The sequence below is a fragment of the Rhizobium sp. PP-F2F-G48 genome (genome assembly GCF_004342335.1).
In the GTDB taxonomy this organism is placed as follows: domain Bacteria; phylum Pseudomonadota; class Alphaproteobacteria; order Rhizobiales; family Rhizobiaceae; genus Ferranicluibacter.
In genome coordinates this window covers 590,325-647,995 of record NZ_SLVH01000002.1, presented here as the reverse complement: position 1 = coordinate 647,995, position 57,671 = coordinate 590,325, and the positions used below count along the sequence as shown (strand labels likewise).

Sequence of the window (57,671 nt, the reverse complement as noted above, 5' to 3'; positions counted from 1 at the left end):
CTATGAGCGCCCTTGTCATCCGGCCCGAATGGTTGTTCGACGGCTCACCTATCGAAGACACGTTCGGAGATGGCGAGCGCGCTATCCAGTGGCTGCGCAAGAACCGGCATCCGAAGAACCCGGCACCCGGCCATCCTTTCCAGCTTGACGAATGGCAGGAACGTATCATCCGCGCCATCTTCGGGCCGCGCAACCCGGACGGCACCCGCAAGATTAAGAAGGTTGTCATTCAGCTTGGTCGTGGATCGCGCAAGACCGCGCTTGCCGCTGCCATCGTCCTGCTTTGCGCCTTCGGCCCTGAGAAGGTGCCGGGCGGTCTTATCCAGTCCGCAGCCTTTGCCCGGAAGCAGGCGCGCGAACTGTTCGAGGAAGTCGCGCTGATTGTGTCGCAGGACGGCCGCTATAAGGGCACGGCCCGTGTTCGGGACTATAAGAGCCAGATCGTCAACGCCAAGACTCGGACGCGCTACGAAGCCGTGTCATCGGAAGGTCTTGGTCATCACGGCTCGACGCCTTCTGTCGTGGTCGCGGATGAGCTTCATGCATGGACGACCGAGAAGCACCGTGAGCTTTGGCGCGTGCTGTCGTCGGCGCTCGACAAGACGAACAATGGCCTCATGGTCGTGCTGACGACTGCCGGCCGTGGACAGGAGACGCTTGCCTACAAGGAAGTGGCAGCGGCGCGGAAGATCCAGCTTGGCGAGATCACCGACCCGCACACCCTGCCGGTGATCTTTGAAGGCTCGGCCGATGTCGATTGGAAGGACGAGGCCAATTGGCACAAGTTGCTGCCGGGCCTCGCACATGGCTACCCGTCGCTTCAGGCGCTTCGGGAGCGGGCTATCAAGGCTCAGTATTCCATCATCGAGCGCGAGATCCTTCAGCAGCTTTACCTCGGCGTCTGGCAGAACCAGAGTTCCAGCCCGTTCGTGGACATGGCCGGCTATGACCGTTGCGGCACGGTCCCGGTGGACTTCTCTAAGTTCGGAAAGTCGCGGCCGTGCTTTCTTGGCGTAGACCTCTCTGAAGTTTCGGACCTGACGGCAGTGGTTGCCGCGTGGCCGACCGATGATGGCGGTTATGTCGTCAAGCCGTGGTTCTTCTGCCCGGCAGACGTGATGGCAAAGAAGGCACGCGTCGAGGGCGTGAACTATCAGGATTGGGCGACCGCCGAACTTATCACGCCCACGCCCGGCGCTGCCGTCGATTACGATTTCGTGGAAGCTAAGATCCGCGAGCTTGATAAGGAATTCGACGTGCGGCAGATCGCGTTCGATCCGTGGCGCGCGCAGAAGCTACAGCAGAACCTCATGAACGACAGCTTGCCGGTAGTCGATTTCCGGCAGGGCTTCATTTCCATGTCACCGGCCTGCGATGAGGTCGAACGCGCCATCCTCGCCGGCAAGTTCTATCATTCGGGCCATCCCATCCTTCGATGGAACTTCGACAACGTTGCTGTGGTGCGTGACGCGGCCGGCAACCGGAAGTTCGACAAGTCGAAGTCCCGCGACAAGATCGACGGTGCTGTCGCCGCCCTCATGGCCGTGCGTTTTGCCGCGATCTATCAGGACAACCTCTCCCGCTACAACGATCCCGATGCCGATGGCATCTTCACCTTTTAAGGAATAACGAATGGACGTCGCACTTCCCGGCCTTGTGGTCGATATCGAGGCCCGCGTCGATAAGCTGGAAAAGGGCATGGCGCGCGCGAATGCGATCCAGCAGCGTGGCAGCAAGGCCCTTGAGGCTCGCGCCCGGCAGTCTGCCCGCAACATGGAACAGACCTACGCCAAGGCCGGCAGCAATATCGCCAGCAGCATGGAGAAGGCATTCGGCACCATGGCGAAGGGCGGCGCTGCCGTCGCTGTCGCGGGCGGTATGGTCATGGCCGTGAAGGAGATCGCGTCCTCGATCGCGGAGGTTGATCGCGAAGCGCGTAAGGCTGGCGTCACCGCGAAGGTCTGGCAGCAGTGGGCGAACGTCGCCACCGCAGCCGGCATGAGCATTGATGGCATGACCGACGCTCTTAAGGAATTGAACATCCGTGGTGATGAGTTCGCAGAGACGGGCAAGGGCAGCGCGGAAGAGTCGTTTAAGCGGCTCGGCTATAGCGTCTCCGATGTTGCGGAGCGCTTGAAAGATCCATCTCGATTCATGGATGAGATCATCGGCAAGCTCCAGAAGCTGGACGCGGCAGCGCAGACCCGTATCCTCGATGAGGTGTTCGGCGGCACCGGTGCCGAAGAGCTTGCCAAGACGCTCGGCCTGTCTGTCGGTGAGATCCAGCGCCTGCGCAACGAAGGCGCGTTGTTCACGGAAGAGCAGATTGCAGCCGCGAAGAAGATCGATAGCGAATGGGCGACCATGTGGCGCAACTTCACGGTTTACGCGAAGCAGGCGGCTGTCGAGGGCGTTGGCGTGGCGAGCAAGATCATGGGCGCGCTTTACCCCGACTTCGGCGGGGAGGTGCGCGACAAGGCGATTGAACGTTACAATTCGCCGGAAGAGCAGCTTAAGCGGCTTCAGGCTCAGCGCGCCGGCATCGTCAAGGAAATTAATCGCGTCAAGGCGCAGAAGGATAACCTGATTCAGGGCGCGGAACTGCGCAACCTCGCCATTGCCTTGAGTGCCGTCGATGAAGAGATCCACAAGGTCACGGGAGGTTCAAAGGAGTTTAAGGAAGTCCTGAAGGGCCTTTCCGACATCACCACGAACTTCGGCCGCGACATGAAGATGAACGCGGAACGGGCGAAAAACTTCGGTGAAGCTCTGACCGACCTGAAGAACCTCGTGCCGGAACTGAAGGCCGAACTGGACACGCTTGCGCAGTCGAGCGCGATGGAGACCGCCTACCAGAAGGCGGTGAAGAACGCCCGGTCTATGGGCGAAGTCTGGCAGGCGACCGACATCGCCAATCGTGCCAAGAGCATTCAGCAGTTCGGCAAGCACGACAATATCCTCGACCTTGTTGCGTCCGTCGAGAGCGGAGGCGACTACAACGCCACGCTCGACCACGGACGCTGGACGAACGGCGCACAGAACCTCACCGGCATGACGCTGAATCAGGTCCGCGACCTTCAGCGCCAGATGCTCGCTAACCCGGCGAACCGCGCACTCTACGGTGACGGCAAGGGTTCGTCGGCTCTTGGTCGTTACCAGATCACGGGCGCGACCCTTGAAGGCCTCATGAAGGAACTTGGCCTGTCCGGTGATCGCCTCTACGATCAGGCCACCCAGGACGAACTTGCGCGCGCGCTATTGCGTCGTCGCGGCAATGATCCGGCCGGCCTGCGCAATGAGTGGGAAGGCTTGCGCCGTGTTGATGACGGCACGATCCGCAACGCCTATGACGGCACGCCTACGGCCGCCCAGAAGCTTGAACCGACGACTGCGCAACAGCAGGCCGTCGAACTTGCGAAGCAGCAGGACGAAGCCCGCAAGAGCCTGAATCGGACGGTGCAGGAAGGCTTGGACCTTGCCCGGTTCGAGCAGTCGATTTCCGGCATGTCGGCAAATCAGCAGCGTGTCGAGCTTCAGCTTTATCAGGCCAAGGTAGAGGCAGGGCGCGCCGGCATCACGCTGTCCGATGCCGAACTGGCGAAGATGCGCGAACAGATCACGCTCACCGGTGAGTTGAACACGAAGAATCAGGAGGTGGCGACCTCGGCCGAAGGGCTCAAGAACGCGCAGGAGTATTTTGCAGAGGGCTTTACCAGCAGCCTCAGCGGTCTGTTGACCGGCACTCAGACGCTTCAGGGCGCGGTGCAGAACCTGCTTAGCAGCCTCGTAGACGCCACGCTTCAGGCTGCACTTCTCGGCAAGGGTCCGCTTGCCGGCATCCTTGGCGGTGCAGGTAGCGGCATCCTTGGCGCGATCTTCGGTTTTGCGGACGGTGGTATCGCTGCGAACGGCAAGCCTGTTCCTCTGAAGCGCTTCGCTAAGGGCGGGATCTCGCGTTCTGCCGCGATCTTCGGTGAGGCTGGACCTGAAGCCGCCGTGCCGCTGCCGGATGGCCGGAACATCCCGGTCGATCTCCGCATGCCGAAGATCCCACAGCTTCCTTCTGCCCGTCAGGCGTCAGTGCGGGAAGCAACTGCGCAGTCCATCACGATCAATGCACCCGTGACCGTCACCGGATCCTCCGGCACGCCGGATCAGAACGCGGACCTCGCTCGTCGGACGGCGCGCGAGATGGAAGCGACCATGCGCGGCGTCGTCGCTGACGAAATTCGCCGTCAGAGCAGGCCCGGTAACACGCTTAATTCGAGGGGGCGCTAATGCCCTTGGCGACCTTCAGCCCGCCCGTCGCACCGTCGCCCGGCACCTCGCACAAGCCGACCGTGAACCTCTGGGAGGCGGAGTTCGGGGACGGCTACAGCCAGCCGACGCCCAAGGGCATCAACCATATTCGCCGTCAGGTCTCCCTGTCGTGGAACGCTTTGGTCTACAACGACATGCGCGTGATCGTGGATTTCTTTGAGGCGAGGGGAGGTAATGAGCCGTTCCTGTTCAAGCCCTACGGCGAGCCTACTGCCCGGAAGTGGACCTGTAAGGAGTGGACTTTCGCTGCGGAATCGCCGTGGACGGTCTCTGCGCAGCTTGTCGAGAGTTTTAGCCTCGCTGTTTGACTCAGAGCGAGTCACTGGCGCGTTTGAGGCTTTGGGATGAGGGTTTGCCTATCCGGTCCCTCAAACGCCTCTCTATGAGTCGCTATGGCGGAAAGATTGAGGATTCACTCGGGGAATAAAATCCTGTATACTCTGAGATGAGATGCATTTTAGCAGGCAAAAGCGCTTACGCGGAAATCTTGCTATAATACGAAGAAGCCCTCGACAGTGTGCTTTTCTGTCGAGGGCGTTGAATGCTGCTTCTGAGTTCAGCGTGTTCACTTATAGGATTAAATTCCTTTAATGTCAACCCTGTTTCAGCGGCTCCCCTTTAGGAGCGTCGTTAGCTCCATGAGGACCATACTGGCCTTGGATGCGAGGGCGATACCGGGAACATGACCGGCGCTATCAGTCAGCCAGAGACGAACGGAAGATCGCGCTGACAGGCTCCCCGATGGAAAACATCGGACGCACCAGCGGGTTATCGCCGCACCGGGAAACCGCTGGAATGGATGCAATAAAAAGATGGACGCAATGTGAAACGCTGACAGGATCAGCAACCACAACGTCCGGTCACGTATCGATTGAAGGAAAGTCGAGCGTGGCGCTCACCGCTTTGCCCGCAAGGGCAGGATTACGGAGTGCTGCTAGGCAAATGGAAGCCGCCTAGTGGGCCTAACCAGCCAGAACTCTTCACCACCTGTTTGACGCAGAAATCCCCCTCGACTTGAACACTCGCCGGCCTTGTGTCGGCTTTTATAGGTTGTTCAAGTCGAGGGGGAATAAGTCCTATTCCCGCAGGTTATTGTGATGGGATGAGATTAGATGATGCTCGAACAGTCAAGCGAGCGAATGCGAGCTGGCAAGCGAAGCGCGCAGGGAGGGAGCAAAGCGACCGAGTGTCATCCAACATTTCCAGAATGCACCATCCCGGCTAGTCGTGAACTTTCTCTGCCTTTCGTATGCAGCCGCTCAGGCATCCCGCTATAAGTGAAATATCAACCGGTCGTCTTTGGTCATTCGACCGGTTGCTGTTTGGAGAAAACCAAGAAAGCCGGACGCAACGGCTTCCATCTTTTGCGTCTAGCACCATAAAGGCCCTCATGTCTCCCTCGGCATGAGGGCCTTTTTATTTCAAAAGTAAGTAAGTGCTTACTTATAACTAAGCTATTGAAATAATTTATCTTTGGCGCTTGCCAAAGCAGCCGAATTGAATCAAAACGGCCTTGCACAATCACGTAAGGCAACACCGAAATGCAGCCAGCCGCATACTTCCACACTGACAACTACTTCAATGCCATCGATGCCGTCGAGGGCATCGCCCGGAAGTTCGATCCGGCAGCGCCGGATGATCTTCGCACCAAAATCATTGAAGCCCTCGGCACGCTCGGCATTTGGCCGATGCTGATATTCGCCGGGACCGATGAGGGAAACGTGCTCATAGTCGCTTGACAACTTTGGTCGGTTACTGTAACCGTAACCAAACAATAAAGGAGTTGTCCTATGGCGATGACAAGCGCAGAAAAAGTCCGAGCCTACCGGGAGCGCCAAAAGGCAAAATCCGAAGATGCCGAACGGGATGCGGCACCGACTACATACTTGAGACCATTCCATGCTTTCATGGAAGGTCGTCATGTCGACTTCGAAGAAAACCTTGACGCTTATGGCATCCACATCAGCGGAACTGATCTCAGCAAAGAAATGCAGACGTTCGAGACGGAAGCGCCTTGGGAGAAGCCGTTCTCAGCGCTCGAAAGAGCGCACGGAATGATGGGTGTCATGCTTGACGGCGCGAAAGAACTTGCGGCCCTCATCAACGAATACAAGCTTCATGAGATCGAACACGCGATCAATGCCGCGCACGAAGCAAGTGCCTCTTTACCACGCGGCGACGTTGAAGCTTTGAAGAAATCCTTTGCAGAGATCGAACGCCTGAAGGCGATCCGTTCGAAGCTTCGGAAGCCAACGCGGCACACGCTGCTAAGCGTTGGCGCAAAGGGCGAATAGTCCCTCAAGAATGGGAACGACAAGGCTCTGCTACCACACTTCGCCTTGTCGCCCCTCAATCCAGATTCACCGCGATAGCTAGAAGGAAATCGCAATGACGACCGAAAATAACATGACCCAGACGCCCGCTGCAACGCTTACTGAATATATCGATAGCACGGCAGGGGAGGGAAATTTGAACTCCGCAGGCAATTGCCTCGAATGGAGCGAAGACTTGCGCGGCGGGATTGCCGAATGGCTGAAGGGGCGTATTGAAGCCAATGCTGGCGCAGACGATCCGGCAGATCTTGCGTTGGAGGATTTACGCGAAGTCCTCGAAAACCTTGAGGGCGCTGTTTATGACGTCCGGCACTTCATCACCGCTTATTTTGAACAGTCAGGTGCTCTTGCGAATGTCCGCGCTGCGATCCTTGCTTTCGACGCGATGCCGACCGACGCCAACCGGCTGAAGTTGATGGAAGTTTCAGAGCCGCTTGTGTGGCATGTTATCCCGATGGACGCGGCTACGAAGGCTATTATCCGTAAGTATGCTAGCAACCGGCTCTGGCGGTCAAATGTCCATTACGGCACTGTCTGGAGTATTGCTCACCAGAATTTCAACCCCGCGCTAATCGTCCCGGAGGCCGCGTAATGGCGCTCTCCCCGGAACTGAAGCGTATGGTTCTCGACGGGCAGGTGCGTCACGCCGATCCCCTTGAAGCCAAGCGGGCCGAAATCCTCGCTCGGCTGGCCGACGACGAGCGCGAATTCGCGATGCTTTCTTATGACGATTGTAGGCCGTCTATTCGGGACCGGCTGGCGAGGCTCGGTCTTGAGCGGGCTACGAAGCAGGAGCTTCGCGAAATCATCATGGATGTAATGATGCGCAACGCGGACGCTTAATCATACATTGCTCGAATGAGTGGGAGGCTCACCGCAGATTGCGGTGAGCTTTTTTTGTGGAGAGATCTGTTAGCCGGTTGTGTTTCTAATTTATTCCACCACATTATTGATTGTCCTCACTTCGAGGACAGTCAGGAGGTTTCCTTTGGAAGCTTTTTTGGTCCCCCTGATCTCAAGGCTTGGCGGTTGATCCCTGCTTTGAGGTGTCTCTAAATGGGGTTGGGTTAAGGCTGAAAGGAATCCGGGGGTGGGATCAATGCCCCCGGTCTGCGTGAGCGGGGATAAGGGCGGATGCCCGAATCTCAGAGGAGCCTCTCATACAGGCCAACCTCGGTAGCGACCGGCAGATAGTAGCCGATGATGGAACGTAGAGACGCCTTGCGTCTAGCGGATGGACCCGGGGCAGTGCTCCGGCAAATCGACCGCTAGAGGCACTAGAGAGAGCGAACCATCGAACTCACTGCGCTTTCGACCATTTGAGGTCAGACAGCTCTTATGCGGTAGCTGGCGAGCTTCGCATTTCAGCATCATAGGTGTTGTGTTTCTACGGAGTGTGCGGGAAGTCTCCGACTAGATCTAGTCTCAGTGGCGATTCAGCTAGACTCGCTGGAATTGGCGTATTAATGTTTGTTCATCAAATGTTCGAGGCAAGAGGGTAGTGATGATGATCAGGAGATCTCCGTTCGGGCCATTGCCAGGTTTCAATCCTTTAGAAGAGTTCGATCTACCGCACGGCGGTATCACCGACCCGCAAAGTAGCTACCTCAAGACGCCCCTCATAAGGCCAACGACTAATATGCAAGAGCGTGTCGAAAAAGAGCTGAAGAAGGATACGGATAAAGAAAGCAAAGACTAGCTTCTTATCGTGGCACCCTCCTAGCTGATCATTGGAGAAGAGCATGTCAGACATCAAACGCGTTATCGTCAACGATGGTTTTTCAAGGTCGCCTGCGATTACAAGTGGCAGTGACCATGTGCAAAAGACCTTTATGAAGAACCCTGTGATTAAGCCGTCCTCGGAACCAAGCACTCCCGTCGCTTCTAGTGCCCCGGCCGCTCGAAGCGGCGCAACCGGTTCGAACGGTGGGCAAACGCAGGGTAAAAGTTAAATTTAGCGAGAATGGAGTTTAACCAGATGGCGGAAAAGCATCCAATCTTGCCACCGGGCGTTATGCTAGTAAGCGTGGACCGACCCGGTAATTTAGAAATAAACAGCTATCTCAGAACTCCGATTATACGTCCGGTAGCGGCGTTGCCAGCCGAACAGCCACAGCCTGTGCAGCCACCCCAGAAGGTTCCAGACAGCAAATGATCGAACAGAGTGTCGAAGCCGGGTTCCAATGGCTTCCGAAGACATTCAGTTTGGTGGAAGTAATCGCTGCTGTAGGCGCATTAGGCTCGCTTTTCGCCCTCTTAGCGGCCGTTTTTGCATTAGTTCAAAATAGTAAAGCCAGGAACCTTTCTACAGTAGTGGAAGTAACTAGGCAGCTCGCAGCTGAACGTGAGAAAGCTCATATTGCCGGCATATATGGAATGTCGCCAGCGCAATTCTATGCTTATCAAATGATGCACCTGATGGAGCATACATGCTTCTTGGTCGGTCATAACTTGGTCACCGGGAAGGCTCGCGAGTTCCTGTTAGACTGGCTGAGGCTGGAGATTCCTTCCATGGATGACCAAGAAGAATTTAAACAGATCATCGCGAAAGCCACGGACGGCGAACTGAGCGAATTTTTTAAGATGCGAGCGTTCTTTGAGAGAGAGAAACGTCAGAAGGCAAGTGCTGCACGACACCGTGGTGACTTTCCACTACAAAATTGACAACAAAGTCTGCTACAAAACCCGTGTTAAGTCATGCTTTAAGTGACTGATATTGAACGATTTATTTTTTTATTAGCGTTTCCCATCTTCTCCGCCATTCCCGCCGATATTACGCTATGGCGCGATATTCCGCTCGATGGTTACTCAATCACCGCCGAATTCTGCATGGGCGTCCGACTTGTCCCTATCTGTAGCGACAAAGGATGAGCGCCTCTCGACCCTGCTCATTCAGCCTTCCGTCATGCTTTGATCGCGAGGGCCAGCTGGCATCACTCCCCGGTAGGGCCGCCCCTCGTGAAAGGTCAGCGTAGGGCGGCGTAGTCCTGTGAAAAAGGTCGTGAAATCCGGCCATACGGCTTCGAAAGGTGCATCGTTGCCGGGGGTCCAGCGCACGTCGTCAAACAAAACCACGCGCGGCTCGGTTCGTCCGTTCCCATAGTCGAGGCAGAGATAGTCGTCCCATCCCTCCTGGCCTATCCGGATCAATCGGCCGGCTTCGGGAAGGTGCTCGCGCCATGAATAGTCCGGGTCGTAGTCGAATGTCTCCTGTAGCGCTTCCATGCTCGTGAGATCGCCGAGCGGCAGCAGCGCCTCGCCAGGCAAGCTCCCGCGCCACCACCTGTCGAAATCGGCTTCGACCGGAGCAAGCGGTGCGCCGGGCTCGATCGCCGAGTAGATGAAGTCTGAACCGCCGCCATTCTGCTCCAGGTAAAGGGTTCGGAGCAAATTTGGCAACACGACGTTCAGCCGCTCCTCGGTCGCGCGGATCAGCGCGGCGTCGGCATGGGGCGGGTTAGACCAGTGAGGCTCTCCACGGAAGAACGTCGCGGTGCTCGGCTCGCCCGGTTCTATGATAAAGGGAGGGTAGGAAGGCATGGGCGATCTCCTCTTCATGCGTTGCGGGGCGAAGCAAGGACGAGGCGGCCTGCTGTTCCAGCGATGCTACAAGCCACCCGCCCATCGAGAATGGCCAAAACCGCTGATGAACTGCGCCAATTGGCACTGAAAGTAGCGCCGTGCAGTGTTAGAGTGCAATAGCGTAGACGTCGTGCTCATCATCGTCGGGCGTGGCCCTCCATTTATCTTCTTCATTCACCCGGTTTTTCGACGGTCCAATCGGTGATTGGATCTGCACGTTCGCGCAAGTCTGACGCTTTGCGGGAACGCCTATCGTTTCACCGCCGGATCCCGAAACGTCTTCAGCCGAGTCTCGGCCAATCTCCCGTTCGCTTCCCTCTCACGTCCGACGCATCTTCGCTGGCGCGCGTCTGACGGAAAGTTTATCTTGGGGGTTGATGGCGTTGCGGGCGGGGATCACCATCTTCAGGGCAATTCGATACCGTCTTCGTCACGCGCGTTGCCGTGTCGTGGTGGCGGGGATAGCTAGCCTTCAAAGGAGACGTTCATGAGCGCCGCGTTCGGGCCCTATGTCCAGATGGTCAAACTCGCCCAGCAGATGGCGGTCATGTATCAGGCCGACGGGAACCTCGATCTGGAGCCGCTGGTGACGCATTATGTCGATGAGGTGAAGGTCAACGTGCGGTCGGATGCGTTCGATCATCAGGGCTTCATCGACCGGATCCGGGAGGCTTTGTCCGCCGAGGCGACACGGGCGGGCGACAGTCGGCGCGGCACTTACCTTCGGTCGGTGGTCGAGGCGCTCGACGTCTGCGCGACGTCTTTCTCCGGCAATCTGGGCACGAAAACGCGCCCTGCCAGCAAGACGCTGTAATCGCGCGCGCGGGTTCCGCCACGCGCTTCTGCGCGTGCAGTCCGCTCGGTCGCAGGGGCGAGGCCGAGGAGATCGCCCGGGCGGCGCTTTTCTTTGGCTCGGACGAATCGAGCTTCGTCGATGATGCCCGAGGTCTCGCCGACGGCGGACAGGGCCAGGGCCGAGAGCCCACCCGCGGCTGCGGGCAGACGTCCGGTTCCGAGCCTGCCTTGAGGCCGGTTCACGTGAGTCCGGTTCACCTGAGGCCGGCTCAGGCGACGTGGGAGCGGCCCTCCGGCATCGGCCGGCCGATGTCGGGTTCCCCAATACCGTGAGCCCCTATGCCGTGAGCCCCGATTTCGTGAGCATTGACCATGGCGCCCGCAAGCTGGCGGAAACTGACCGTGCCCACGGGCTGGCCGCTGGCGTCCACCACTGTGGCCTCATCCTCGGGCACGCCGACCAGCAGGCGAAGCGCCTCCTCGATCGTGACGGTCGAGGCCATGGTGCGGCCACCGGATGCCGTGCCACCGGACGCCGGTCCGCGCAGCGGCGTCATCACCGCCTCGACATGAACGACGCGACCGCGGTTCACCTCGCGCACGAAGCTTGCGACATAGTCGTCGGCGGGGCGCAGCACGATATCCTGGCTCGTGCCCTGCTGGATCACCTCGCCATCGCGCAGGATGGCGATCTGGTCGCCGAGCCGCAGCGCCTCGTCGAGATCGTGCGTGATGAAGACGATGGTCTTGCGGATCTCCGCCTGGATGTCGAGGAGCACCGACTGCATGTCCATGCGAATCAGCGGGTCGAGCGCGGAATAGGCCTCGTCCATCAGCAGCACAGGCGCATCGTTGGACAGTGCACGGGCGAGCCCCACGCGCTGCTGCATGCCGCCCGAAAGCTGGTTCGGATATTTGCTCTCGAAGCCTTTCAGCCCCACCCGCTCCAGCCAGCGCATGGCGATGTCGCGCGACGTCGTGCGCTCGATGCCCTGGATCTCCAGGCCGAACATGGTGTTGTCGAGCACGCTGCGATGCGGCAGCAGGGCGAACTTCTGGAACACCATGGCCGTCTGGTGGCGCCGGAAACTGCGCAGCTCGGCCGGTCCCATCTTCACGACGTCGACGCCATCCACCAGCACCTCGCCGGCGGTCGGGTCGATCAGCCGGTTGATATGGCGGATCAGCGTGGACTTGCCGGAGCCGGACAGGCCCATGATCACCTGGATCGAGCCGGAGGCGATCTCGATATTGATATCGCGAAGCCCCAGCACATGGCCGTGCAAGGCGTTGAGCTCGGTCTTCGTCATGCCGTTGCGCACCGCCTCGACATGGGCTGCCGCATTGGGGCCGAAGATCTTGTAGAGATTGCGCACGGCGATGCCGCCGAAAGCCTTGGACGCAAGGGGGTCAGCCATGGACGATCTCCCGGTGTTTCTGCAGGCGCTTGCCATAGGCCTGGCTGACGCGGTCGAAGATGATGGCGATGCCGACGATGGCCAGTCCGTTGAACATGCCGAGCGTGAAATACTGGTTGGCGATGGCTTTGAGCACCGGCTGGCCGAGACCCTGAACGCCGATCATCGAGGCCACCACGACCATGGCGAGCGCCATCATGATCGTCTGGTTGATACCGGCCATGATGGTGGGAAGGGCGAGGGGGAGCTGCACCTTGAAGAGTTTTTGGCGATCCGACGTGCCGAAGGCATCGGCCGCCTCCAGCACGTCCTTGTCCACGAGCCGGATGCCGAGGTCGGTCAGCCGGATCATCGGGGGGATGGCGTAGATGACGACGGCGATGAGGCCGGGCACGCGACCGATGCCGAGCAGCATGACCACGGGAATGAGATAGACGAAGCTCGGCATGGTCTGCATCACGTCGAGGATCGGATTGACGATCCGCCGGAACGTATCGGAGCGCGCCATGAGAATGCCGATCGGCAGGCCGACCGCGATCGACAGCACCGTGCAGACGAAGATCATCGCGACCGTCCGCATCGTGTCGGTCCACATGTCGAAATAGCCGATGAGCAGCAGCGTCACGAGACAGCCGAGCACGATCTTCACGCTGCGGCTGGCAAACCAGGCGATCGTCAGGATGATCGCGGTGATGATCGGCCAGGGCGTCTGCGTCATGAAGCGATCGGTCGCGAGCAGGAAGGTCTGGAGCGGCGAGAACAGGCTTTCGATCGCGTCGCCATATGTCCGGGTGAAGGCCCGAAATCCCTCGTCGATGGTCTTTTTCAAGTTGCGAAGCGCGTCGTCATCCATGTGTGGAAATGTGTAAAACCATTCCATGCGGGTCCCTTTCTCTGGAAGGAGCCGTGCGACGTCTTTTTCTTCTTCTGACGGCAAGCGGGAGGCGGCGTGCGCCGGCGCCGGGCCCAGATAGGCTCAAGCGCCGGCGCACACCGCCTCAAAGGACGGAGCTCAGAGCGCCGCTTCGATCTTCGCGGCCGCGTCGGCCGAAACCCACTTGGTCCAGATCTCCTTGTTTTCCTTCAGGAAGTGCTTGGCGCCGTCTTCGCCGCTCGCCTGGTTGTCGGTCATCCAGGCCATCAGCTTGCCGATGGTCTCGTTGCTCCAGGAGCGCTTTTCGAGATAGGCCATGACCTCTGGCCCGGCCTTCTCGGAGAAGGGCTTGGCCACCAGCGTCACGATGGTGTCGACCGGCCAGGCGTTGGGCTTGGGGTCCGGGCAATCGGCAACCGTGTTGCAGCGCTTCCATTCGGCCGCATCCGCCGGTGCGCCGGCGTCGAGCTTGACCATCGGATACTTGCCGAGCAGGGCGGTCGGTGCCCAGTAATAGGCGGCAAAGCCCTTCTCGCGCTCATAGGCCTTGGCGATCGCGCCGTCGAGGCCGGCGGCGGAGCCGGTATCGACCAGCGTGAAGTTTGCCTTCTCGCCGTCATAGGCTTTGAAGAGCTGCGTCGTCACCACCGTGCCGCCCCAGCCCTGCGGGCCGTTGAGCACGGCGCCCTTGCTCGGGTCTTCCTCGCTCGGAAACAGGTCGGGATGCTTCAGGAGGTCGGGAATGGTCTTGATGTCGGGATGCTTGTCGGCAAGATATTTCGGGATCCACCAGCCCTGGTTGCCGCCATCCGGCAAAGGCGAGCCGACCTTGACGATGCGGCCTTCTTCCGTGCCCTTGGCGACGACGTCCGGCAGCAGATCAACCCAGGCTTCGGGCGCGATATCCGGCTGGCCCTTTTCGGCCATGGAGGTGATGGTGGGAACGGTGTCGCCGACCGTGATTTCCGCCTGACAGCCATAGCCTTCGTTGAGGATCAGCTTGTCGAGATTGGAGATGACCTCCGCGCTCTGCCAGTTCATGCTGGCAATGGTGACGCTGCCGCATTCGGCCGCGCTGGCGACGGAGAGGCCGGCAAACAGGCCCATGGTGAGGCAGGTGGAGGCGAGTAGTTTCTTCATTATCGTTCCCCTTTTTATGGATGAGCGGCAAGGCAGAAAAAGCGGGACGCCGCAGACATCCGCTTCATAGGCTTGGAGATTCATAGGCCCCGAAGAACAGTCTCCTTATTCCGATCTTCGGCGCAGACCGCATCTGCGGCCCGCAGGTCTCCTTTCGTGAAAGGCCAGGGCCCTCGCGTGATGCAGGGAGTGTGGCGGATGGACCGGGCGACCGACAGTCCTGCCGCGCCATTCCAGGGCGCGATTAGACAGGCCTCGGCGCGATCAAACGGGCGCAACAGGTGGGTCGATGGACGTGTCGGCATAAGGATCGGTCGCTGCGCGGTGGCCATCGGGCCGGTGTTCGATATCGCCGCGACCGCCATTTCCGCTATCCCTGCAGGTAGCCGTGGCGGGCATGGAAACGGTCGAGCTCTCGCCTTTGCGGTTCCTGACCGGTGAAGATGGCGATGTACTGCGGAATGCGCTTCATCCGCAGCGCCACGTCCTCGCGGGCCTGCATGGAGATATAGCCGATCTGCACGAGATAGGTGGTGCGCGCGCGGACATCCGCCGCCACGTCGTCATGGCCGAAGCGTGCGAACATGCGGGCGAGCGCCGCCATGCGCGCCGCATCCGCGCGCTGCACCTCCGCCTCGATCTCGGGCGATTGCAGCGCCCAGCTGCGCACAGCAAATTCGAAGCGGGCATCGAACAGCGCGGTGTCGAGCCAGCAGTCGAACACGTTCAGCATCGCCTCGACGAGCGTCTCCGCATAGGCCTCCGACTGCCGGATGATGTTGCCGGTATTCGTGTCGCGCCAGCGGTCGATCAGCGCATCGAGCAGCGCCTCGCGATCCTTGAAGAACCAGTAGAAGCTGGTGCGCGACAGGCCGAGTTGCTTGGCGAGCGGCAGGATCTTGACCGAATCCACCCCGGATTCCAGCAGCGAGGTGTAGGCGGCATCGAACCACCCCTCGTAAGACCCCCGCCAGCCGCTGTCGCTCACCGCTTGCTCCATACCCTCATGCCTACCAAATCCCGGCCCAGTGAACAAGGTGAATGTACAGGCCTGTTTTGCGGATTGACACATGTGTACATTTCTCGTTAGCCTCCGGCCCCGACGCATCGACCCCCGACGCATCAATCGGAGCTACGGCATGTCCAGCGATCCCCTCCTGCAGCCCTACCGGCTGAAGCATCTGACCCTGCGCAACCGCATCATCGTGACGTCGCACGAACCGGCCTATCCCGAAGACGGCATGCCGAAGGCGCGCTACAGGGCCTATACGGTGGAGCGGGCGAGGGGCGGCGTCGCCCTGACGATGACGGCGGGCTCGGCCGCCGTGTCGAAGGACAGCCCGCCGGTGTTCAACAATCTGCTCGCCTACAAGGACGAGATCGTCCCCTATATCCGCGAGATGACGGATGCCGTGCATGAAGAGGGCGCGGCGATCATGATCCAGCTGACCCATCTCGGCCGGCGGACCCGCTGGGACAAGGGCGACTGGCTGCCCGTGGTTGCCCCGTCGCACCAGCGGGAGGCCGCACACCGGGCCTTTCCGAAGAAGCTCGAAGACTGGGACATCGCCCGGATCATCAAGGATTTTGCCGACGCGGCCGAGCGCATGAAGGCGGGCGGCATGGATGGCGTCGAGCTCGAAGCCTATGGCCACCTGATCGACCAGTTCACCTCGCCGGCCACCAACGAACTCGACGGCCCCTATGGCGGCGCCTCGCTCGACACGCGCCTGCGCTTCTGTCTCGACGTGTTCAGGGCGATGCGCGCCCGCGTGGGCGAGGATTTCATTCTCGGCGTGCGCTACACGGCGGACGAATGTCTGCCCGGCGGCACGGGGCAGGCCGAGGGTCTGGAGATCTCGCGCCGCCTGCGCGACAGCGGTCTGATCGACTATCTCAACGTCATCCGCGGCCATATCGATACCGATCCCGGCCTCACCGACGTCATCCCCATCCAGGGCATGGCCAATTCCCCGCATCTCGACTTTGCCGGCGAGATCCGCGCCGCGACCAATTTCCCGACCTTCCACGCGGCCAAGATCCCCGACGTGGCCACGGCCCGCCATGCGATCGCGAGCGGCAAGGTGGACATGGTCGGCATGACGCGGGCGCATATGACCGACCCGCATATCGTGCGCAAGATCATCGAGAAGCGCGAAGAGGACATCCGCCCCTGTGTCGGGGCCAATTATTGTCTCGACCGCATCTATCAGGGCGGCATGGCCTTCTGCATCCACAATGCGGCGACCGGCCGTGAGGAGACCATGCCGCACACGATCGCCAAAGCCGACGTCCTGCGCCGGATCGTCATCGTCGGCGCGGGACCGGCGGGGCTGGAAGCCGCCCGTGTTTCGGCCGAGCGGGGCCACCACGTCGTCGTCTTCGAGGCGGCCAACCAGCCCGGCGGGCAGATTCGCCTGACCGCGCAGAGCGAGCGCCGGCGCGAGATGATGAGCATCATCGACTGGCGCATGGCCCAGTGCGAAAAACAGGGCGTCACCTTCCACTTCAACAGCTGGGCGGATGCCGAGACGATCGCGGCCGAGCAACCCGACGTCGTGATCATCGCCACCGGCGGCCTGCCGCACACGGATGTTCTCTCCACCGGAAACGATCTCGTCGTGTCTGCCTGGGACATCCTGTCGGGCGACGTGAAACCCGGCACCAACGTGCTGGTGTTCGACGATGCCGGCGACCATGCCGGCCTGCAGGCTGCCGAGATCATCGCGAAATCGGGCGCGAAGGTCGAAATCATGACGCCGGATCGCGCCTTCGCGCCGGAGGTGATGGCGATGAATCTCGTGCCCTACATGCGCACGCTGCAGGCGCTCGACGCCACATTCACGGTCACCTACCGGCTTCACTCCGCCGAGCGTCGCGGCAACGCCATCGTCGCCCGCGTCGGCAGCGATTACGGCGGCAACCTCAGCGCCGGCGCGAAGGAGCGCATCGTCGACCAGATCGTCGTCAATCACGGCACCATCCCGCTCGACGATCTCTATTTCGAGCTCCGCCCCGCTTCCCGCAACCTTGGCGAAGTCTCTTACGACGCCCTTTTGGCGGGAGAACCCCAGACCCTCGTCCACAACCCCGCCGGCACCTATCGCCTTTTCCGCATCGGCGACGCCGTCGCGGCGCGCAATACCCATGCCGCGATCTACGATGCGCTGCGTCTGGCGAAGGATTTGTGAGCGAGGCGCGGCACGAGGCTGGACGGCTTCGGGAAGAGACCGGGATGGCCGCCGTCGTGCCTGCTGTCTGAAGCAAGGTCAGGCGCGCGCGTCCCGCGTCGCGGCCATGGACAGCGGGCAGGCGTTTGTCCGACCTCTTTCGCATGCCGGTCCGCTGCGGCGAACCTGAATTTCCCTCCATTTTATCAGCTTTCCCAGCGACGGGCGGCAGGCGAGGTGCTAACGTCGGCTAATGGTTCTCTTCTCGGTTCACCACAAGACGTCCTATCGTTACAAGCGGCCGGTCGGCTTCGGCGAGCACCGGTTGATGTTTCGACCGCGCGACAGTTTCGACCAGACGCTGCTGGAGGCATCGCTTCATGTGTCGCCGGAGCCGAGCTATGTCCGCTGGATTCATGACGTCTTCGGCAATTGCGTGGCTCTGGTCGGGTTCGAGAAGCCCGCGCGGGACCTGGCCTTCGAGACGCTGATCCGGCTGGAACACACGCCGCATGTGCCGATCGACTTCGAGATCGACGAAGAGGCGCGAACCTATCCTTTCGCCTACGATCCGGAAGAGGCTTTCGACCTTGAGCAGACGATGAAACGCCATTGTCCGGACCCCGAAGATCAGGTGGGGAAATGGGCACGCCAGTTCGTGCGCGTCGGCCGGCCGACGGAGACCGGGCATCTGCTGATGACGCTCTGCTTCGCGATCCGCGAAGGCTTCGTCTATGCGCGCCGGCAGGAACATGGGACGCAGCAACCTTTGGAAACCTTGCGTCTGCGCAAGGGAACGTGCCGCGATTTCGCGCTGCTGATGATGGAGGCCGCCCGCGCCCTGGGCCTCGCGGCCCGCTTCGTCACCGGCTATATCTATGTGCCGAGCCGGGATGGACAGGTGACGCTCGGTGGCGGATCGACCCATGCCTGGTGCCAGGTCTATCTGCCGGGAGCAGGCTGGGTGGAGTTCGATCCGACCAACGGCATCGTCGGCAACCGGGACCTGATCCGCGTCGGCGTGGCCCGCACGCCCCGGCAGGCGGTGCCGCTTTCGGGAAGCTATGACGGCAAGAAGGGCGACTTCGACAGCATGACCGTGCAGGTCAACGTCATCAGCGAAGCGTTGCAGGCAGGCAGCGTCGCGCAGCCCGCAAACGTCAATGCGCATCCCGAAGGCCAAAAATCCGACGTCATCGACGCCTCGGAGCGCGCGCACGCGCAACCATCCGTCTCACACGCCGTTTCCCGTCCAGCATGACCTCCCGCCACGCCGCACCGAAGGATAGAGCATTTGAAGATCAAAGCCGGGTTCCACATCAGCTATGAATGCCAACACGACACCGCGATGCTGCTGGTGCTCAACATTCATCCTTCCAGGCGCGTGGACCTGCTGACGGACCAGGTTTTGCAGTTCGACCGGCCGATCGAGGCCTGGGAATATGTCGATGGCTTCGGCAACAGTTGCAGCCGGATCGTCGCCCCGGCCGGCATCACGACGCTTTCGACCACCTTCGAGATCTACGACAGCGGCCAGCCCGATCTGATCCCCTATGATGCCGTTCAGCACTCGATCAAGGATCTGCCCGACGACGTGCTGGTCTTCCTGCTCGGCAGCCGCTATTGCGACACCGACCGCCTCTCGAACTTCGCATGGCAGACTTTTTCCCATACGCCCCCGGGCTGGCCCCGCGTGGCGGCGATCCTCTCCTTCGCCCACAATCATATACGCTTCGACTATATGAAGGCCGATTCGACGCGATCGGCCTTTGGCGGCTTTACGGACCGGGTGGGCGTCTGTCGCGATTTCGCGCATCTCGCCATCACGCTCTGCCGGGCGATGAATATCCCGGCGCGCTACTGCACCGGCTATCTCGGCGATATCGGCGTGCCGATCGACGTCAATCCGATGGATTTCAGCGCCTGGTTCGAGGTCTATCTCGGCGGTCACTGGCATACGGCCGATGCCCGGCACAACAAGCCCCGGATCGGTCGCATCCTGATGGCGACCGGACGCGATGCGACCGACGTCGCGCTTTCCACCGCTTTCGGTCCCGCGACCCTGGTGCGCTTCGACGTGGTGACGGACGAAATACTGCAGGATGGCGCGCAGTAGCTCGCTCGCGGCGACAAGCCCGGACGGTGCCGATGTCGCGGCCCGTCCGGGTAAGGCTTCTCGGTTCTCGAATGGGGTTCTCCGGTGATCTGCGACCTCAGCAGGCCGGCGCCGAAGGCGCCTGTTGCGGCATGCGCTTGGCTTTCGCCGCTGCGGCGAAGGTCTTGTTGGCGCGCTCCAGCACCGGCACGCAGAGATCGAGATCGTGCGAGGCGAGGTGGGCATAGCGCATCGTCATCTGCAGCGTCTGGTGGCCGAGCCACATCTGCACGCGGCGGATATCGATGCCGCCGCGCACGAGCCGCGACGCGCAGGTATGGCGCAGCACATGCGGCACGAGATCGGGATCGTCGAGAAAGCCTGAATCCTGCTTGGCAAGCTTCCACACCGTGCGGAACTGTTGCTGATCGATGCCGGAAAAAGGTCCGAGACCGCGCGATGTGGCGTGACCGATAGCCTTGCGGGCTCGGGTTGTCAGCGGAACGGAGCGGCTGCGGCCGGATTTGGTGATCCAGAAGGTTGCCATGGAGCCCTGCAGGTCGTTCCAGCGCAGGCCGAGCGCTTCTCCGAGACGCGCACCGCTATCCACCAGGAAGATGCAGAGCCGTCGATAGAGCTCGTTGCGCGCGCCGATCGCGGCGAAGAGGCGCGCCTCCTCATCGTGCTCCAGGAAACGGACGCGCCCGGCGCGTTCTTTCTGCCGGGTGAAATCCGGCAGGACGGAGATGTCGCCCATCTTGTGCGCCTTGCGCAGGAGCTTGCTCAGCGCCGACATTTTGCGGTTGATCGTCGCATTGCTGTTGCCGCGCTTGCGCAGTGCATTGAGCAGACGGTCGAGCATATCCTGGGAGAAGCCGGCAAATTCCTTCTCCGCCATCATTTCGTAGAGATCGTGGATGAAGGCGACGACATTGGCCTTGTGCTTGCCGCCCTCCCACAGCGTGTCGCCGTACCGATCGAGAAGCGTGACGAGCGTATGGGTGGCCGGCGGCTCGAAATCGCGCCCCGCGCGCAATGTATAGGACAGCCCGGAAAACGAACCGGCGCCATAAGTCTCCGCCGTGAAGGGCTTGCCGCTGATATCCATGAATGCCGTCTCCAATGATGCGTCCCGTGACGGACGCCGATGCAAATGCTCTCTGCACGGCGGAAAAGCCGCACAGAATGATGGGCCCAGGTTCGCGATATCGGCATCGAGATACGATGCAGACCATGCGGACGTGGGAAGCGTGATCGCTTCAAATGTTTCGAAAGCCGGACCGATGCGCGATGCACCGGATCCAGCGTATGGAATATGCCTTATACAGGCCATACTTATTTTCAAAATTCCAAAACCACAAGGCCCGCAGTTCGAGAGAACTGCAGGCTTTATGAATTTGATGTCAGACCTTCAGATCGAAGGTCTGACGACGTTGCGGTAGCGTGACTTAGAAGTCGCGCTGCAGGCGAAGGAAGCCGGTCCAGCTGTCGTCGTCGACACCAGCGGGCGTCGTGTCGTAGTCGACCTTGGTGTAGTTAACGGTCGCCAAAGTCTTCAGGCCAGTGGTGATCTGGTATTCCGCGCTCAGACCAACCTTCCAAGCATCATCATCGCTGATGCCACCGGCAATGCCGCCGAATTCACTCTGGTCGACGTTGCCAAAGTACTGAGCGCCCGGAGTGATGGTCAGCTTTTCCGATGCCTTGAGCGCATAGGATGCTGCGACAGACCACTCAGACTTCGACCAGTAAGCGTTCGGATCGGAGGCATAGATGCCAGCGATCTCAAGCGAGCCCGGGCCGACGTCGGCCGTTACGACACCCTTGAAAGCAGATTCATCGACATCGAAGTCGTACGATGCGATGACCAGTGCCTTTACGCCGCCGACAGTGCCGAGCAGGAGAGCAGATGCACCGACATCGTCGTTGCTGAAGTTATTCTGATTCTGCTGTGTGCGAAGGTCTTCGACGGAAACACCAGCGGAGAAAGCGCCGCCATCATAGGTGTAGCGCGCGGAGTTGAAGAGATTGCCGCCGCTTTCGTCGGTTTCACCTGCAATACCGTATTCGTCCCACCAGTTATAGAAATAACCGACATCGAAGCCAGCGAGGTTGATCCACGCGCCGTCGAGAGCAACAGCACCGAGGCTGCGCGAGCCATCCGGATTGCCGTACTGCTTGTCCGTATCGGCCTGAAGGTTGATGTAACCCGTCAGCGCGCCGAATTCGGTGTCGCTCTTGGCTTCGATCGTCAGATAGCCCTGCGAGTAAGCCTGCCAGTCGGTGTCGTCGCCATCGTTGATGCCGACCTGCGTACGAACACGGCCGCCGATCTTGAGGCAGGTTTCCGTGCCGGGGATGTAGAAGTAGCCCGTGCCGAAAGCGTCGCAGACGCGGACGTATTCCATTGCTTCCGGTTCAGCAGCGACGATAGCGTCGGCAGCGTGTGCGCCGGATACTGCTGCGAGAGCGGCAGCGGAGCCGAGAAGAAGGCTCTTAATGTTCATTTCTGACCTCCAGTCAAAAATGAGTCTCGGCTTACGAAACTCCCGGCTGACAGGGCTCGGAGAGCATCTCCGTCGAAATGACGCTCCTGAAGTGCGCACTGCCCACCGCGGAGCGCCACGCGCCCCGCGGCTCATTGCCGCCTTGAAGAGTCGCGACACCGATTCTCGGCAGGAATCATCCGCCGCAAACGATTCTCGCTGCCGCCTCGCAGCCGCCGCGAACACGTCATCGGCTGACAGCTGCGACCAGGACCGCTTCGGAGAATGCCGCAGCACCGGCGCCCAGCCCCCGTTTTGCCATGGTTTTCACCAGTTTCAGGCAAGCTTCGGCCGACCTAAGCCATTCTCAACAAACAATTTTCTTAAGGCCTTGTTAAGAGTTGAGCGCCCGGATGGCCATTTTGTGTCGTTTCAGCAACAGGACATGCGGAAGGGCGGACGAAAGGGTGCGCGATAGCAAGTTGGTGATTGCGCCATCGGCCGGGTCAGGTATTTTCAAATCCAGAAGCAAGGGCGGTTGATCGCCAACTTCTGAAGTGTTGGGGATGGGGCAGGGAACGCTGTCCTTCAGCAAAATACCCAGACCCGTTTTAAACTTTTGACTGGAGGTCAGAAATGAACATTAAGAGCCTTCTTCTCGGCTCCGCTGCCGCTCTCGCAGCAGTATCCGGCGCACACGCTGCCGACGCCATCGTCGCTGCTGAACCGGAAGCAATGGAATACGTTCGCGTTTGCGACGCTTTCGGCACGGGCTACTTCTACATCCCCGGCACGGAAACCTGCCTCAAGATCGGCGGCTACGTTCGTACGCAGCTCGAGTACAACGATGACTCGTACGGCATCCGCGACAACGGCGACGTTAACGCCTACAGCCGTGGTTACCTGACGATCGAAGCGAAGAACGACACCGAATTCGGCGCTCTGTCTTCCTACATCAACATCCAGGCCGACGCTGACGGCGAAACCTTCCTCGACGGCGCATGGATCAACATCGCTGGCTTCGACGTCGGTTACTTCTACAGCTGGTGGGACGATGGCCTGTCTGGCGAAACGGACTCGCTCGACTCTTCGTTCGGCGCTCTGCAGAACTCGGCTCGTTACACCTACGACGGCGGCTCTTTCCTCGCTGGCGTTTCGGTTGACGAAATCGAAGGCGGCTCCTACCCGACCAACAACGACCCGAACGACAGCCTCGGCGTTTCCGGCAAGCTCGGCGCAACGATCGCTGGCTTCAACATCTACGGCCTTGCTGCATACGACTTCGACGCCGAAGAAGCTGCTTTCCGCATCCTCGCAACGGCTGAACTCGGCCCGGGCACGCTCGGCATCGCTGGCTCGTACGCCACCGACCCGAACTACTACTACGATCGTTCGGAATGGACCGTTGCTGCTGAATACGCAATCAAGGCAACTGAGAAGTTCACGATCACCCCGGCCGCACAGTACTTCGGTAATGTTCGTGTAGGCAGCGAATTCTCCAGCGAAGATGCATGGCGCGTCGGTGTAACCGCCGGCTACCAGATCACGACTGGCCTGCGCACGCTCGCAACTGTCAACTACACGGACAGCGACGATGGCCTTCCGGGCGACCAGAAGGACTGGACGGGCTTCCTCCGTCTGCAGCGCGACTTCTAATATCACTTGACCTCACGGTCATTGATGGAAAACCCGGCAGCGATGCCGGGTTTTTTCGTTGTTGAGATGAGACGTATCCGAAAGCGCCGGGGACAGTGCGGGCCGCCTTCGATCGCTCGGCCTCGGCCGCCATTCAGTCGAGCGTCGAGAGGAATGCCTTGATCGGCGCGATGACGCCGGGGAGATGGAGGAGGGGGGCGTGGCCCTGACCGGCAACCGTCAGCGATTGCAGGGCCGGATGTCTCCCGGCCATGGCATCGACCGTCTCTTGAGACAGCAATGTCGACGTCTCGCCACGGATGACCATGAGCGGACGATCCCGCAGGCGCTCGAAGAGCGGCCAGAGATCGGCCAGCGGCGTTGCGGCCGAGAGTTCGAGAAGGGGAGCCACCAGCGCCGGATCGAAGTCCGGCAGGATGACGCCGTCGGCTTGGCGGTAAAGGCTCAGTGCCATCTCGTCCCAGTCCGCGGCCTCCAATGCGGGGAAGGCCGGTCCGTGCAGCATCTTCAGCGCCGTCGCCGCGGCGCGCCATGAAGGATAGCGGCCTTCATTGTTCAAATAGCGGGCGATGGCCAGCAGGCCGTCGATCTCGATGACGGGGCCGATGTCGTTCAGGATATTGCCACGGGAGAGATCCGGCGCCATGCCCGGCAGGAGATGGAGGATCAATCCGCCGCGCGAGGTTCCGACGAAGAGGGCGGCGTCGATATCGAGCGTGCTGCAGATTTCCAGGACATCGCCGGCCTCGACCGACAGCTGGTAACGGCAGGGGTCCGGGTCCCAATCGGATCGACCCCGGCCACGATAATCGATGGCAATGACCCGCCGCGGCTTTGCCTGATCGGTGGAGATCGCCTGCGCGAAGCGGTGAAAGTCGCGTGAATTGCGGCTGAGCCCGGGCAGGCAGATGACGGGCAGGAGAGGATCGCGCCCCGTCTGCGGTCCCGCGGCGGGATACTCCGCCGCAAACACCGTCAGTCCGTCCCGGACGCAGATGAAATGTTCCACGATCCCGTTTCTGTCCATAATCCCTCCTGAGGCGAACGCAAGCGTTGCTCCGCTGTCCGCTCTGCTCTTCTTTATAGAGAGGAGAGTTTATAGCGAGAGGAGGCAGGAAGGCGAGGGGGAGACGCCGGATCAGCAGGACGAGGCGTCAGGAGGACCATGCGTCAGGAAGACTGGCGGCCCATTCTCAGATCCTCGACGATATCGGCGTTCTGGCCGAGCCGCGACTTATAGACCTGGTAGTTTTCCATCACCCGCTGCACATAGTTGCGCGTCTCGGCAAAGGGAATGCGCTCGATCCAGTCCACCACCTCGTCGATCGATTTGCCGCGGGGATCGCCATAGCGCCCGATCCATTCCGGCACGCGGCGCGGGCCGGCATTGTAGGCGATGAAGGTGAGGATATAGGAGCCGCCGAAATCATTGATCTGTTCGCCGAGATAATGCGCGCCAAGGGTCGCATTATACCCCGCATCGGTCGTCAGCCGTTCCTTGGAATAGGGAATGCCATGGCGACCCGCGACGAGCTTTGCCGTCGTCGGCAGGATCTGCAGCAGACCGCGGGCATTGGCCGGAGACACGGCGGCAGGGTTGAACGCACTTTCCTGACGCGCGATGGCATAGGCCAGCGCCTTGCCGGAGCCCGAAATATTGGCCGTGCCCGGAATGACGCCCAGCGGGAAGGCCAGCGCCGCGACATCGACGCCGCGGCCGAAGGCGAGCTTGCCGACCTGCAGCGCGAGGCTATGCGTCCGCGTCTTTTCCGCCCGGGCGGACAGGATGGCGAGTTCGCCGGGACTGTTCAGGTTGTCGGCAAGCGCCAGATAGAGCCCATCCGCCCGCCAGCCATGGCCCGCAGCCTCCAGCCGGGCGATGGCACGCACCGCTTCTCGGCTTTCGAACTGAGTCCGGTCGTCGGCCGTCGGGCTGGGATAGGTGACGTTCAGCGTCTTGCGGCCGAGCTTCGCGCCGGCAAGCTGCCCGTAGAACGTGCCCGAAAGCGCTGCGGCCTTGGCATAATAGGTCTTCGCCTGACCGGGGCCGCCCTTTTCGGCGGCACGGCCAAGCCAGTAATAGGCGCGCGAAACCGAAATCGGCCGGTTGGAGGCTTTCAGAATGCGCTGGAAATGCGTGGCAGCCGTCTGGCCGTCCTGAAGACCGCGCAACGCGTACCAGCCGGCATGGAATTCCGCATCCACGACATCTGCGGCATCCGTGGCCACATGCGCGGCCGCAACCCGGTAGGCGCCGCGAAAATCGCCTTCATCCGCAAGCCCGCGGCTGATGATACGCTGCTCGACCCACCATTCGCCGGTATCGACAAGGCGGTCGGGGTCCTTGGGCAGCTGCTGCAGAAGCTTTGCCGCCGCGTCGTACTTTTCCTGTTTGCGCAACTGCTCGATGCGCACGAACAGATAGGCCGGATCGCCGCGCCAGGAGGGATCGACGGCCGCGATCAGGGCGTCGGCATTCGCAGCCTTCTTCGATGTCGCGATCCAGGCGCGATAGAGCGACTGTGCCTTGCCCAGATCGCTGAAGCGGGTCGCCTGCTCGAAGCGCCCGCGATAGAGCAGCATTTCCATGCGCCGCTTGTGGTCGGCCGTCGTCAGCAGGCTCGGAAATTCCGCAAGGATCTTCGTTTCGGTGGCGGCTTCCAGCGCTTTCGTCGCCCAGAGCGTGCGGATCAGGCCGGCGGCCTGTCGCGTGTCGCCCTTGGCAACCAGCGCCCGCGCAAGAATCAGCGTGCCTTCCGATGTCTCCGGCGTGCTCGTGCCGAACGCGGCAAGCACGTCGCGGGAGGGCGGGTTTTCGCGGTAAAGCGCTCGTTCGGAGCTCGCACGCAGGCCGCTGAGGCCCGGCCAGCCCTTCAGTTCCTGTTGCGCCCGCGCGATCTCATAGGACGGAATACCCTTCTGCGTCGATTGCGCGATGGCCCAGGTGAGGATGTGCCGGTCGAGCGTATCTTCACCCATGGCGTCCCGCACGGAAATGGCACGGACCGGGTCCCGGTTCGTCAATGCGTCGAGGCCGCTTTTCAACGCTTCGACGGACGCCGGAACGGTGCTGCGGGGAATGGCGCCGGTGATGCCGCCGTCGGTCATGCCGGTGAAGGCGGCAGGCGCGCGGGGGACGGGCGCAAACGCTTCCGCCGCCGACGCGACCGTGGCCGGCCGCGAAAGGGGGAGGGGCACGCTCGCTTCTTCCGCCTTCGAGGCGACCGGAGCGCTCAATGTTCCAAGGCCGAACGCGGACACGCTGAGCGCGGCGACCAGTGTTCGATGAATGGCACCCCGCATGAAAACTTTCCCGCCCCTGATCAACCGTACGCCGCTTTTCAATCCTACCTCATTTGGCAATCGAGACGCTAACGAAAGGTTAAGCTTGCCCGCGATCCCGCGCTTGCGACGAAAGGTGATCGCCGAGCATCCCGAAAAATCAGCGCAAAGCCCTTGAACCCCCGGCCGTCTCATCCGTTTCCGTCTCTGCCGCGCCGCCAGTCAATGCTTGCCGCCGGAGATCGGGACGATTAAGGTGCCGGCGATTTTCTAACCGTGAAATGCGGCCGAAGCATGGGTCTCCAATGCCCGTGCGCCGTCAGGAGTCGTGCATGTTCAAGGGATCCATTCCCGCTCTCGTCACCCCGTTCACGCCGGCGGGAGCCGTGGATGAGGACGCATTCGTCAATCACGTCCAGTGGGTTATTTCCGAGGGCAGCCATGGGGTCGTTCCCGTCGGGACGACCGGCGAATCCCCGACGCTGTCGCATGCCGAGCACAAGCGGGTGGTCGAACTCTGCATCGAGGCCGCGGGCCGCCGCGTGCCCGTCATTGCCGGAGCCGGATCGAACAACACGCGCGAGGCCATCGAGCTTGCCCAGCATGCGGAGAAGGCCGGGGCCGACGGCATCCTCGTCGTGACACCTTATTACAACAAGCCGACGCAGAAGGGCCTCTTTGCTCACTTCTCGGCGATCGCCGAGGCGGTCAAGCTGCCGATCGTGATCTACAACATTCCCGGCCGCTCGGTCATCGATATGTCGCCGGAGACCATGGGTGCGCTCCGCAAGGCCTATTCGTCGATCGTCGGCGTCAAGGATGCAACGGGCAAGATCGAGCGCGTGTCCGAGCAGCGCATCACCTGCGGTGCGGATTTCGTCCAGCTTTCGGGCGAGGACGCGACGGCGCTCGGCTTCAACGCCCATGGCGGCGTCGGCTGCATCTCCGTCACCGCCAATGTCGCGCCGCGCCTGAGTGCTGCGTTCCAGGAGGCGACGCTCGCCGGCGATTTTGCGAAAGCGCTCGACTATCAGGACCAGTTGATGCCGCTGCACAAGGCGATCTTCATGGAGCCTGGCGTGTGCGGCTCGAAGTTTGCGCTGAACCGGCTGCGCGGCATGAGCCGTCACGTCCGCTCGCCGCTGATGTCGTCGCTCGAGCCGGCAACCGAAAGCGCGATCGAATCGGCGCTCGTTCATGCAGGGCTGTTGAACTGATGGCACCGAAAGGCAGCGAGCGCACCGTTCGCAAGATCGTCGCCGAAAACCGCAAGGCGCGCTACAATTACGAGATCCTCGACACCTACGAGGCGGGCCTCGTGCTGACCGGCACCGAGGTCAAGTCGCTGCGCGAGGGGAAGGCCAATATCGCCGAATCCTACGCGACCGACGAGGGCGGCGAGATGTGGCTGATCAATTCCTATCTGCCGGAATATCTCCAGGCCAACCGCTTCAACCACGAGCCGCGCCGGCGCCGCAAGCTTCTTCTGTCGAAGCGCGAGGTCAACCGGCTGCAGGGCGCGGTCAACCGCGAAGGCATGTCCCTGATCCCGTTGAAGATCTATTTCAACGACCAGGGCCGGGCCAAGCTGGAACTGGCGCTCGGCAAGGGCAAGAAGCTGCACGACAAGCGGGAAAGCGAAAAAGAGCGCGACTGGAACCGGCAGAAGAGCCGTCTTCTCAAGGACGGCTGACCTGCCGGGCGCATGGGATCATCCGTTTCGCCCGTGTTCGGGCCGTGCCCTGCGTTAAAAGCCATCGATCGGCGCGCGGGCGGCGCCCATCCGCCTGTCAGCATCAGGTGAGATCGTCCTGATGGACGGGTTCGACGTTGCGCGACGACCGCTCGGAGGGATCGCGTCCGATTTCAGCCTTGAGACTGAGAAGATCGATGAAATGATCGGACTGGCGACGCAGATCGTCGGCGATCATCGGCGGCTGGGTCGACATGGTGGAAACCACCGAGACCTTGCGGCCCTTGCGCTGCAGAGCCTCGACCAGCGTCGTAAAATCGCCGTCGCCCGAAAAGATCACGAGATGATCGACCGTTTCCGACTGCTCCATGGCATCGATGGCCAGCTCGATGTCCATGTTGCCCTTGATTTTTCGCCGGCCGAGCGAATCGGTGAATTCCTTGGCCGGCTTGGTCACGACCTTGTAGCCGTTGTAGTCCAGCCAATCGATCAGCGGCCGGATGGAGGAGTACTCCTGATCCTCGATCAGCGCCGTGTAATAATAGGCCCGCAGAAGGTAGCCCCGCTTCTGGAATGCTTTCAAAAGCTTACGATAATCGATGTCGAAGCCGAGACTCTTCGACGCCGCGTAGAGGTTCGCGCCGTCGATAAAGAGAGCAATTTTTTCACGCGGATCGAACATTGGCATTCCTTCAAACCAGCGAGATTTGCATTTCCTCCGTGTCCGTTTTCGAACACGAAACAAGTGCATGCCGGAGCATCATGATCATTGTCCTTATCTCACGACCGATCGAGAGAAAAGTTCGGTAGAGAACAAATGTCGTTCGAGCACAGTTTTTCGAGGCTCTCTAGTCTCCATTCTCAGGCGCACATCAACATGTTAAACGAACTCTTAAACATGTCGGCAATTGTCTTTCTTTCATACAAACCTAAAGTTGTTGGTCTGTATCTGCAATTTCGATGATACGCCGGGGAAACAATACTACCGCGCGAACCGTCGCTTTCTCGCGTCACGCATCATGAAAAACTTGAATTTTCGGGCCAATGGATGTATCCGGCAACCAATCCGTTCCCGAGAGCCGGAAAGCTGCGCCAGCGCTTGGTCGCTCTCATCGTCAATGACTGCGCAGGCAGGGCCGCTTTTGGCCGCGTCCGGCGCTTGAAACCATCGAAGGATACGCAATGGCCCGCGTTACGGTCGAAGATTGCATCGACAAGGTCGATAACCGTTTTGAACTCGTGCTGCTTGCCAGTCACCGTGCACGCCTGATCTCCCAGGGCGCGGCGATCACGATCGATCGCGACAACGACAAGAACCCCGTCGTCGCCTTGCGCGAGATCGCCGACGAGACGCTGTCTCCGGGCGACCTCAAGGAAGACCTGATCCATTCGCTGCAGAAGCATGTCGAGGTCGACGAGCCTGAAGCGGATCCGGCATCCATCACCGGCGGCAGCGCGTCGAACTTTGCCGACGCCTCGGAAGACGACGACCAGCCGGAAGCCGTGACCTTCGACCGCATGACGGAAGAAGAGCTTCTCGCCGGCATCGAGGGCCTGGTTCCCCCGGAAAAGAGCGACGACTACTGATCGTCCCCTTTCGATCGTATCTTTGAAAAGCGCCGGCATCGTCCGGCGCTTTTTCGTTTTCGGGCAGTCGCCGCAAGAAAGCGCGATGATTTGCAGGAGCATCGATTTCCATGGTGGCAAATCTGCCGTAGCACTGTGTCATATCGTCAGAATCGTCCGGGTTTCCACCGGACGCGCTTTTCGTTGTCGCCACGTCATGATTTAAATGGAATTCCATTGAAGGAGTGACGCTGCAGATACACAGCCCCCGCGGAGCCGCACACGCATGATGCGCCAATATGAACTCGTGGAACGGGTTCAGAAATACAAGCCCGACGTCAACGAGGCACTGCTCAACAAGGCGTATGTCTACGCCATGCAGAAACATGGCCAGCAGAAGCGCGCCAGCGGCGATCCCTATATTTCGCATCCGCTGGAAGTTGCGGCCATCCTCACGGAAATGCACCTGGACGAGGCGACGATCGCGGTCGCGTTGCTGCACGACACCATCGAGGACACGACGGCGACGCGGGCGGAGATCGACGATCTCTTCGGCGAGGATATCGGCGCGCTGGTCGAGGGCCTGACCAAGATCAAGAAGCTCGATCTCGTCAGCCGCAAGGCCAAGCAGGCGGAAAACCTTCGCAAGCTCCTGCTCGCCATTTCCGACGATGTTCGCGTTCTCCTCGTCAAGCTGGCGGACCGGCTGCACAATATGCGCACGCTCGACCATATGTCGGCGGAAAAGCGCGCCCGGATCTCCGAGGAGACGATGGAGATCTATGCGCCGCTCGCCGGCCGCATGGGCATGCACGACATGCGCGAAGAGCTGGAGAACCTGTCTTTCCGCCACATCAATCCCAATGCCTTCGAGACCGTCACGCAGCGGCTCGACGAGCTGTCCGCCCGCAATGAAGGCCTGATCAAGAAGATCGAGGATGAGCTGGGCGACCTGCTCGCGGCCAAGGGGCTGACGGGCATCAGCGTCAAGGGTCGTCAGAAGAAGCCCTATTCCGTCTTTCGCAAGATGCAGTCGAAGTCGCTCTCCTTCGAACAGCTGTCCGATGTCTGGGGCTTCCGGGTGATCGTCGAGGACATCCCGGCCTGCTACCGCGCGCTCGGCATCGTCCACACCCGTTGGCGCGTCGTTCCCGGCCGGTTCAAGGATTATATCTCGACGCCGAAGCAGAACGACTACCAGTCGATCCACACCACCATCGTCGGCCCCTCGCGCCAGCGCATCGAACTGCAGATCCGCACGCGGCGCATGCACGAGATCGCGGAATACGGCATTGCCGCGCATACGCTGTACAAGGACGGAGCCGAGGCCCAGGGCGACGTCAAGCTGTCCCCGACCTCCAATGCCTATTCCTGGCTCCGCCGCACGATCGAGGCGCTGGCGGAAGGCGACAATCCGGAGGAGTTCCTGGAGCATACCAAGCTCGAGCTGTTCCAGGATCAGGTCTTCTGTTTCACGCCCAAGGGCCAGCTGATCGCTCTGCCGCGGGGTGCCACCCCCATCGATTTCGCCTATGCGGTCCACACCAATATCGGCGACACCTGTGTGGGGGCGAAGATCAACGGCCGCATCATGCCGCTGGTCACACGACTGGCCAATGGCGACGAGGTCGAGATCGTCCGGTCGGGCATCCAGGTTCCGCCGGCCGCCTGGGAGGAAATCGTCGTCACCGGCAAGGCCCGCGCCGCCATCCGCCGCGCGACCAAGGCGGCCATCCGCAAGCAGTATTCCGGCCTCGGCTACCGCATTCTGGAACGCACCTTCGAGCGCGCCGGCAAGCCCTTCTCGCGCGAGGCGATGAAGCCGATCCTGCATCGCCTCGGCCAGAAGGAGGTCGAGGATGCCATCGCCGCCGTCGGGCGCGGCGAGCTGTCCTCGCTCGACGTGTTGCGCGCCATGCATCCCGACCATCAGGACGAGCGGGTGACGCCGAAGCCCTCTACCGACGACGGTTGGTTCGCCATGCGCTCGGCGGCCGGCATGGCCTTCAAGATACCGGGTCATTCCAAGGACAGTGCGACGGCCATCGACGCCGGCGGGCCGGAAGACCTGCCGATCCGCGGTCTGTCGGGCAACGCCTTCGTTCATTTCAGCGCATCCGGCGCCGTGCCGGGCGACCGCATCGTCGGCATCATGGAGAAGGACAAGGGGATCACCATCTACCCGATCCAGTCGCCGAGCCTGCAGCAGTTCGATGACGAGTCGGAGCGCTGGATCGATGTGCGCTGGGATCTCGACCAGGCCAACAACACCCGCTTCATGGTGCGCGTGCAGGTCAACGCGCTGAACGAGCCGGGAACGCTCGCCGATATCGCGCAGTCCCTGGCGACCGGCGACATCAATATCCGTGCGATCACCATGGGTCCGATCGCGGCCGATTTCAGCGAACTGCTGATCGATATCGAGGTCTGGGATCTGCGCCAGCTGAACCATATGCTGACGCAGCTGAAGGAACTGCCGGTCGTCTCCACGGTGAAGCGGGTTTTCCTCTAGACTGTCCTGCCTGCGCGATAGGCTGCGGGCGGCAGCGATATGCGCGCTCCGCATGGCTGCCCGCCGAACCCAACGCTGGTGAAGCGGTCTTCAGACCCTTATGTTCTGCCTCGGGAGGTAAACGAAGAAAGGTTTACCAAATGTTCAAGCAGATCAAGAAGCTCTCCGGCGCCCTGCGCCCTCTGTCGGCAGCCGAACGCGAACTGAGCTACCTCAATGGCTCGTCCGATCGCATCGACCTCGAATATCGCCAGCGTCAGATCGACCGCGGCCTCTTCCGCAGCGGCTTCTGAGCGAGCCACGTTCGAGCGGATTGAAAATCAAAGCCCTGCGTTTGATGCAGGGCTGGTGTGCGCAACGACTCTGGCCTGCGCAACCGTTAACAGTGACTTTGACCCTCCTGTCGGTACGGGCCATGATGGCCCACGGCCGGGAGTGTTCGGCGCATATCTGCCCATGACGGGCGATATCGGCGGGCAGGCGGGATCGTCGCGCCCTGCGACCCACAGCCGCCGCGCTCTCCGTGCACCATCCGGGCCGTCTTTCGGTCCTCGGCCCCGCGCGAAATGCGCCTTTGACAGACACGGCCCTTGAGAGGGGCATGGCAGAACCGGATCGACCGTCGCATTCCACCTCCCGCGCGACCGTCAAGCGAGTCTGCCGAGACGATGTGTTGGTGGGGACCGGCAATCGAAATCCGAACCCTGTCTGAGGGCAGGGCGGTCCTACCCCCGAAATGATGCCGTGGCGCGGTCTTTGCGCCGGATTGCATCAGATTGCCATTGTACGGCCACATGGCCGTCGTCTATCACGGCACCATGATTTTCAGACGTCGTCAGCCCGCATCTCTTTCGGCCCGGCTCCGCGAGCTCGTATGGCCGCGCAAGGGGTTTACGCGCGGGCTGCGGTATCTTGCATTGCGCATTCTGCGCCTGTCATCCTCGCCGCACTCCATCGCCGTCGGCGTTGCCGCGGGTGCAGCGTCCTCCGCGACGCCGTTCGTCGGTCTCCACATTCTCATCGCGGTTGCCGCCGCCTATCTCTTTTCCGGCAACCTGATTGCGGCCGGCATCGCGACCGCGCTCGCCAATCCGCTGACCATTCCCGTCATTCTCGCGACCAGCTACGAGATCGGCACATCCATTCTCGGCGCCGGCGGCCAGGCGCCGCTGGGCGGCGAGGACATGCTGCACAAGCTGACGCATCTGCAGCTGTCGGAACTCTGGGGTCCCGTGCTGAAGCCGCTTCTGGTCGGCAGCCTGCCGCTGGTCGTCGGCAGCGCCGTGGTGTTCTACACCGGAGCCTACGCCGCCGCCCGGCTGTTCCAGTCGCGGCGCGTGTCGCGTCTCGCGGACAGACTGAAAGAGTCGCAGGCGTAAACCTCAACCTATCGAACTCATCAGGTTTCCATGATCATCGGCCTCGGCAGCGACCTCATCGACATCCGGCGTATCGACAATTCGCTGACCCGTTTCGGCGAGCGTTTCATTCAGCGCTGCTTCACCGATGTGGAGATCGCCAAGTCCGAGGGGCGCAAGAACCGGTCGGCCTCCTATGCCAAGCGCTTCGCAGCCAAGGAAGCCTGTTCCAAGGCCTTGGGAACGGGGATCGGGCAGGGGGTTCTCTGGAAGGACATGGGCGTCGTCAACCTGCCGGGCGGCAAGCCGACCATGGTGCTGACCGGCGGGGCCGCGCTGCGCCTGGCCAGCATGCTGCCGCAGGGCCACCGCGCCGTGATCCATCTGACGATCACCGACGATGACCCGCTGGCGCAGGCCTTCGTCATAATAGAAGCGCTGCCCGTTGCTCCGGAAGACGTTAGCAGCTAGAGGAATGCGCAGTCGAGGTCCGGCTGCGCATGACGCTGCGCGCTTTCGCGCGGGCACTTGAGCCAGATGGCGCAAGCTTGGCGGCACGCGCTTGACGGACCCCTGCAGACCAACGGCATTCGGACGACAACAGGCGCCGGTCAGCGGCAAACAAGGATGGACGGGCGTGGAAGAAAAAATCGCAAAGAAGGACAGCGGCCTCTGGGAGAATGTGAAGGTCATCATCCAGGCCCTGCTTCTGGCCCTGGTGATCCGCACCGTACTCTTCCAGCCCTTCACCATCCCCTCCGGCTCGATGATGCCGACGCTGCTCGTGGGCGACTACATCTTCGTCAACAAGTTCGCCTACGGCTATTCGAAATACTCGCTGCCGCGCTCGCCCGACCTGTTCAGCGGCCGCATTTTCGGCAGTGACCCGAAGCGTGGCGACATCGCCGTCTTCCGTTTCCCGCCCAATCCCGAGATCGACTACATCAAGCGCGTCATCGGCCTGCCCGGCGACCGGGTGCAGGTGCGCAACTCCATTCTCTACGTCAACGACACGGAAGTCGCCCGCTCGCCCGCCGGCGTCTTCCGGGCCGATGACCAGTACGACACCGGCGCCGACGTGCCGGTCTACCGGGAAACGCTCGACAACGGTGTCAGCTTCAACACGCTGGACCAGTTCCCCGATACGCGAGGCGACAACACGCGCGAGTTCGTGGTGCCCGAGGGTCACTACTTCATGATGGGCGACAACCGCGACAATTCGGCCGACAGCCGCTTCGACGTCGGCTACGTGCCCGCGGAAAATCTCGTGGGTCGCGCCAGCCTCATCTTCTTCTCGCTCGGTCACGACACGTCCTTCCTGGAAATCTGGAAGTGGCCGGCAAACCTGCGCTACGACCGACTGTTCAAGGTCCTGAAGTAATGAAGCCGCGCGATCTCGGGCCGCAGGAGCGCGAACGCCTGGAGGAAACGCTCGGCTACGTCTTTATTGACAAGGTCAGGCTCGACCGCGCGCTGACGCATTCGAGCGCGCGCAATTCCGGCGGCTCGGATTATGAGCGGCTGGAATTTCTCGGCGACCGGGTCCTCGGTCTCTGCGTCGCGGAGCTTCTGTTCCAGACCTTCAAGACCGCGAACGAAGGCGAATTGTCGGTGCGGCTGAACCAGCTCGTCAGCGCCGAAAGCTGTGCCGCCATCTCCGACGAGATCGAGCTTCATCGCTTCATCCGCGCCGGGGCCGACGTCCAGAAACTGTCCGGCAAGCATGTGCTGAACATCCGCGCCGATGTGGTCGAGGCCCTGATCGCCGCGATCTATCTCGATGGCGGGCTGGAAGCCGCGCGGGGCTTTGTGCTCAAGCACTGGAAGGCACGCGCGACGCGGGCCGATGGCGCCCGCAGGGACGCCAAGACCGAGTTGCAGGAATGGTCGCATGCGAAATTCGGCGTCGCGCCGCAATATCGCGTGGACGATCGTTCCGGTCCTGATCACGATCCGCGCTTCACGGTGACGGTGATCATCCCCGGCGTTGCGCCCGAAACCGGCATCGACCGCTCGAAACGCGCTGCCGAACAGACCGCCGCGACCCGCATTCTGGAGCGGGAACGGGTCTGGGCCGCTCCCAACACGTGATCATGGGCACCCGACGATAGGCGCCTGATCCCGCGCAGAACGAACCTTTTCCAAGCCTCTGGTCGCGGAAGCGATTGCGGTTCATACTCACGCCGACAGACATGCCGGCCCTCAACGAATTGACGGATATGATGACCGAAGATCACACGGATCCTGCCGAAACGGCGCAGGACGCAGCAGTCGAAACCGATGGCGCAACGGACGCTCAGGACAGCGGACCGACGCATTCCGGTTTCGTCGCCATGATCGGCGCCACGAATGCCGGCAAGTCGACGCTGGTCAACCGGCTCGTCGGGGCCAAGGTGTCGATCGTCAGCCACAAGGTGCAGACGACGCGCGCCATCGTGCGCGGCATCGCCATCCACGATCGCGCGCAGATCGTGTTCATGGATACGCCCGGCATCTTCAAGCCGCGCCGCCGCCTCGATCGCGCCATGGTCACCACGGCCTGGGGTGGTGCCAAGGACGCGGATTTCATCATGCTGCTGGTCGATAGCGAACGCGGCCTGAAGGGCGATGCGCAGATGATTCTGGAGGGATTGAAGGAGGTCCACCAGCCGAAGATCCTTGTCTTGAACAAGATCGACCAGGTGTCCCGCGACGTGTTGCTGCAGCTGGCCGCCGCCGCCAACGAGGTCGTGTCCTTCGAGCGGACCTTCATGATCTCGGCGCTGACCGGATCCGGCTGCGAGGATGTCATGGACTATCTGGCGACAACCCTGCCGGAAGGTCCCTGGTACTATCCGGAAGACCAGATTTCCGACCTGCCGATGCGCCAGCTCGCCGCCGAGATCACCCGCGAAAAGCTGTTCCTGCGCCTGCATCAGGAGCTTCCCTATTCCTCGCATGTGGAAACGGAGGGCTGGGAGGAAAAGAAGGACGGTTCGGTGCGGATCGAGCAGGTCATCTATGTCGAGCGCGAGAGCCAGAAGAAGATCGCCCTCGGCAAGAATGGCGACGCCATCAAGGCGATCTCCATGGCCGCCCGCAAGGAAATCTCCCAGATTCTCGAACAGCCCGTCCACCTCTTCCTCTTCGTGAAGGTGCGGGAAAACTGGGGCGACGACCCCGAGCGCTTCCGCGAGATGGGCCTCGAATTCCCCCGCTGACCGGCAAAGGCGGAGCGACGGCACCGATCGGTGAACGCTCCGTCCAGTCCCGCGCTGCTTGCCCCGCCGGAACGCCCATGCCACCTGCTGTGAGCAATCAGGGACAGGGAGACAGCGATGCCGCAGCTTGTGAACGGTGTTTGGGAAAAGGGCGACGTCGCCGCCAGCGAGATGAAGGGCGGCGCCTTTCACCGCGAGCCGACCAGCTTTCGCACCTGGATCACGCCCGACGGCAGCCCCGGACCGGACGGCCAGCCGGCGCTCGCGGCCGAGCCCGGCCGCTTCCAGCTCTTCGTCGCCTATATCTGTCCCTGGGCGTCGCGCACCCTGATGATGCGCAGCATCAAGGGGCTGACCGATATCATCCCCGTCGCCATTTCCGAGCCGGAACTCGGCGACAACGGCTGGACCTATGACCCACCCGCAGACGCCGGGCCGCGCGTCGGCCCGGTCCGCCATCAGCACGAACTCTATACCGCGTCCGACCCGCGCTTTACCGGCAAGGTTTCGGTACCCGTTCTCTGGGACCGGAAAGAGGGGCGGATCGTCAACAATGAGTCCGCCGATATCCTGCGCATTCTCAACGGCGCCTTCGACGGCATCACCGGCGACCGACGCGATCTCTATCCTGCGCATCTCCGGCCCGAGATCGATCGCTGGAACGCTGTCATCTACGACACGCTCAACAACGGCGTCTACCGTGCCGGCTTCGCCCGGACGCAATCCGCCTATGAGGACGCCGTCACCTCCGTCTTCGCGACGCTGGATCGGCTCGACGCGCATCTCGCCCACAATCGTTACATTGCCGGGCAACACCTGACAGAGGCCGATATTCGCCTCTTCGTGACGCTGGTGCGCTTCGACGCCGCCTATCACGGCGCGTTCAAATGCAATCTGCGCCGCATCGCGGACTATGCGCATCTCCAGGCCTATCTCCGCGACATCTACCAGTGGCCGGGCGTCGCGGAGACGGTGCGGATCGTTCACATCAAGCGCGGCTACTACTCCATCGCCCACATCAACCCCACGGGCATCGTCCCTCTTGGGCCCGATCTCGATTTCGCAAGCCCCCACGGGCGGGACGGATTGCCGAGCGCAGGGATCGCCGGGCGCGGCTGAAGACTCAAGGCGTATTCCCCCCGTCTTGGCTTGGCGTCTCGGCTTGGCATCTCGGCGTCTTGGCGTTCCCGTCCGATCTCTCTATGGTCCGCGCGACTCGCAAACAGGAGATCGTGCCTCATGTCCCAGCCCGCACAGACGACCCCGCGGACGGTTCCGCCGATTGCACTGCTGATCGCGCAGGAGATCAAGGCGACGCAGGCCCAGGTCGTCTCCGCCGTGGAGCTGCTGGATGGCGGCGCGACCGTGCCGTTCATCGCCCGCTACCGCAAGGAAGTCACCGGCGGCCTCGACGACACGCAGCTGCGCACGCTCGCCGAACGGCTGGTCTATCTGCGCGAGCTGGAGGCCCGCCGAAATTCCATCGTCGAATCGATCCGCGGCCAGGACAAGTTGACCGACGAGCTCGAACGCAAGATTGCCGCGGTCACGACCAAGGCGGAGCTTGAGGATATCTACCTTCCCTACAAGCCGAAGCGCCGGACCAAGGCCGAGATCGCCCGCGAGAAGGGGCTCGGACCGCTGGCCGACGCCATTCTGCTCGATCGTCGCATCCCGCCCGCAGACCGTGCCGCTTCGTTTCTCTCTCCGGATGTGCCGGATGTGAAGGCGGCGCTCGAAGGCGCGCGCGACATCGTTGCCGAAGGCATCGTGGAGAATGCCGACCTGCTCGGCCGGCTGCGCGGCCATATGCGCAGCGGCGCTTTTCTCCGGGCGAAGGTCGTGGCCGGCAAGGAAGCGGCGGGCGCGAAATTCTCCGACTATTTCGACCATTCCGAACGCTGGGCGACGGCCCCCGGTCACCGGGCGCTCGCCATGCTGCGCGGCTGGAACGAGGAGATTCTCTCGGTCGAGATCGTCGTGGACGAGGCCGATCCGTCTCCCGTCAAACCGGTCGAAAGCATCATGGCCGCCGCCCTCCAGCTCGGCAGCCTGCCCGGTGACCAATGGCTGATGGAGGTCATCCGCTGGACCTGGCGCGTCAAGCTTTCGACGTCGCTGTCGCTCGACCTGATGCGCGAACTGCGCGAGCGGGCGGAGGAGGAAGCGATCCACGTCTTTGCGCGCAACCTGAAAGATCTGCTGCTGGCGGCCCCCGCCGGCTCCCGCGCTACGATGGGTCTCGACCCCGGCATCCGCACGGGCGTCAAGGTTGCCGTGGTCGATGGCACCGGCAAGCTGCTGGAAACCACGACGGTCTATCCGTTTCCGCCGAAGAACGACGTGCGCGGCGCGCAGGTCGAGATGGCAAGGCTTGTCGCCCGCCACAAGGTGGAGCTGATCTCCATCGGCAACGGCACCGGCAGTCGCGAGACCGAGCGGCTGGTGGCCGACATGCTGGCGACGCTGAGCGGGCCAAAGCCCACCAAGGTCATCGTGTCCGAGGCCGGCGCCTCGATCTACTCGGCCTCGCAGGCGGCAGCCGACGAGTTTCCCTCGCTCGACGTTTCCCTGCGCGGTGCCGTCTCCATCGCCCGCCGGCTGCAGGACCCGCTGGCCGAACTCGTCAAGATCGAGCCGAAGTCGATCGGCGTCGGACAGTACCAGCACGATGTCGATCAGGGTCGCCTGAGCCGATCGCTGGATGCCGTGGTGGAAGATGCGGTGAACGCCGTCGGTGTCGATCTGAACACGGCCTCCGCGCCGCTCCTGTCGCGCGTCTCGGGCCTCAGCCGTTCGACCGCCGAGGCGATCGTCGCGCACCGCGATGCGATCGGCCCCTTCAAGACCCGCACGGAGCTGAAGACCGTGCCGCGCCTCGGCGCGCGCACCTTCGAGCAATGCGCCGGCTTCCTGCGCATCCCCGGTGGCAAGGAGCCGCTCGACGCGTCCTCGGTCCATCCGGAAGCCTATGGAATCGCGAAAAAGATCATCTCCGCCTGCGGCCGCGATGTCCGCACCGTGATGGGCGACTCGCAGCTCCTGAAGTCGCTCGACCCCAAGGTCTTCATGGACGACCGCTTCGGCCTGCCGACCATCCGCGACATCCTGTCGGAACTGGAGAAGCCCGGCCGCGACCCTCGCCCGAGCTTCAAGACGGCGACGTTTGCAGACGGCATCGACGACATCAAGGACCTGAAACCCGGAATGCTGCTGGAGGGCACGGTGACCAATGTCGCGGCCTTCGGCGCTTTCGTGGATATCGGCGTCCATCAGGACGGGCTGGTCCACGTGTCGCAACTCGCCGACCGCTTCGTCAAGGATCCGCATGAGGTGGTGAAGGCGGGCGACGTGGTGAAGGTCCGCGTGACGGAGGTGGACGTGCCGCGCAAGCGCATCGGCCTCACAATGCGCAAGGATGGCGGCGAGGCGAGCGGCCGGCCGGCGTCCTCTCCGGCGCCGCGGGCGGACCATCGCCCGATGAAGCAGGAGAAGCCGCAGGCTCCGGCCACCGGCGCACTGGGCGAGGCGCTGCTGCGCGCCACGAAACGCAAATAGGCAAGGCGATCCACCGTTCGCCGGACGGGTCATCCTTCGCGGGCTTCGCGGGATGTCTTGTCAGCAGGCGGCGCGCGCTGCATACCTGCGGCAAAGATCAACGGAGAGGCATGGCATGGCGGTACTTGTAACGGGTGGTGGCGGCTACATCGGCAGCCATATGGTTTGGGCTCTGCAGGAAGCGGGCGAGGAGGTGGTCGTCATCGACCGGCTTTCGACGGGGTTTCGCTGGGCGATCTCGCCCGAAGCGCGCTTTTATGAAGGCGACATCGCCGACGCTGCGCTGCTGGCGCGCATTTTCTCCGAAAACGCCGTCGATGCCGTGATCCACTTCGCCGGCTCGATCGTCGTGCCCGACAGCGTCAGCGACCCGCTCGGCTATTACGAGAACAACACCGTCAAGTCGCGTGCCCTGATCGAGAGCGTCGTGAAGGCCGGCATTCCGCACTTCGTCTTTTCCTCGACCGCGGCCGTCTACGGCACGCCGGATGTGCTGGAACCCGTGACCGAAACGGTGCCGCTTCGTCCGGAATCGCCCTATGGCTCGTCCAAGCTGATGACGGAGATCATGCTGCGCGATGCCGCCGCGGCCCATGATCTCACCTATACCGTGCTGCGCTATTTCAACGTCGCCGGTGCCGATCCGAAAGGCCGATCTGGTCAATCCTCCAAGACATCGACGCATCTGATCAAGATCGCCTGCGCCGTGGCGCTCGGCAAGCGCGCCTCCATGAACGTCTTCGGAACGGACTATCCGACGCCCGACGGCACCTGCGTGCGCGATTACATCCATGTGTGGGATCTCGTCCAGGCGCATTTGAAAGCGCTGCAGCGGATGCGCGCAGGCGGCGGATCGCTCGTCGCCAATTGCGGCTATGGGCACGGGTTCTCCGTTCTGGAGGTGCTCGACACGGTCAAACGCGTTCACGGCTCGGACTTTTCGGTCGAATTTGCCGGCCGGCGGGCAGGGGACCCCGCCATGATCGTCGCCAATCCGGCGCTCGCAATGCAGGAACTCGGCTGGACGCCGCAATATGACGATCTCGACGTGATCGTTCGGGATGCGCTCAACTGGGAGGATCGTCTCTCGCGCAGAAACGCGACCGAGTGACTTGTTGAACGGCCGTCTTCGCGTTAGGGCTTGCTGCGCTGCAGCATTTTGGCTGCCGGATACTTTACGACACGGCGAATGTGTCGGGCGAGCTCTCGTTCCTCCTGTGTAGAGAAGGTTTCACAATGAAAATAGCGGTCGCCGGTCTCGGCTACGTCGGGATTTCCAACGCCATGCTGCTGGCGCAGCACAATGAGGTCGTTGCCTACGATACCAATATCGACAAGGTCAATCTTTTGAATGCCGGGAAGTCTCCGATCGTTGATGCGGAAGTCTCGGACTATCTGGGTCGCGGACTGAATTTCCGGGCGACGGGCGACAAGACGGACGCCTATGCCGGCGCCGATTACGTCGTGGTCGCAACCCCGACCAACTACGACACGGCGACCAATCACTTCGACACGCGCTCGGTCGAAGCCGCGATTGCGGATGTGCTGTCGGTCAATCCGGATGCCGTCATCGTCATCAAGTCGACGATCCCGGTCGGATACACGAAACGGCTGCAGGAATCGCTCGGGCGTGAGGCCGTCATCTTCTCGCCGGAGTTCCTGCGCGAAGGCAAGGCGCTCTACGACAACCTCCACCCGTCGCGCATCGTGGTGGGCGAGCGGTCGGAACGCGCCCGGATCTTTGCCGAACTGCTCCTACAGGGCGCGATCAAGAAGGATGTGAAGATCCTTCTGACCGATTCCAGCGAGGCAGAGGCGATCAAGCTGTTCTCCAACACCTACCTCGCCATGCGCGTTGCCTATTTCAACGAGCTGGACACCTATTCCGAGATGCACGGCCTGGATGCCCGCCAGATCATCGACGGCGTCGGGCTCGATCCGCGCATCGGAACGCACTACAACAATCCGTCCTTCGGCTATGGCGGCTATTGCCTGCCCAAGGACACCAAGCAGCTCCTGGCGAACTACGATGCCGTTCCGCAATCGCTGATCGGTGCCATTGTCACGGCCAACACGGTCCGCAAGGACTTCATCGCCGACAGCATCCTGCGGCGCGATCCCAAGCGGGTCGGCATCTATCGCCTCGTGATGAAGACGGGATCCGACAATTTTCGCGATTCGTCCATTCAGGGCATCATGAAGCGCCTGAAGGCCAAGGGCATCGAGGTCGTCGTCTATGAGCCCTCCCTGCCGGGCACGGAGTTCTTCAAGTCGCCCCTGATCTCGGACCTCTCGGTCTTCAAGTCGACCTGCGACGTGATCGTCGCCAACCGCAACACGGCCGATCTCGCCGATGTCGCGGAGAAGGTCTACACGCGCGATCTGTTCGGGGCGGACTAACGATTGATGGCCGATGGCCGACGGTTTCGACCGTCGGCGTCGATCTCAAGCCGAGCGGGGCCGACCAGGCGCCGGCCCTCTCGATAGGCCGTCGAATGCGGTCAGAATCGGACCGCATCCGACGATCCGTCCGGCGATTTCGCCGTCGAATCCATCATGGCCGTTTCGCTCAGGCTTCCCGCTGTTGCGGTCTGGTAGAGGGCGAGTCCACCCTGAATGAGGACGGCCCAGAGGGCGATCGAAATACCGAATGCGGCGGACAAGCTCTTAAATCGCAAGGACATATGTGCCTCCTGTGTTGAGCCGAGGCTACGGTTTCGACCCTACGGAGCCGTTAATCCGCCAACTGTCCGTCAATCTTCTCAAGGGCTTGGTGAAATCTGCCTGAAGCAAAACGAGAAGATTTTACGCATCTCACACCTCAAACGCGTCTTTCCATGCATTCGCCGCATATCGTCCTCACGGTCACCATGTTTTTGATCGATTGAGTGGGCGCACATCGCCGGAAAACCTGGAAAGCCAGGACCGAGCTATGCGCCAGACGCATGGCAGCTGCCCGTAGTTAATAGAATCTCTAATTGGCGATGACAGATGGTTGATTATGAGGCATATTGCGATGCAACATGAGATGGCAACATTTTGGAGGCCTGCATGAAGGACTATGGTACGATGACCTATGCCGATGCAGCAACGATTTCCCGCGCTGCCCTGAACAAGGGCTCGGTCGCGGACGTGCAGAGCGGTAAGGCAGCGCACTTCGCTGCCAAGCGGGCGCTGGACTTCGCGGTCTCCTTGACGGCGTTGACGCTCCTGCTCCCGCTCTTCCTGCTTGTGTGCATCGCGATCCGGCTGGAAAGCCCGGGTTCGCCGATCTTCTCCCAGGTTCGCTGGGGCGTGAACGGCAAGCGGATCCGGATCTACAAGTTCCGGAGCATGCGGACGGACCTCTGCGACACCACCGGCGTCGCACAGACCACGAAGAACGATCCACGGATCACGCGCCTCGGCGCCATTCTGCGCAAGACGAGCATTGATGAGCTGCCGCAGCTCCTGAACGTTCTTCTCGGCCAGATGTCTCTGGTTGGCCCGCGTTGCCACGCCATCGGCATGCTGGCTGCGGATCGTCTCTATGAGGATCTGGTGCCGCACTACCATAACCGCCACATGGTCAAGCCCGGCCTGACCGGACTCGCACAGGTTCGCGGCCTCCGCGGCCCGACCACGGACCCGGTCAAGGCCCGCGCGCGCATCGCCTGCGACATCTATTACGTTCACAACTTCACCTTCTGGATGGACGTGAACATCATCGTGAAGACGGCATGGTCCGAACTTCGCGGTGGCACGGGCTTCTGATCGACCCCACTCATCGACCCCATCCGGTCGATCCGAAAATCACGAAACCGCAGCGATCGAAGGGTCGGCTGCGGTTTTTCTGTGTTCGGGTTCGAGCAGCCGAGACGTCTGCGCCACTAGCGCAGGAAGGGGAGGCGCAGGAAGGGGAGGCGGGGAAGGTCGTGACGACCCTCTTCGCGGACCCCGCGTGAAACTGCAAGCGCACGCCCCGCTTGGCGTGGCGGAGAGCGTCCCGCGTCTCAGTTCTTCGGAAGGTCGATCCCGGTCGAGGCGATCAGCTCCTGCAGGGCGGGACTGGGCGACAGCAGGACCTTGGGCTTCATGGCTTTGAAATAGGCGTCGTAGGCGACGATGTCGGCTCTTGCCGCCGGCTCGGCCGCCTTGATCGCAACGCGCGACATCCTGTTCCACATATCGATGCGGCCGATCAGCGTCGTGGTTTCCACCGGCGAGAGCTGCTGCGACCGCATCATCGCCGTGGCAATATCGGCCGTGGAGGCATCACTGGCCCAGCGGACGACCGCCAGACGAAGCCACAGGCCGCCGTCTGTGGGAAAACAGGTCAACCCACGCGTCGCAAACGCGCCGGCCTGGACAAGCGCCTTCTGCCATTTGGCGGGGTCTGTCGATGCGGTGTTCAGCCGGTCCAGCGTGTAGAACCGCGTCGTCATCACGGCCGTGACGACGTCATAGCGACAGGGGATGTCCACAGCGTCCATCTTGTCCAGCAAGGTCTCGATATAGTCGGCGCTGACCGGCTTGCCGTCTTCGATGAGTTGCGCGGCGTAGAGCAGGTCGTAGGAGCGAACCGTGGTCTGCAATTGCGCAATGGAGCCGGCCAGAAACAGCAATGGCACGGGGACAAACAAGAGCATCTTGAGCGGAAAGCCCATTCTTGCTCTCGGCGTCCTCGTCGTCATGCCTGAATACCCGTCTTGCAAAAGGGCTCTTGAAAACGCCCCGTTTAAAAAAATGCCGGTTCAAAATAAAAAACGCCGCACGTTTGAAAAAACGTCCGGCGTTCTCAGATTTCAAGACTCTTGAAAAATCAGTTCGGGCTTGTCAGAAGCCGGGTCGTCCTGCTCGAGGAAGAGCTGAAGGGCGAGCCCTGACCGTTGCCGTCGAACGATCCCGAGGTCGTCGGGATGGAGTCATCACCGGATGCGCCGGCGCCACCGCCAGCCGCGCCATTGCCGCCGATACCCGAAGCGCCACTCGATGCGCCGCCGGCACCATTGCTCACCGAAGCCGTCTGAACTTCGGAGAGACCCGCGACGAAGGCAAGGCTGAGCGCTTCGCTGTTCATCTCGGCAACCTTCGCCTGGATCATGGCTGCATAAGGCGGGCTTGCCTTGGCGCAGATCGTCGCAGCGCGGGCCAGTCCCTGACCGATGGCCAGAACCTGTGCCTTATTTGCCGCTGCCGACAGAGCCACGACTTTGTCGAGCGTCGTCGAGCTGGATCCCACAAGACCGTTGACGCGGCTGGACAGGACCATGCCGCCGGATTCGGTGCCCTGCAGAAGCGCTGACGGGTCGTCGGTGAACTCCGAAACCTTCTCGTCCGTCAACTTGGCCGGAGGCAGGAGGCAGGAAACCGTCTCCGGTGCTTCCGGTGTCGTCGCCGCCACGGTCACGGGAGGTGTCGCCGTCGGTGCCGCAGGTGCAGCCGGCTGCGCCACAGGCACGACCGGAGCTGCGCCCGAACCCGTTGGTGCAACACTCGGTTGCGAAGATGTGACGGCCGGTGCAGGCACGGACGGCGCTGTCGCGCCTGCTGCCGTATCCTGCGCAAAAGCGCTGCCGGCTGAGAGGCTTGCGATCACAGCGACCGAAAGAAAGTACCTGCTTTTGTAAGTAGAAATATAAGCGGCCATAGCAAGCTCCTCACAAGAAACGTTGTCTTTTTGATCTCACGGAACGCCAGCTGATGCAACTGTTTGTTGTTAACTTTTTAGAAAGCATTCAACATCGTTAAGCCGGCTCCCGTTTTAACCGATTAGAGCGCCTTTCCTGCATCACGTGTATTGACGACATCGGAGCTCACACCCGAAGCCGTCGACGTCACAGAATTCAGGATGTCGAGGAACTTGATGACTTCGACCGAGTCCGCGTTCGTGACGTACAGGATATCCTTGTCCTGCATCGGGAACTTCTGGATGAGGAAGAAGGACGAGGGATCACGCAGATTGGCCCGGAAGATGACGGGAACCTTGTCGCTCGGATAGCGCGAGACATCGGCGCCGAGACTTCTCAGGAACTCCTTGCCGACGACGCGGTAGAGGAGAACCTGGCCCGGGTTCGCGCGGCCGTCCAGGAGACCGCCGGCCTTGCCGAGGGCTTCACCCATGGTGAGGTTCGATTCTTCGAAGTCGAAGCGACCGTTTTCGCCGGACGCGCCGAATGCCAGGAAGGTCCGGCGCTCGCGGTCGACGATGACGGTATCGCCGGGCGCGATGAAGATGTTCTCGCTCGGCGTGTTGATCAGGTGGTTGTAAAGAATGGTGGCCGTACGCCCGCGGCGCTGCAGCGTCACATAGGTTTCTTCACCCGGCGTGCTCAAGCCGCCTGCGCGGGAGAGGACGTCGAGGATGCGGTCGCCGGCTTCCGTCAGCTCGATCTTCGCAGGGTCCTTGACGTCGCCGAGGACCGCGGCCTGTGCCGAAATGCTGGTGACCTTCGTGATGACGACCTGAGGCTCGATCGCGCGGTTGGCGAGCGCATTCTCCAGATCGGCCTGCACGGCATCGACCGAGCGACCGGCAGCCTGGACCCGTCCCGCATAGGGAACGCTGATCGTGCCGTTCCGGTCGATCGTCTGGTCCGGCAGGTTCACGAAGTTCCCGGAACGCGCACCGGCATCCGCCGGAATGAACAATCCGCCGGCCTGGGATTCAAAAATCGAAACGCGCACGACGTCGCCCACACCGAGCGGCAGCGACGGGGCACCGCCCCTGCCTCCGCCGAAGCTGCCCTGAAGCGAAGAATTGACCGCCGTCGCAACATTCGCGATGACCGCGGTTGTGATATCGACCAGGGCGTAGTCGACATTGGCGACGCGCTTGTGCCCCTGCTTGGGCGCCGCACTGACCCGAATGGCGGCCTGCGAGGTGATATCCCGTTCGGAAGGTCCGGAGCTGGGCGTGGACGTGCACCCCGTCAACGCTACAGATGCCATCATTGATAAAATATACGTGTTTCGATAGGGCAATTTCATTCTCCGTAGATAGACGGACCATAACAGACCATTACGAATTGTGCATTAATAAGCTATTACACACAGCAAGGATGGATGTGGAGAAGTGAAATACCGTCGCAAGTGTTGCCGAGCTGCAACAAGTATAGGGATAAGGACGGCCTTCACGGGATTCCTATTACCAGATGATGACATATCTCAAAACATTGCCCCGATTACGTTTGATTTGTGGGCTTTAAGAATCCACATCGCCAGAGCCCTTTAGAATAAACTTACCTTAGGTCTCACGAGTCCGCAGAGAGAATACACTTTCGATGAAGTCTTTATTACATACATTCGGTTTTCGCAAATCGAACCCGGCGCTTTCACGGCAGAAAAGGGGACGTCTGAACCTGGATGGGATCGAAAAGCGATATTCTCTTTATGCAGTGGGCGACGTGCATGGTTGTCTCAGAGAGTTGCACGCGATCGAAGCTCAAATTCGCGAGGATGTTCGGGTTCGGCAACGGTTTGGGATTATTATCTACCTTGGAGATTACGTTGATCGCGGCCCGCAGTCTGCGGCGGTACTCGATCATCTTTGCCAAGCGCCGCCGAACGAATTCCGACGGCTGCCGCTCTGTGGAAATCATGACGACATGTTCTTGAGATTTTTTCGCAATCCCGCAAGACATCTTAATTGGCTAGAGATGGGGGGAGAGGAAACGCTGAAATCCTACTCCATCGATATCGGGCGCTACCTCGGCCGAAGGAAGGACATGGCCGGACTGCGCGCAATCATGAAGGAGCGCATTCCGGAACAACATCTGGCGTTTCTCGATAAACTCTACATTTCCCTCAAAGTCGGCAAATTCCTGTTCGTCCATGCCGGGATCAAGCCGGGATTGCCGATCCAGCAGCAGACGGATCACGATCTGATGTGGATACGCGAACCCTTTCTGTCGGAAGGGTCCGGAAGCCCGCTGACCGTGGTGCATGGCCATACGATGACGATGGAACCGGTGTTTGGTAACAAGCGCATCGGAATTGACACCGGCGCCTACATGACGGGGAGGTTGAGTGCGGTGCGGATTTTCAACGATGTCTGCGAGGTGCTCTGACGTGCAGAGAAGAATGAATCGACGGCCGTCGGCGAGACGGAATGACTTGGAGCCGGCTCGGGCGGATAACGGCCTGCTGCGCTTTTCACGACAGGCGGTTACGCTCGGCTACTGGTGCGTCCTCGTGTTTGCGGTGATGTCCTACGGTGCGAATACCGCGCTTTCCCTCAGCCTTGCCAGTGCTCTGGCCTGCATGGTCCTCATTCTCGCCTTTCTGACGCAGGGCGAACCATCGACCGGGCGCAAACCCTTCTGGTTCGCGCTCGGCCTGCTGCTTGCGCTGTCGGTCTGGTCCTGGGTGCAGACCTTGCCCTGGCCTGCAAGCCCGGTGGAGGAAGGGCTTTGGCAGCCTGTCCAAACCCTGGCGCCGGAGGCGCAAGCCTCGGGTTCCGTCTCGTCGGGAGACACCATGCTCGGCCTGCTCAAGGCGGCCCTGCCGATTTCCGTGTTCATGGCCTCTCTCGTTCTGTTCGATCGGGAGGAGAGGGCCGTGCGCGCCTTCAAGGTCGTCGCGACCCTCGGCGGCGTCGTGGCGATCATCGGCGTGCTCCAGTTTGCGATGACGCCCGACGTCCTTCTCTTGCAGCCGAAACTCTTCTATCGCGACAGTCTGACGGGCCCCTTCGTCAACCGCAACACGGCGGGGACGTTCTTCGGTGTCGCCTCGATCATGCTGCTCGCGCTGGCCGTGCATGCGGCAACCAAGATTGACCGATACAGGCTTTTGAGTCTTCTCAATGTCGGCGGTCGGCTGGAACAGCCGAAGGAAGTTGCCGCGGCGGGCGCGTTCGGGGGTCTCTTTCTCGTTGCGCTCGCCGCCGAGTTCCTGACGAATTCCCGCGCAGCAACCGTCATAACCTTCGTCTCGCTCGTCTGCTTGATCCTGCTCCTCACCTTCGGCGCTCGCTATCGGCCCCCGAGGCGCAGACGCCGGGCCGGGTGGAAGAGGACCGCCCGGAGACTTGGCATTGCTGCCGTTCTCGTCTGGATCCCGCTTCTGGTGTTCTCGGTGCTGAGCAGCCGGGTGCAGCAGCGTTTTGAGGAAAGCGGTGCCTTCGATCCGCGCTTTTGTGCCGTCCATGCCATCTGGTCGGCGACGGCGGATCATTGGCCGAAAGGCGCCGGCTTGACGAGTTTTCAGGAAGTCTACCCCGCCTACCGCGAACCCGCCTGCGGCGTTCACGGGATCTGGGACAAGGCCCATAACTTCTATCTGGAAGGTCTGCTCGCGCTCGGGATCTTCTTCCCGATCGCGCTGATCGCGTCGGCAGGGGTGATCGGGCGAATATTCTGGAAAGGCTTTGCAGGGAGGAAGAGCCGCTCCTATCTCGTCGCGGCCGGGTTCTGTGCAACCCTGCTCGTTGCAGCGCATGCCGCCTTCGATTTTTCGCTCCAGATCCCTGGCTTCGCAACGTTCTTTGCCGCCGTCCTCGGTCCCGTCACGACGATTTGCCTGAAGAAGAACGGGCCGGTGCAAACGAGCGCGAGCGAGAACCCACTGCGCTTGCCATCAGACACTGGCATTCTGGAAAATGAAGGGCTGAGAGGCGCCTGAGCGTGCCGGCGGCTGAACGTTTCCGTCAACCCGTGACGAGGAGGACGTTTCAGCGCCGGTCCGGGAGACGTGGGAGCCGGTGTCCGCAGCTCTGCCCGATCGCTGATAAACTAAATGGGCTCACCAACGTTCGAGCGCGGAAGCCTGCAAGGACGGAGGGACGTAAAGGGCGATACCGAACAAGCACCACCGGAGGGGCTTCGAGCGCCTCCGGTGTGGACCGCTCGATCAGCCTTCCTGATAGTACTGCGAATAGCGCGAATGATAATACTCGCTCGATCCGTAGGACCGGTAGAGCTTCATCTTCTCGTTATCGACCTTGTTGAGGATCACGCCGAGGCATTTCGAGGCGATTTGCGGCTCGGTGTTCAACGTATGACGAACGACCCGACGCGCGGTCTGGCCCCATTCCACCACATAGATGAAGCCGTCGATGATCGTGCTGGCCATGGCGCGGGCATCGACGACCGGTCCGATCGGCGGAAGATCGACGATGATGTAGTCGAAATGCTGGGACAGTTTCGCGATGAGGCCGCGCATCGCCGGCGAGATCAGCAATTCCGAGGAATGGGGCACGCGATGCTTGATCACGGCCGGAAGGAACGCAAGCTTGGTCCGCGGGTTCGACAGAAGGACGTCCTGAGGGGCCTTGTCGTCCAGAAGGATCTCCAGAATGCCAGCCTGGGCATGACGGGCCAGCATGCGGGTCGTTCCCGGGTTTCGAAGGTCGGCGTCGATCAGCACCGTCCGGTTGCCCTGGCTCGCCAGAAGCTCGGCAAAATTCGTCGATACGGTGGACTTGCCTTCTCCCGGCAGGGTCGACACGATCCCGATGACCTTGCACTTGTTGCTCAGGATCGACAGATCCGCAGCGATTTTCGCGCTCCGCAACGTTTCGGCGAAAGCGGAGAGGGGATTGTCGAGGACGTAATCCGAAATTGAACTCTGCTTGTTGATCAGCCTTGGATTGACCTCGCCGACCTGCAGCGCGTTGCGCGGCTGCTTCGACTCGATCACGAGCGGCGCTGCGCCGAGATATTCCTGTTTCAGAATATCGCGCACCTGATCTCCCGTGCGGAAGAACCGATCGCGGAATTCGCGGAAGGCGCCGACACCCGTGCCTGCAGCCGCACCCATGACGACGAAGAGCGCGAGAACCAAAGGCTTGCGAGGAAAGCTTGCCTTCTCCGGCGCTGAGGCGCTGGAAATGATGCGCGCTTCCGTCACGGGGAAGGACTGCTGCTGGACGGCTTCCTGATAGCGCTGCAGGAACGTCTGGTACAAGGTGCGATACGTGTCGGATTCCCGTTCAAGTTCGCGCAGCTGAACTTGGGTCTCATTGGCCGTCGCGCTGATATTGGTCGCCTTGGACACGCTGTCCTGCAGGCTCTTCTCGCGCGCAGCCGCCACATCGACCTCGCTTCGATAGCTCTCGGCGATGCGGTTCACTTCTTCAAACATCAAACGCTTGTATTCCGCCATCTCGGCACGAAGACGGACGGCCTGCACGTGGTTTGGACCGAGCTTCTTGGAAATCTCGCCTTCGAGCTTGGCCGAGTCCAGATATTTCTTGCGCAGTTCCGTCGAGACCGAGCTGTCGAGCACGTCCGTCACGATGGCGTCGGACTGGCCGGAGGAGACGATGCTCTGGATACGGTCGAGACGTGCCCTGGCCTTGGCCGTTTCGGCCTGGGCGGTGATCAGCGCGGTGTTCAGCTCGGAGAGCTGCTGATCGGAAACCAGCTGGGAGCCCGTGGAGACCAGTCCGTTCGCGGTGCGGAACTTCTGAACCGCAAGGTCGGTCTCCAGCGCCTTCTGGCGAAGTTCGACGATACGCTCCTGAAGCCAGGCGCTGGCGCGGCGGGTCGACTCGTATTTGGAGTTCAGCTTGTCAACGACATAGGCGTCGCCGATTGCGTTGGCGATCCTCGCTGCCATCTGCGGCGAGGGAGAGGTATAGCCGATGCGCAGCACATAGGTTTTGCCCACCCGGTCGACCGACATATTGCGGGAGAGAATCAGCTGTGCCTGAGCGCGTCGCGCCTGGGCGTCGTCTTCGACCTGATTGGAGGCGAACCACTTCGGGATGTTCATCAAGGCGCGGACGGGGGCCAGAACCGTGCCGAGGATCGAGCGTGGCTCGGCCATGAAGATCGGATCTTCGCCCAGTTTCAGCTTGTCGACGACAGCAAGGCCGATCGTCTCCGACGTCAGGACTTCGATCTGGCTGAGGAGCGCCGTTTCATCCTCGAGGCCGGCGCCCGACATCGAAAGCTCTTCGACCAACTGGTTCTTCTCGGCGTCGAGGAGAACGCTGATGTCGGCCGTGTAAAGCGGCACAGCCGTCATGACATAGAGCAAGCCTGCAAGCGCAGCCAAAAACGCGGCAGCGGCGACCACGCGCCATTGGCGCCGGGCAATGCCCAGCATCCATTCGATATCGAGCACATCGAACTGATTGCCGCCGGTCTTCTCGTTCTGGAAATGCCCGACGAAATCACTATTGTGGACTTGCAATGTCGTACCTCGTTGCTGTCGTTTCCCGATCCGGGCATCGGAAACGGAGCTACCGCGCCAAGCCGGGGGAAACCGAAGCCAGATTGCTGGCCGTAACAAATCACACTAACCCGGGAATAAGACAGTTTATGGCTTTTCCAAGCCCTGGAGGCCTACAAAAAGCAGCTCATTCCATCAGGTGCTAGCATTCTCTAAATTCAGTGTCTCTGTGCGAGGGCCGCGGCCTATCGCTGAACGTCTGGCGTGTCCAGAATAAGTCCATCCCCGCTTGAAACGTCCTGCGGATTTGATATCAGGTTTATGTTGCACTGCAAACTGCATAATATCATCGGGTCGGTGGTCACATCACATTCCCGAATGACCGTTGTATTGTCCGACACGTCGTACCGCGACGTCATAACCGAACGCGAGCCGCGTGGAGACCCTTGATGGATGCTCATGAAACGCCATTCCAGAAGATAAAGGCCGACTTGCGCATCTTCGCGGAGGGCGAAAAGCGCGGGGTCACGGCAGGCTTCACCTTGCGCATGTTCCTCCTGACCCCCGGATTTCAGTTCGTCTTTTCGAGACGCCTTCAGGAAATCGTCGTGCGGATCCCGCTGATCGGCCGCTTGCTTCGCCGTATTCTGTGGTGGGCGACATGCCTGTGCTTCAGTTCCGAACTGGCCATGGCGGCCAAGGTCGGCGGCGGTCTCTACACGCCGCATCCGTTCGGCATCGTCATCGGCGCAGCGGAGATCGGGCGGAATGTCACGATCCTGCAGAACGTGACGATCGGCCGGACGTCGCCTGCGAGCCTGCGGGATGCGGTCGTGGGAGACCGGGCGAAGATCTTCGCCGGCGCCGCTGTTCTGGGCGCTATCACGCTTGGCAGAAATTCCCTGGTCGGCGCCAACTCCGTCGTCTTGAAGGATGTGCCGGACGATGCGACGGCCATCGGGGTTCCCGCCAGAATCCTGATCAAGAAGGCCGAGCAGGCCGTAGATGAGGTTGCGGCGCAGCCACTGCCCGCAACCTTGCCACAGCAGCCCCTGGATAGTTGAGCCGACGGATAGTTGAGCCGACGGCTGTCGGACCGGCAGGAGACGCCGCCCCGGCGCCACGACACCGTGACGCCGAAGTGGTGCGGGCAGGGCCCCGTGCCAGGGATTACCAGCCGCGTCCTCGTGTCGCCGCCGCTCAGACGAACAGGAAGTTGCCGGAGGTCACGCTCCCGACGGCGATGCCTTCGAGCGTGATGCTGTGGCCGTTGTCGAAGGAAATGACGGTATCCTTGCCGCTCTGGCTCATGTGCAGGTCTGCCATGGACGCCGCCCAGTGATCGTCCAGGACGATCTGGTCCTGCGAGCCCGCCGTCACGTTGAAGCTGGTCAGCGTGTCGCGGCCGCCGTCGAACGCAAAGTTGCCCTTGATCGTGTCACGGAACTGGATGGTATCGTTGCCGGCGCCACCATGGAACGACTGCCCGTTCGCATAGACGGTGAGGGCGTGCGAGCCGTCCTGGTGGCGGATATCCGCCAGCAGCAATTTGATGGCACTGTCGTAGGCGTCGGTGCGCACATTGCCCGTCCCGTCCTTCAGGAAGGTTTCGACCGTGCGGGACGCGTCGGCGGCCAGTGAGACGCGGGTCGAGATCTGGCCTGCGGCATCGTAGGACGAGATCTCCTTGGAGCCGTCGAGGTGGCGAACCTCCTTGTAGTCATAGGACCCATCCGCATGCAGGCGCTCGATCAGCAGGATGTTCCCGCCCTTGTCGATGGTCTGATGCTCGGTCGTGTAGGACAGTCCGGTCTTGTTGAAACTCGTATAATCGATGGTTCCGTCTGCATTCTTGACGGTCTGGTTGGTCAGGACGCCATTGACGAATTTCTTGACCTCCAGGGTGCCGTCACCGTTTTCGATCATGCTCTGTGCGAGTTTCGATGTCGCAGCATCATAGGTCAGGGTGGTGCGCGAGCCGTTGGTGCCAACCGTCACGTCGTTCAGCAACACGCCCTTCGCATTGTAGTAGAGATAGTCCTTGGTGCCGTCGGAATTGACTGTCTCGCGGGAATCGAACGTTCCATCGGCATGCTTGCGGATGAGATCGACGATCTGGCCCTTCGCATTGACGACCTGGATTTCCGTCGTCCAGGACTTGCCTGTGATGTTGGACAGCGTGTTGGTCTGACTTCCGTCGCGGTTCACCTCGTACTGGGCGGACAGAGCGCCGTTGACATAGACCTTGACGACAGAGCTGCCATCGACATTCCGGACCGAGTCCGTGAGCATCTTTCCGGTCTTGGTGTCGAACGTGACGGTTTCCTTCCATCCCGACTTCAGGACGGTATCGACCGTGGCCTTGATACCGGCCTTGTAGCCTGTCGTGGTCAGGTTGCCGTCCTTGTCGAGCGTGAAGTTGTAGGCGATCATCTTCGTCGCCGTATCGTAGTTCAGGGTAACCCGCGAACCGTCGGTTGCAACCGTCACGTCGTCGCGCAGCACGCCTTTGGCGTCGTAGTACAGATATTTCTTGGTACCGTCCGCGCCGAGCGTTTCGCGGGAGTCGAACGTCCCGTCCGCATGCTTGCGGATGAGATCGACGATCTGGCCCTTCGGATTGACGACCTGAATTTCCGTCGTCCAGGACTTGCCGGCGATGTTGGAAAGCGTGTTGGTCTGGCTTCCGTCGGGACCCCGTTCGTACATGGCCGACTGGATGCCATTGACGAAGACCTTGAGCACGGAGCTTCCATCGACGTTCTTGATCGCGTCCGTCACCGTCTTGCCGGTGGCCGTGTCGAAGGTGACCGTTTCCCGGAAGCCGGATTTGAGCGTGGTCTCGACAGTGGACTTGATGCCGGCAATATACTTGGTCGTGACGAGGTTGCCATCCTTGTCCAACGTGATGTTGCGGGCGATCTTGCCTGTCGCGGTATCGTAGCTGAGCGTGACGTTCGAACCATTGGCGCCGACGGTGACGTCGTCGCGGAGAACACCCTTGGCATCATAGTACAGATACTTCTTGGTGCCGTCAGCGTTCAGCGTTTCGCGGGAGTCGAGCGTTCCGTCGGCATGCTTGCGGATGAGATCGATCACTTTACCCTTCGTGTCGGTCACCTGGATTTCGCTCGTCCAGTTCCGGCCCTTGATGTCGTAGAGCCAGTTCTTCTGGCTGCCGTCGCGGTTCAGATCATACTGGGCGGAGAGGGCACCGTTGACGTAAACCTTGATCACCGAGCTTCCATCGACGTTCTTGATCGAGTCCGTCAGCATTTTGCCGGTGGCCGTGTCGAAGGTGACGACTTCCTTGACCCCGGCTTTCGTCACGGACTCGACCTTGGATTTGATGCCGGCCTTGTAGGTGGTCGTGGTCAGGCTGCCGTCCTTGTCGAGCACGATGTTTCGGGCAAGTTTCCCCGTGGCCGTATCGTAACTCAGGGAGACCTTGGACCCATCGGTCCCCGTCGTGACATCGTCGCGCAGTACGCCCTTTGCGTCGAAGTAGAGGTACTTCTTCGTGCCGTCGGCGTTCAGCGTTTCGCGGGAGTCCATCGTGTTGTCGGCATGCTTCCGGATGAGATCGACGATCTGGCCCTTTGCGTTGACCACCTGCGTCTCGACGGTGAAGCTTTTCCCTTTCACGCCGAAAGCGGTGTACTCAAAGCCGCCGTCGGCGGACACCTTGCATTCGCTGACCACCTTGCCGCCCGACAGGCCATAGTCGGTCCGGGTCAGAAGCTTGCCCGCCTCGTCGAAGGTCTGGACCTTTCTCCAGGTCTGCTGTTCGAAGCTGACCGAGAAGGTGAAGTCGCCTTTCACCTTCGACAGGACGGCGCCGTAGGTGGCGACCATATGCTTCATCGTCTCGAGCGACGACACCTTGAGAACGGCGCTGTCCGACAGCGTGATCGACTGGAGCCCGTTGGAAACGGCAAGCGTATCGATACTGGCAACCAGCTCGGCCGCCGTCATCGTCAGGTTGGGCGCAACGGTCGTCACCGGCTCCGTCACCGGACCCTTGGCGCCGACCTCGATGATCAGCGCGTGGTCGCTGAGCGGGATCTTGATCGACTGGACATTGCGGTAGACGGCGATCGGCTCGATGCCCTTCAGCGGATCATAGACGTAGACCAGCGCCTCGACCTTGCCGAGATTGACCGTGACGTCGGTCGTTGGCGTGACGACGTCCTTGCCCGTGGTTTCGTTCCAGACGATCTTGTCCGTCCAGACCACGATATCGTAGACGCCGCCGGACTTCTGCATTGCCATCGCATGGGTTTCGGACGGCGCGTTGCTCAGGCTGTAGTTGATGGTGGTCCCGGCCGCTGCCGAACCGTCGTCGCCGGACTGAAGAATGGTGGTAAAATTGTGGATCGCGTTGGCGGCGAGCTTCGGGCTGCCATCGGCATTGAAGACGCCGAACTCGACTTCCTTCAGGCCCCGGAAGGCAGCCGACGGCACATCGAACAGCATGTAGATATAGGTCTGCTGCGACCCGTTCTCGTAGGCGTTGAGCAGGTTGTTGAGGATC

The 57,671-nt window shown here is 61.3% G+C and carries 49 protein-coding genes (2 of these 49 cut by a window edge); 33 read left to right on the top strand and 16 right to left on the bottom strand.

The annotated features are described in order from the left end of the window. From C8J36_RS07630 to C8J36_RS07585, 10 genes are all read left to right on the top strand, one after another. Positions 1-6, top strand: the end of a protein-coding gene (locus C8J36_RS07630; protein ID WP_132533811.1) for a phage terminase small subunit P27 family. It extends 387 nt beyond the left edge of the window; only the last 6 of its 393 coding nucleotides appear in the window; the start codon falls outside the window, past its left edge; its stop codon occupies positions 4-6. Next, positions 3-1,622: a terminase TerL endonuclease subunit gene (locus C8J36_RS07625; protein WP_132533809.1), complete on the top strand. Its 1,620-nt coding sequence runs from the start codon at positions 3-5 to the stop codon at positions 1,620-1,622. Before C8J36_RS07630 ends, C8J36_RS07625 begins: the two co-directional genes overlap by 4 nt. 10 nt (positions 1,623-1,632) lie before the next feature. Next, positions 1,633-4,278, top strand: a complete 2,646-nt coding sequence (locus C8J36_RS07620) for a phage tail tape measure protein (RefSeq protein WP_132533807.1) — start codon at positions 1,633-1,635, stop codon at positions 4,276-4,278. Beyond that, a complete protein-coding gene (locus C8J36_RS07615; RefSeq protein WP_132533805.1) occupies positions 4,278-4,628 on the top strand; it encodes a phage tail protein in 351 nt (116 codons plus the stop codon). Before C8J36_RS07620 ends, C8J36_RS07615 begins: the two co-directional genes overlap by 1 nt. Positions 4,629-5,861: 1,233 nt before the next feature. Further along, positions 5,862-6,059 carry a hypothetical protein gene (locus C8J36_RS07610; protein WP_132533803.1) on the top strand — a complete coding sequence of 66 codons (198 nt, stop codon included), beginning with the start codon at positions 5,862-5,864 and terminating at the stop codon, positions 6,057-6,059. Between the two features lie 51 nt (positions 6,060-6,110). Beyond that, positions 6,111-6,614, top strand: a complete 504-nt coding sequence (locus C8J36_RS07605) for a hypothetical protein (protein WP_132533801.1) — start codon at positions 6,111-6,113, stop codon at positions 6,612-6,614. Positions 6,615-6,708: 94 nt separating this feature from the next. Continuing rightward, on the top strand, positions 6,709-7,245 hold the full coding sequence (locus tag C8J36_RS07600; protein WP_132533799.1) for a hypothetical protein: 537 nt from the start codon (positions 6,709-6,711) through the stop codon (positions 7,243-7,245). Further along, entirely contained in the window at positions 7,245-7,496 is a 252-nt protein-coding gene (locus C8J36_RS07595) for a hypothetical protein (protein WP_132533797.1), read from the top strand. The genes C8J36_RS07600 and C8J36_RS07595 overlap by 1 nt, the downstream gene beginning before the upstream one ends. 661 nt (positions 7,497-8,157) lie before the next feature. Then, complete coding sequence (locus C8J36_RS07590) at positions 8,158-8,352, top strand: hypothetical protein (protein ID WP_132533795.1); 195 nt, start codon at positions 8,158-8,160, stop codon at positions 8,350-8,352. A gap of 452 nt (positions 8,353-8,804) precedes the next feature. Further along, positions 8,805-9,317: a hypothetical protein gene (locus C8J36_RS07585; RefSeq protein WP_132533793.1), complete on the top strand. Its 513-nt coding sequence runs from the start codon at positions 8,805-8,807 to the stop codon at positions 9,315-9,317. A 228-nt stretch (positions 9,318-9,545) separates the two neighbouring features. On the opposite strand, the gene C8J36_RS07580 is transcribed toward C8J36_RS07585, so the two are convergent. Continuing rightward, entirely contained in the window at positions 9,546-10,193 is a 648-nt protein-coding gene (locus C8J36_RS07580; protein ID WP_165914985.1) for an SMI1/KNR4 family protein, read from the bottom strand. 529 nt (positions 10,194-10,722) lie between these two features. Here C8J36_RS07580 and C8J36_RS07575 point away from each other — a divergent pair. Continuing rightward, the gene (locus C8J36_RS07575; protein WP_207897458.1) at positions 10,723-11,049 is read left to right on the top strand and encodes a hypothetical protein; all 327 of its coding nucleotides are present in this window, start codon (positions 10,723-10,725) and stop codon (positions 11,047-11,049) included. A gap of 250 nt (positions 11,050-11,299) precedes the next feature. Here C8J36_RS07575 and C8J36_RS07565 read toward each other — a convergent pair whose 3' ends face one another. From C8J36_RS07565 to C8J36_RS07550, 4 genes are all read right to left on the bottom strand, one after another. After that, positions 11,300-12,448 (bottom strand): glycine betaine/L-proline ABC transporter ATP-binding protein, encoded by a 1,149-nt coding sequence (locus tag C8J36_RS07565; RefSeq protein WP_132533789.1) that lies wholly within the window; start codon positions 12,446-12,448, stop codon positions 11,300-11,302. Next, a complete protein-coding gene (locus tag C8J36_RS07560) occupies positions 12,441-13,328 on the bottom strand; it encodes a proline/glycine betaine ABC transporter permease (RefSeq protein ID WP_062594747.1) in 888 nt (295 codons plus the stop codon). The genes C8J36_RS07565 and C8J36_RS07560 overlap by 8 nt, the downstream gene beginning before the upstream one ends. A 132-nt stretch (positions 13,329-13,460) precedes the next feature. After that, the gene (locus C8J36_RS07555) at positions 13,461-14,462 is read right to left on the bottom strand and encodes an ABC transporter substrate-binding protein (RefSeq protein ID WP_132533787.1); all 1,002 of its coding nucleotides are present in this window, start codon (positions 14,460-14,462) and stop codon (positions 13,461-13,463) included. Positions 14,463-14,832: 370 nt separating this feature from the next. After that, the gene (locus C8J36_RS07550; protein WP_132533785.1) at positions 14,833-15,462 is read right to left on the bottom strand and encodes a TetR/AcrR family transcriptional regulator; all 630 of its coding nucleotides are present in this window, start codon (positions 15,460-15,462) and stop codon (positions 14,833-14,835) included. Positions 15,463-15,601: 139 nt separating this feature from the next. Between C8J36_RS07550 and C8J36_RS07545 the strand changes: the two genes are divergently transcribed. From C8J36_RS07545 to C8J36_RS07535, 3 genes are all read left to right on the top strand, one after another. Beyond that, positions 15,602-17,653, top strand: coding sequence for an NADH:flavin oxidoreductase (locus C8J36_RS07545; protein WP_132533783.1), 2,052 nt, complete (start codon positions 15,602-15,604; stop codon positions 17,651-17,653). 232 nt (positions 17,654-17,885) lie between these two features. Next, positions 17,886-18,893 (top strand): transglutaminase family protein, encoded by a 1,008-nt coding sequence (locus C8J36_RS07540; protein WP_132533781.1) that lies wholly within the window; start codon positions 17,886-17,888, stop codon positions 18,891-18,893. A gap of 33 nt (positions 18,894-18,926) precedes the next feature. Then, positions 18,927-19,748: a transglutaminase family protein gene (locus C8J36_RS07535; RefSeq protein ID WP_132533779.1), complete on the top strand. Its 822-nt coding sequence runs from the start codon at positions 18,927-18,929 to the stop codon at positions 19,746-19,748. A 97-nt stretch (positions 19,749-19,845) separates the two neighbouring features. Here C8J36_RS07535 and C8J36_RS07530 read toward each other — a convergent pair whose 3' ends face one another. Continuing rightward, the gene (locus C8J36_RS07530) at positions 19,846-20,835 is read right to left on the bottom strand and encodes a site-specific integrase (RefSeq protein WP_132533777.1); all 990 of its coding nucleotides are present in this window, start codon (positions 20,833-20,835) and stop codon (positions 19,846-19,848) included. A 340-nt stretch (positions 20,836-21,175) separates the two neighbouring features. Beyond that, positions 21,176-22,234 carry a porin gene (locus tag C8J36_RS07525; RefSeq protein WP_132533775.1) on the bottom strand — a complete coding sequence of 353 codons (1,059 nt, stop codon included), beginning with the start codon at positions 22,232-22,234 and terminating at the stop codon, positions 21,176-21,178. A 615-nt stretch (positions 22,235-22,849) separates the two neighbouring features. Here C8J36_RS07525 and C8J36_RS07520 point away from each other — a divergent pair. Beyond that, on the top strand, positions 22,850-23,869 hold the full coding sequence (locus C8J36_RS07520) for a porin (RefSeq protein WP_132533773.1): 1,020 nt from the start codon (positions 22,850-22,852) through the stop codon (positions 23,867-23,869). A gap of 133 nt (positions 23,870-24,002) precedes the next feature. On the opposite strand, the gene C8J36_RS07515 is transcribed toward C8J36_RS07520, so the two are convergent. Both C8J36_RS07515 and C8J36_RS07510 read right to left on the bottom strand, forming a co-directional pair. Beyond that, positions 24,003-24,896, bottom strand: a complete 894-nt coding sequence (locus tag C8J36_RS07515) for an alpha/beta hydrolase (RefSeq protein ID WP_132533771.1) — start codon at positions 24,894-24,896, stop codon at positions 24,003-24,005. A gap of 143 nt (positions 24,897-25,039) precedes the next feature. Continuing rightward, complete coding sequence (locus tag C8J36_RS07510) at positions 25,040-27,172, bottom strand: lytic transglycosylase domain-containing protein (protein WP_132533769.1); 2,133 nt, start codon at positions 27,170-27,172, stop codon at positions 25,040-25,042. A 311-nt stretch (positions 27,173-27,483) separates the two neighbouring features. On the opposite strand from C8J36_RS07510, the gene dapA reads away from it, so the two are divergent. Together dapA and smpB are read left to right on the top strand one after the other, a co-directional pair. After that, positions 27,484-28,368 (top strand): 4-hydroxy-tetrahydrodipicolinate synthase, encoded by an 885-nt coding sequence (gene dapA, locus C8J36_RS07505; protein WP_132533767.1) that lies wholly within the window; start codon positions 27,484-27,486, stop codon positions 28,366-28,368. Then, the gene (smpB, locus tag C8J36_RS07500) at positions 28,368-28,844 is read left to right on the top strand and encodes an SsrA-binding protein SmpB (protein WP_062469127.1); all 477 of its coding nucleotides are present in this window, start codon (positions 28,368-28,370) and stop codon (positions 28,842-28,844) included. Before dapA ends, smpB begins: the two co-directional genes overlap by 1 nt. A 103-nt stretch (positions 28,845-28,947) precedes the next feature. Here smpB and C8J36_RS07495 read toward each other — a convergent pair whose 3' ends face one another. After that, complete coding sequence (locus C8J36_RS07495) at positions 28,948-29,526, bottom strand: NYN domain-containing protein (protein WP_062594757.1); 579 nt, start codon at positions 29,524-29,526, stop codon at positions 28,948-28,950. Positions 29,527-30,026: 500 nt separating this feature from the next. On the opposite strand from C8J36_RS07495, the gene rpoZ reads away from it, so the two are divergent. The 12 genes from rpoZ (at position 30,027) to C8J36_RS07435 (ending at position 43,438) form a co-directional block, all read left to right on the top strand. Continuing rightward, positions 30,027-30,431 carry a DNA-directed RNA polymerase subunit omega gene (gene rpoZ, locus C8J36_RS07490; RefSeq protein WP_062594758.1) on the top strand — a complete coding sequence of 135 codons (405 nt, stop codon included), beginning with the start codon at positions 30,027-30,029 and terminating at the stop codon, positions 30,429-30,431. A gap of 265 nt (positions 30,432-30,696) precedes the next feature. Next, positions 30,697-32,922, top strand: coding sequence for a bifunctional (p)ppGpp synthetase/guanosine-3',5'-bis(diphosphate) 3'-pyrophosphohydrolase (locus C8J36_RS07485; protein ID WP_132533765.1), 2,226 nt, complete (start codon positions 30,697-30,699; stop codon positions 32,920-32,922). Positions 32,923-33,062: 140 nt separating this feature from the next. Continuing rightward, positions 33,063-33,215: a DUF3563 domain-containing protein gene (locus C8J36_RS07480; protein ID WP_082477103.1), complete on the top strand. Its 153-nt coding sequence runs from the start codon at positions 33,063-33,065 to the stop codon at positions 33,213-33,215. Positions 33,216-33,716: 501 nt separating this feature from the next. Continuing rightward, positions 33,717-34,301, top strand: coding sequence for a DUF2062 domain-containing protein (locus C8J36_RS07475; RefSeq protein ID WP_348631354.1), 585 nt, complete (start codon positions 33,717-33,719; stop codon positions 34,299-34,301). A 30-nt stretch (positions 34,302-34,331) separates the two neighbouring features. Continuing rightward, complete coding sequence (gene acpS / locus C8J36_RS07470) at positions 34,332-34,751, top strand: holo-ACP synthase (RefSeq protein WP_062594760.1); 420 nt, start codon at positions 34,332-34,334, stop codon at positions 34,749-34,751. Positions 34,752-34,917: 166 nt separating this feature from the next. Next, the gene (lepB, locus tag C8J36_RS07465; RefSeq protein ID WP_062594761.1) at positions 34,918-35,661 is read left to right on the top strand and encodes a signal peptidase I; all 744 of its coding nucleotides are present in this window, start codon (positions 34,918-34,920) and stop codon (positions 35,659-35,661) included. Next, entirely contained in the window at positions 35,661-36,371 is a 711-nt protein-coding gene (gene rnc / locus C8J36_RS07460; protein WP_062594762.1) for a ribonuclease III, read from the top strand. The genes lepB and rnc overlap by 1 nt, the downstream gene beginning before the upstream one ends. A gap of 131 nt (positions 36,372-36,502) precedes the next feature. Beyond that, the gene (gene era / locus C8J36_RS07455; RefSeq protein ID WP_132533975.1) at positions 36,503-37,480 is read left to right on the top strand and encodes a GTPase Era; all 978 of its coding nucleotides are present in this window, start codon (positions 36,503-36,505) and stop codon (positions 37,478-37,480) included. A gap of 117 nt (positions 37,481-37,597) precedes the next feature. After that, on the top strand, positions 37,598-38,599 hold the full coding sequence (locus tag C8J36_RS07450; RefSeq protein WP_132533763.1) for a glutathione S-transferase family protein: 1,002 nt from the start codon (positions 37,598-37,600) through the stop codon (positions 38,597-38,599). A 120-nt stretch (positions 38,600-38,719) separates the two neighbouring features. Beyond that, a complete protein-coding gene (locus tag C8J36_RS07445; protein ID WP_132533761.1) occupies positions 38,720-41,038 on the top strand; it encodes a Tex family protein in 2,319 nt (772 codons plus the stop codon). A gap of 115 nt (positions 41,039-41,153) precedes the next feature. Beyond that, complete coding sequence (galE, locus tag C8J36_RS07440; RefSeq protein WP_132533759.1) at positions 41,154-42,149, top strand: UDP-glucose 4-epimerase GalE; 996 nt, start codon at positions 41,154-41,156, stop codon at positions 42,147-42,149. A 125-nt stretch (positions 42,150-42,274) separates the two neighbouring features. Further along, positions 42,275-43,438, top strand: coding sequence for a nucleotide sugar dehydrogenase (locus C8J36_RS07435; protein WP_132533757.1), 1,164 nt, complete (start codon positions 42,275-42,277; stop codon positions 43,436-43,438). Positions 43,439-43,539: 101 nt separating this feature from the next. Here the strand turns inward: C8J36_RS07435 and C8J36_RS07430 are convergent, their stop codons facing one another. Continuing rightward, on the bottom strand, positions 43,540-43,722 hold the full coding sequence (locus tag C8J36_RS07430) for a hypothetical protein (RefSeq protein ID WP_132533755.1): 183 nt from the start codon (positions 43,720-43,722) through the stop codon (positions 43,540-43,542). Between the two features lie 367 nt (positions 43,723-44,089). On the opposite strand from C8J36_RS07430, the gene C8J36_RS07425 reads away from it, so the two are divergent. Further along, positions 44,090-44,791 (top strand): sugar transferase, encoded by a 702-nt coding sequence (locus tag C8J36_RS07425; protein ID WP_132533753.1) that lies wholly within the window; start codon positions 44,090-44,092, stop codon positions 44,789-44,791. A 239-nt stretch (positions 44,792-45,030) separates the two neighbouring features. On the opposite strand, the gene C8J36_RS07420 is transcribed toward C8J36_RS07425, so the two are convergent. The 3 genes from C8J36_RS07420 to C8J36_RS07410 all read right to left on the bottom strand — a co-directional run bounded on the left by C8J36_RS07420 (position 45,031) and on the right by C8J36_RS07410 (position 47,971). After that, a complete protein-coding gene (locus C8J36_RS07420; RefSeq protein WP_132533751.1) occupies positions 45,031-45,684 on the bottom strand; it encodes a hypothetical protein in 654 nt (217 codons plus the stop codon). A gap of 155 nt (positions 45,685-45,839) precedes the next feature. Next, the gene (locus C8J36_RS07415; protein ID WP_062594768.1) at positions 45,840-46,427 is read right to left on the bottom strand and encodes a hypothetical protein; all 588 of its coding nucleotides are present in this window, start codon (positions 46,425-46,427) and stop codon (positions 45,840-45,842) included. Between the two features lie 362 nt (positions 46,428-46,789). Further along, the gene (locus C8J36_RS07410; RefSeq protein ID WP_244481199.1) at positions 46,790-47,971 is read right to left on the bottom strand and encodes a polysaccharide biosynthesis/export family protein; all 1,182 of its coding nucleotides are present in this window, start codon (positions 47,969-47,971) and stop codon (positions 46,790-46,792) included. A gap of 329 nt (positions 47,972-48,300) precedes the next feature. On the opposite strand from C8J36_RS07410, the gene C8J36_RS07405 reads away from it, so the two are divergent. Continuing rightward, the gene (locus C8J36_RS07405) at positions 48,301-49,086 is read left to right on the top strand and encodes a metallophosphoesterase (protein ID WP_082477105.1); all 786 of its coding nucleotides are present in this window, start codon (positions 48,301-48,303) and stop codon (positions 49,084-49,086) included. A gap of 46 nt (positions 49,087-49,132) precedes the next feature. Further along, positions 49,133-50,641, top strand: coding sequence for an O-antigen ligase family protein (locus tag C8J36_RS07400; RefSeq protein ID WP_165914984.1), 1,509 nt, complete (start codon positions 49,133-49,135; stop codon positions 50,639-50,641). 228 nt (positions 50,642-50,869) lie between these two features. Here C8J36_RS07400 and C8J36_RS07395 read toward each other — a convergent pair whose 3' ends face one another. After that, a complete protein-coding gene (locus C8J36_RS07395; protein WP_277995962.1) occupies positions 50,870-53,089 on the bottom strand; it encodes a polysaccharide biosynthesis tyrosine autokinase in 2,220 nt (739 codons plus the stop codon). 497 nt (positions 53,090-53,586) lie between these two features. Between C8J36_RS07395 and C8J36_RS07390 the strand changes: the two genes are divergently transcribed. Further along, complete coding sequence (locus C8J36_RS07390; protein WP_132533747.1) at positions 53,587-54,201, top strand: hypothetical protein; 615 nt, start codon at positions 53,587-53,589, stop codon at positions 54,199-54,201. A 136-nt stretch (positions 54,202-54,337) separates the two neighbouring features. Here the strand turns inward: C8J36_RS07390 and C8J36_RS07385 are convergent, their stop codons facing one another. Further along, positions 54,338-57,671: the 3' portion of a hypothetical protein gene (locus C8J36_RS07385; RefSeq protein WP_132533745.1), read on the bottom strand. Its footprint extends 719 nt past the window's final position; only the last 3,334 of its 4,053 coding nucleotides appear in the window; its start codon lies off the right edge, out of view; the stop codon is at positions 54,338-54,340.

Bases quoted from the DNA above. Each gene is read 5' to 3' on its own strand.
- C8J36_RS07615 (WP_132533805.1), top strand. From the start codon at position 4,278: ATGCCCTTGGCGACCTTCAGCCCGCCCGTCGCACCGTCGCCCGGCACC.
- C8J36_RS07585 (WP_132533793.1), top strand. From the start codon at position 8,805: ATGATCGAACAGAGTGTCGAAGCCGGGTTCCAATGGCTTCCGAAGACA.
- C8J36_RS07480 (WP_082477103.1), top strand. From the start codon at position 33,063: ATGTTCAAGCAGATCAAGAAGCTCTCCGGCGCCCTGCGCCCTCTGTCG.
- C8J36_RS07590 (WP_132533795.1), top strand. From the start codon at position 8,158: ATGATGATCAGGAGATCTCCGTTCGGGCCATTGCCAGGTTTCAATCCT.
- C8J36_RS07600 (WP_132533799.1), top strand. From the start codon at position 6,709: ATGACGACCGAAAATAACATGACCCAGACGCCCGCTGCAACGCTTACT.
- C8J36_RS07620 (WP_132533807.1), top strand. From the start codon at position 1,633: ATGGACGTCGCACTTCCCGGCCTTGTGGTCGATATCGAGGCCCGCGTC.
- era (WP_132533975.1), top strand. From the start codon at position 36,503: ATGACCGAAGATCACACGGATCCTGCCGAAACGGCGCAGGACGCAGCA.
- C8J36_RS07445 (WP_132533761.1), top strand. From the start codon at position 38,720: ATGTCCCAGCCCGCACAGACGACCCCGCGGACGGTTCCGCCGATTGCA.
- C8J36_RS07485 (WP_132533765.1), top strand. From the start codon at position 30,697: ATGATGCGCCAATATGAACTCGTGGAACGGGTTCAGAAATACAAGCCC.
- smpB (WP_062469127.1), top strand. From the start codon at position 28,368: ATGGCACCGAAAGGCAGCGAGCGCACCGTTCGCAAGATCGTCGCCGAA.
- C8J36_RS07435 (WP_132533757.1), top strand. From the start codon at position 42,275: ATGAAAATAGCGGTCGCCGGTCTCGGCTACGTCGGGATTTCCAACGCC.
- C8J36_RS07555 (WP_132533787.1), bottom strand. From the start codon at position 14,462: ATGAAGAAACTACTCGCCTCCACCTGCCTCACCATGGGCCTGTTTGCC.
- C8J36_RS07540 (WP_132533781.1), top strand. From the start codon at position 17,886: ATGGTTCTCTTCTCGGTTCACCACAAGACGTCCTATCGTTACAAGCGG.
- C8J36_RS07530 (WP_132533777.1), bottom strand. From the start codon at position 20,835: ATGGATATCAGCGGCAAGCCCTTCACGGCGGAGACTTATGGCGCCGGT.
- C8J36_RS07405 (WP_082477105.1), top strand. From the start codon at position 48,301: ATGAAGTCTTTATTACATACATTCGGTTTTCGCAAATCGAACCCGGCG.
- C8J36_RS07545 (WP_132533783.1), top strand. From the start codon at position 15,602: ATGTCCAGCGATCCCCTCCTGCAGCCCTACCGGCTGAAGCATCTGACC.
- C8J36_RS07580 (WP_165914985.1), bottom strand. From the start codon at position 10,193: ATGCCTTCCTACCCTCCCTTTATCATAGAACCGGGCGAGCCGAGCACC.
- rpoZ (WP_062594758.1), top strand. From the start codon at position 30,027: ATGGCCCGCGTTACGGTCGAAGATTGCATCGACAAGGTCGATAACCGT.
- C8J36_RS07610 (WP_132533803.1), top strand. From the start codon at position 5,862: ATGCAGCCAGCCGCATACTTCCACACTGACAACTACTTCAATGCCATC.
- C8J36_RS07625 (WP_132533809.1), top strand. From the start codon at position 3: ATGAGCGCCCTTGTCATCCGGCCCGAATGGTTGTTCGACGGCTCACCT.
- C8J36_RS07575 (WP_207897458.1), top strand. From the start codon at position 10,723: ATGAGCGCCGCGTTCGGGCCCTATGTCCAGATGGTCAAACTCGCCCAG.
- C8J36_RS07565 (WP_132533789.1), bottom strand. From the start codon at position 12,448: ATGGCTGACCCCCTTGCGTCCAAGGCTTTCGGCGGCATCGCCGTGCGC.
- galE (WP_132533759.1), top strand. From the start codon at position 41,154: ATGGCGGTACTTGTAACGGGTGGTGGCGGCTACATCGGCAGCCATATG.
- C8J36_RS07550 (WP_132533785.1), bottom strand. From the start codon at position 15,462: ATGGAGCAAGCGGTGAGCGACAGCGGCTGGCGGGGGTCTTACGAGGGG.
- acpS (WP_062594760.1), top strand. From the start codon at position 34,332: ATGATCATCGGCCTCGGCAGCGACCTCATCGACATCCGGCGTATCGAC.
- C8J36_RS07525 (WP_132533775.1), bottom strand. From the start codon at position 22,234: ATGAACATTAAGAGCCTTCTTCTCGGCTCCGCTGCCGCTCTCGCAGCA.
- C8J36_RS07475 (WP_348631354.1), top strand. From the start codon at position 33,717: ATGGCCGTCGTCTATCACGGCACCATGATTTTCAGACGTCGTCAGCCC.
- C8J36_RS07595 (WP_132533797.1), top strand. From the start codon at position 7,245: ATGGCGCTCTCCCCGGAACTGAAGCGTATGGTTCTCGACGGGCAGGTG.
- C8J36_RS07495 (WP_062594757.1), bottom strand. From the start codon at position 29,526: ATGTTCGATCCGCGTGAAAAAATTGCTCTCTTTATCGACGGCGCGAAC.
- C8J36_RS07560 (WP_062594747.1), bottom strand. From the start codon at position 13,328: ATGGAATGGTTTTACACATTTCCACACATGGATGACGACGCGCTTCGC.
- C8J36_RS07510 (WP_132533769.1), bottom strand. From the start codon at position 27,172: ATGCGGGGTGCCATTCATCGAACACTGGTCGCCGCGCTCAGCGTGTCC.
- rnc (WP_062594762.1), top strand. From the start codon at position 35,661: ATGAAGCCGCGCGATCTCGGGCCGCAGGAGCGCGAACGCCTGGAGGAA.
- C8J36_RS07450 (WP_132533763.1), top strand. From the start codon at position 37,598: ATGCCGCAGCTTGTGAACGGTGTTTGGGAAAAGGGCGACGTCGCCGCC.
- C8J36_RS07520 (WP_132533773.1), top strand. From the start codon at position 22,850: ATGAACATTAAGAGCCTTCTTCTCGGCTCCGCTGCCGCTCTCGCAGCA.
- C8J36_RS07430 (WP_132533755.1), bottom strand. From the start codon at position 43,722: ATGTCCTTGCGATTTAAGAGCTTGTCCGCCGCATTCGGTATTTCGATC.
- C8J36_RS07425 (WP_132533753.1), top strand. From the start codon at position 44,090: ATGAAGGACTATGGTACGATGACCTATGCCGATGCAGCAACGATTTCC.
- C8J36_RS07390 (WP_132533747.1), top strand. From the start codon at position 53,587: ATGGATGCTCATGAAACGCCATTCCAGAAGATAAAGGCCGACTTGCGC.
- C8J36_RS07410 (WP_244481199.1), bottom strand. From the start codon at position 47,971: ATGATGGCATCTGTAGCGTTGACGGGGTGCACGTCCACGCCCAGCTCC.
- C8J36_RS07515 (WP_132533771.1), bottom strand. From the start codon at position 24,896: ATGGACAGAAACGGGATCGTGGAACATTTCATCTGCGTCCGGGACGGA.
- dapA (WP_132533767.1), top strand. From the start codon at position 27,484: ATGTTCAAGGGATCCATTCCCGCTCTCGTCACCCCGTTCACGCCGGCG.
- C8J36_RS07605 (WP_132533801.1), top strand. From the start codon at position 6,111: ATGGCGATGACAAGCGCAGAAAAAGTCCGAGCCTACCGGGAGCGCCAA.
- C8J36_RS07420 (WP_132533751.1), bottom strand. From the start codon at position 45,684: ATGGGCTTTCCGCTCAAGATGCTCTTGTTTGTCCCCGTGCCATTGCTG.